Below are 57,671 nucleotides of genomic sequence, written 5' to 3'. Positions count from 1 at the left end.
TATTATGAATAAGATATCAAAAGTATTAATAGCAAACAGAGGGGAAATTGCTCTTAGGATAATAAGAGCCTGCAAAGAGTTAGATATAACAAGCGTTGCAATATTTTCAGAAATTGATGTAGAAGGTCTATGGGTTAGAAAAGCTGATGAGTGTTATCCAATAATGGGTGATGTTATTCAAGCATATTTAAATTATGAAACTATAATTAATATTGCAAAAAAAGCAAATTGTGATGCAATTCACCCAGGATATGGTTTCTTAAGTGAAAATGCAGACTTTGCAAAAGCCTGCGAAGAAAATGGACTAATATTTATAGGGCCAAAACCAGAACATATTGCTTTATTTGGAGATAAAATGGCTTCAAAAGTTGCTATGAAAAAAGTTGGTGTTCCTATATTAGAAGGTACAAATGAACCAGTTGAAGATAAAAAAGAAGCTAAAAAAATAGCTTCAGAAATTGGATTTCCTATTATTATCAAAGCTGCCTTTGGTGGTGGAGGTAGAGGAATGAGAATAGTAAGAGCTCAAAAAGAGTTTGATTCTATGTTTGATAGTGCAACAAATGAAGCTTTAAAATTCTTTGGGAATGGTCAAGTTTTTATTGAAAAATATGTTGAAAATCCAAGACACATAGAAGTTCAAATAATAGCTGATAAATATGGAAATGTAGTTCACTTAGGGGAAAGAGACTGTTCTATTCAAAGAAGACATCAAAAAGTTATAGAGATATCTCCATCACCAAGATTAAACCAAGAAGTTAGAAAAGAGTTATATAGAATATCAACAAAAGCGATGTTCAAACTAGGATATGAAAGTGTTGGTACTGTTGAGTTTCTAGTTGATGAACAAGATAATATTTATTTTATAGAGATGAATACAAGAGTTCAAGTTGAACACCCTGTAACTGAGATTACAAGTGGGATTGATATTATTCAAAGAATGATTGAGATTGCAGATGGGGATAAAATGAAATATATGCAAGAGGAGATTAATTTTAGAGGTTATGCAATAGAGTTTAGAATAAATGCAGAAAATCCTCAAAAAAACTTTATGCCTTCATCGGGAACTATCGAAAAATACTTAACTCCAAATGGGCCTGGAGTAAGACTTGATTCAGCTGCATACACAGGATATAAAGTTCCTGCAAACTATGATTCTATGATAGGAAAACTTATTGTGTGGGCCTTAGACTGGGATGGAACTGTAAAAAAAGCTAGACGTGCTTTAGATGAATTTGTATTAGAAGGTTTTCCAACAAATATTGAACTTCACAGAGAAATTGTAAGAGATGAAGATTTTATAAAAGGAACACTAAACACAAGTTATTTAGATAAAAAAATGGATCTATTTACATTAAGTGCAAAAGATCATTTACAAGATGAGGAGAAAAAAATCTCTAAAATAATGCAATTTATAAATACAATAAAAAACAAAAAAGTAAATGTGAGAAACTAAAATGACAATAGAAGATTTAAAAATTGGAAATCAACTATTTAGAGATACAAAGTTTAAAGAGTATAAAAATGACTTTGAAACATTAGTTGAAAAAGGTCAAACCCCAGAAATTCTTTTTATCGGTTGTAGTGATAGTAGAGTTGTACCAGATTTAATAATATCTTCAAAGCCAGGGGATATGTTTATTATAAGAAATGCAGGTAACTTTGTCCCACCATATAAAGATGACAATGACTATCATGGAACTACTGCAACTATAGAATTTGCTGTTTCTGTTTTAAATGTAAAACATATTATTGTATGTGGTCACTCTAACTGTGGTGCTTGTAAATCATTATATATGGATTTAGAAAATAACAACTCTTTAATTCATATGAAAAAATGGTTGCAATTAGGTATGAAAGCAAAAGAAGAGGTTTTAAGAAAATTTGATTTTTTTGAAGATGAAGATAGAATCTACAGAGCAACAGAAAAAATATCAGTAATCCACCAACTAGAAAATCTTTTAACTTTTCCAGAAATTAAAAAAAGAATTAAAGAGGGAACTCTAAATATTCATGGTTGGCATTACAAAATAGAAGATGGTACTATTGAATATTATAATAATATGAAAAAAAGATTTGAGAACTTATGCTAGCGAATCAAGTTTCGCTTGCATAAATGATTTTACAACATCATAATCAATTGTTTCTTTAAAATCATCAAACCTACAACCTGAAGCATTGGGGTGACCTCCCCCATCTGCTAATTTCTGAGCTATTAATGAAACATTTACTTTTCCATCTGCTCTAAACGAAGTATTACCTTTTCTACTAATATCAATAAAGAAATCATAATCTTCATTTGCTACTAAAAAAGCATTTGCAGGGATAGATATAGAACCTAATGTATAAGTTAAAAGACCTTTATGTCCTTTGTAGGTTACAGTTAATTTTTCTTTTAAACTCTCTAAAGATTTTACAAGATATTTAGCACTTAAATTATCAATTGTATCATCTTGTTCATCTTGTTTTAAAAACTCTTTTTTCATAAAATGAACTTCATTGTCAAGTTTTATATGTGCATTTTCTTGATTTAAAAATTTTGCAGATTCTTTTAATAGATATAATCTGAAATCTCTATTTAAATCAGGAAATAAAATATTATTTATCTCTCTTACTCTACTAACCATTGATAGTAATACTTTACCAAATTCAAAACCATCAGTATCTATATCAACCCAAATATCAATTGCATTTATACAAAAAACTAAAGGGGCAAGCCATTTTTTTGTTTCTTCATCAAAACCATTAAATGTTTCATTCATATAAGCATAAGTAATCTTTGCAGCACATCTTGATGTATCTAAATAATACCATTCATAGTCATCAGCACTTTTTTGTCCTGTTGCATGATGATCTAAAAGCTGAAGTTTTATTTTAAAGCCATTTTCATTTAGTTTAGTTATAGATTTATTTAAATCTTTTGATTCTTGTATAGTTAGATTTAAGTCAGTAATTAAAAAAAGAATCTCTTCATCTTTAAAAGCTTCAATATCTTGAAGCATTTTTTTTATATTTAATTTAACCTCAATACCATAATTAGCATTGTAATAAAATCCCTTTTTAAAATACTCTTTTGTTATAAGTTGACAACTATATCCATCTAAGTCTGTATGAGACAAATGAAAAAGAATCATAAAGCAATATCCTTTAGAGTTAATTCCTCTAAGAAGACATTTATTCTATTTTGTAGATTGTTTAATACTGGCCATAAACTACAAGCATTTGCCAAATCTGAGGGACATGAAGAAATAGATGGAGAACATTCAAAAACTGAAGGTATCTTCTCTTCTGCTACTGTAGTTATTTCTAATATTGTAATCTCATCATAAGGTTTTTTAAGTACAAATCCGCCATTAACACCCCTATGCGATAATACAATATCATTCTTAGCTAAATTCTGCATAATTTTTGCAAGAAAAGATTTAGGAATATTTAATTCACGCGATAGTACATCAACATTTTTAGGTGCATCACTTTTTGCAATTGATATTAATGATAATAAAGCATATTCACTTTTTTTTGTAAGTAACATAAATTTCCTAAATTTTAAATTTTTCTATTTTACAAGAATAATTATTAAATTTGATTATTTTTGTAAATTAATTTGATTCTTTATTAAAAAAAAAGGTTGCAAGTAGTCTTGCAACCTTTTTTCAGATAATTAAAGAAAATAATTATTTAGCTCTAATTCCTAAATCTGCAACTAATGAAGTAAATTTAGCATAATCAGTTTTTCTTAAGTATGCTAAAAGTCTTTTTCTTTTACCAACCATTTTTAAAAGACCTAATCTTGATGAGTGATCTTTTTTGTTAGTTTTTAAGTGCTCAGTTAAAACTTTTATTTGTTCTGTTAATACTGCAATTTGAACTTCTGCAGAACCTGTATCTTTTTCATCTCTTCTGTATTTTGCAATAATACTTGCTTTTACTTCCTGATCTAAAGCCATAATAGACCTCCTAATAGGTATAATTAATCTCACTAAAATTAAGTGGACGCGAATTTTATACTAATTTATATTAATTTTAGTTTAAGGAATATTATTAAGGATATATGATGGATGAAAAAATTATTGATTTTGAAAATATTTATGTAAGTTATAATGTTAAACCAGTATTAGAAAATATCAATCTACAAATCAAACTTGGTGAGCATTGGGCTATTCTAGGTCAAAATGGAAGTGGTAAATCTACCCTTATTAAACTTATCTCAAATGACTTATACCCAAATACAAAATATAAATTCAAAAAAGAACTTTTTGGACAAAAAATATGGAGTATTTTTGAATTAAAGAAGAACTTAGGAATTATCACAAATGATTTACACAACTACTTTAGTGAACATGGCAATTATCTAAGTGCTTATGAGGTTATATTAAGTGGATATTATAGTTCAATCGGTATTTTTAAACACCAAGATTTTACAGAAGAACAATACAAAAGAGCATTAGAGGTTTTAGAGTTTTTAGAAATTTTGGATATAAAAGATAAAAAAGTTCAACATATGAGTACAGGACAATTAAGAAGATGTGTAATAGGTCGAGCACTTGTTCATAAACCAAAAGCTTTTATTTTAGATGAACCAACTGTAGGACTAGATATAAAAGCTCAAGACAGTTTTTTAAAAATTATAAGAAAACTTTCTAAGTATTCCTCTATTATCCTTGTTACTCACCATTTTGAAGAAGTATTTCCAGAGATTGATAATATTGCATTAATTTATAATAAAACAATATACAAACAAGGTAAAAAAGAAGATATTTTAAATTCTCAAAATATTTCAAAAATATTTGATTCTAAAATTGAACTTGCTTGTGAAAATAATAGATATTATGTAAAGAATATAAATTGATAACATATGAAAAAGTACTTAATGTTTATAAAATCAACACCAAATAAACTAGGAATTGACTACTCACAAGACTTTTACATAAGAAAACCAAAATAAACTTTATAAAAAATTTTATAAAAAAAATTTTTCCTTGCAAAAATTAGAAAATTTTGTTACAATTTTATAAAAGTTTAAACTAATCTAAAGAAAAGGAGAGATTATGAGTCAAGTTCCAGAATTAATTAATAATCCAAATAATCCCTCTTTTTATCTTGATGAGTTAGAAATATACAATATAAAAGAAGCAAAAGAATTAATTGATATTGAAAAACTATCATTTTCACTTTTTGCTATCTGGAATTGTGTAACAGTAAACTTACAAAGAAGAATTGAATTTTTCGGCATTGAAAACTTTTTAAATCTTCTTAAAAACAAATCCTTATATAATAAAAATGCAAATACTCTAAAACAAAGATGGCTAAATATAGATGAATTAGATTTAATAGAATATTCAAAAGAGTTAAATCTAATAAACAATATCTCATATGAATTAATAAAGGTTTTATTTTGGCTAAAAACTGATCTAAACCAGGATCAAAAAACATCAAAAGAAGAGATATACTCTTTAATTTTTCTTCTTGAAAAAAATCTTTTTTGTAATAAATTTAAAAAAGATAAAAGAGAATTTAAAAATAGCAATAAATCTGATTTTAAGAGAAGAAAAGAGGATACAAAAGAAAAAATAATCTCAATTTCAACTACTCATCAAGAGTTATTATTTAAAAACAGCGTAGAACACTTCAAGAATAATTTAGAGACTAATAATAAAAATGATAAACTTCTAACTGCTTATATATAAAAGGTAGTTAATTTATGCAAATTTATGTTTTAGAAAAAGGGTTTATATATAAACTCTTCATGTTAACAGCGTTTTCACTTTTTGCTTTGGTAATGTATCAAGGATATATTACAGGAGAAACAATATACACAATTTTATTTATTGTTTCTGTTGCTTTATGTTCATTTCAAATAGCGTCATTTATTTATGTCTTAATAGTAAAAAGAACCATACATTTTAAAATCACTGAAAAAGAGGTTTGTTGGGAAATATTTGACAATAAAAAACTTCAAAAAAAGATTTGTGTAAATAGAGATGAAATTGATGAAGTTAGAACAGAAGTTAATTATTTGACAGGGAATATATATTCAAAATTTACATTGACATTTGTATTAAAAGATAATTCAGAAATAGAATTAACTGACGGGATGATCTATGATTTGGGACTAAAAAAAGCTGAACATATGTGTAGATATTTATTAAATAACAATCTTGGTCATGAACAAGATATCAAATTTGCAAAACTTCTTAATGAAGAAAATATTGATACCTTTAAAGAACAAAAGTTTTCTAAAAACGATGGAGATTTTTATTATATTGGAGTTATTTCTAAAAATAAAAAAGAGTTTTTATCTCTTAGAATACAACTTGAATCTTTATATAGTGAATACAAAATAATTGAGAAAAATGCAAATAACGAATATTTAATAAGAAATGAAAACAATAAAAACTCTTATATTTATTTACGTTCAAATGCTTTTGGATACTTTATAGAATTTTATAAAGTAAAAAGAAAAGAGGAATTAAAAATGTTAAAAGAGATGGGAAGACAAAAGATAGGATTTTAAATCAACCCCCAGTCTCATAAAAAGCTCTAGCTGAAACCTCAGAATCTTCTGTCCATCTATTTTTTTCTGGTTTATTTGCTAAAACATCTTTTAAAATTGCAACAGCTTTTGGTATATCTTTTTCTTTTATTGCTTCTTTTATACTTTGAGCATCTTCATAATATAAACATGGTATTAAAACTCCGCTTGCAGTAAGTCTTATTCTATTGCAAGTAGCACAGAAATCATCCTTATGAGGTTCAATAATACCAAATACATATCCATCTTCTAATTTATATTCTTGAGAGGGAGAAGAACCTTCCCTTTCTAATTTTTCAAAGTTATAACTTTTTTTTATAAGCTCTTGAATCTCTAAAGAATTAAGCCCTTTTGCATATTCACTTGCATGGTCATTTTCCATATATTCGATAAATCTAACTTGATACCCTTTTTCTTTACAGAAATCTATTATCTCAACAAGTTCATTATCATTTATACCTTTCATTGGTACACAATTAATTTTTATTTTAAGTCCTGCATCATCTGCTGCTTGAATACCTTTTAATACTGTTTTTAAAACATCTTTTTGTGCTACTTTAGCAGCTACATCAGGTTTTAATGAATCTAAAGATACATTTATTCTTTTCAACCCAGCATCAGCAAGTTTTTGGGCAGTTTTTGGCAAAAGAAACCCATTAGTTGTTAAAGCTAAATCAATATCATTTTTATAAGTTGAAATCATTTTTATAAAATTATCAAGCCCTTCTCTTAATAAGGGTTCACCTCCAGTAATTCTAACTTTCTTTACACCCTCATCAATTGAAACTTTTATAAATTCAAATAACTCTTCATAAGATAACAGTTCTTCTCTTGGTACCCAAGAAAAAGGTTTTTCAGGCATACAATATTGACATCTAAAATTACATCTTTCTGTTACAGATACTCTTAGATAATCTACTTTTCTTCCATGCCCATCAATCAACATATATACAACCTTAAAAAAATTTTGTTAGCTTAATATAAAAATACTTAAATCATATGAAATTTAACATAATAATTTAAAAGTTAAATTTTGTAAACAAATTAACCTTGAAATTAAAAGTTTTGAAAAATTCTTTAGATATACTTCCACTAAAAAAGAGTATGCATGGAATCAAAAGTTTATTTGACAGGTGCTGGACCTGGAGATATCGAACTTCTAACAGTAAAAGCATTGAAGGTTATACAAAATGCTGATGTAATAATTTATGATAAATTAGCTAATCCTGAAATTTTAAAAGAAGCAAAAAAAGATGCGAATACTATTTTTGTAGGAAAAGAGAAAGGTTTTCATAAAGTTCCCCAAGATGAAATAAATGAAATAATATATCAATGTGCATTAAAATATAAAACTGTCGTAAGATTAAAAGGTGGTGATCCCTTTGTATTTGGTAGAGGGGGAGAAGAAGCCTTATATTTAAAAGAAAGAAATATCAAATTTGAAATTATTCCTGGTGTAACCTCAGCTATTTCTGTTCCTGCTTATGCTGGAATACCTGTAACAAATAGAGGAATTACTCCATCTTTTAGAGTTGTTACTGGACATAGAAAAAGTAGTGACAATATAGCAGATATAAATTGGAAATCATTTATAGAAGATGAAACCATAATTTTTTTAATGGGTTTACACAATATTAGTTTGATAGTTACAAAACTTCTAGAAGTTGGGAAATCTAAAGATTATCCATGTGCTATAATCTCAAATGGTACAACAAATAAACAAAAGGTTATTATAGGAACTCTTGAAGATATTGTAGATAAATCTAAAGATGCTGTTTCTCCATCAATTATAATAATAGGAGAAGTTGTAAAATTAAGAGAACAATTAAAATGGTTTGAATAAAGTTTAAAATTTTTTATATATCCTGAAACTATATTTGATATTTATTAACTTTCAGAAAAACACCTAAAATAATTTATATTTAGAATAAACATTATAAATTGCATATAAATTATACAAATTATTACAAAAAAGTTTCATTTTTTTCTTCTATAATAGTAATTGCTATTTAGTTGCTATATTTAATATATATAATAGTAACTCCAAACCAAAAAAAGGAATAAATATGAAATTACTAAAAACTGCCTCTTTAAGTCTTGCTGCACTAGCAATGGCTGCTACGGTATCAATGGCTGATACTTTAGAATCTACAAAGAAAAACGGTGTTCTAAGTTGTGGTCTTAATACTGGTCTTCCAGGATTTGCTTCACCAGATTCAAAAGGTGTGTGGAAAGGGTTAGATGTTGATTTATGTAGAGCTGTTGCAGCCGCTGTATTAGGCGATGCTTCAAAAGTTAAATATGCTCACTTAAATGCTAAAGAGAGATTTACTGCTTTATCAAGTGGTGAAGTTGATGTTTTAGCTAGAAATACTACTTGGACAGCAACAAGAGATACATCTTTAGGATTAAACTTTACTGGTGTAAACTATTATGATGGTCAAGGTTTTTTAGTAAAAAAAGATTTAGGAGTAACTTCTGCTAAAGAGTTAGATGGAGCAACTTTTTGTATCCAAGCTGGTACAACGACTGAACTAAATTTAACTGATTACTTTAAAGCAAATAAAATGGATTATAAGCCAATTACTTATGATACATCAGCACAATCAATCGAAGGTTTCCAAGCTGGTAGATGTGATGCTTTAACTTCTGATGCTTCTCAATTATATGGATTAAGAACAACTTTAAAAGATCCTGATTCTGCAATTGTTTTACCTGAAATTATTTCAAAAGAGCCTTTAGGGCCAGTTGTAAGACAAGGTGATGATGTTTGGTTTAATATTGTTAAATGGACTCATATTGCAATGTTAAATGCTGAAGAGTTAGGTGTAAATTCTACAAATGTAGATGAGATGTTAAAATCTAAAAACCCATCAATCAAAAGACTTTTAGGTGTTTCTGGTGATATTGGTAAAAACTTAGGTTTAGATCCAAAATGGGCATACAATATTATCAAACAAGTAGGTAACTACGGAGAAATTTTTGATAGAAATGTAGGTAAAGATTCTCCTCTTAAAATTAATAGAGGGTTAAATTCACTATGGAAAGATGGTGGTCTTCAATATGGAGCACCAATTAGATAATCTAAATTATTTGGATTAATTTCAAAAGGGGAAGATTCACTTCCCCTTTTTTTGTGAAAGTACTTATTTACTTTTAAACATTTAAAAAACTAGATTCTTTTTAAGAATCGTTTTAAGGTTGAGAAATGACAAAAAATAGAAAAAAGCCACAAGCCAATGTAGCTTTTTACAATAACCCTGAAAACAGGGCAATAATATATCAAATATTGGCATTAGCTGGTATATTTTTATTTACATATTTTGTTTTAAATAATATGTTTATAAACATCGAAAAACGTGGGATTAATACAGGATTTGACTTTTTAGGAAGTGAAGCTGGATTTGGTATTATTCAATCATTAATTGAATATGATGAATCAGATTCACATGGAAAAGTTTTTATAATTGGACTTCTTAATACTATTTTAGTATCTGGTATTAGTATCTTTTTTGCCACTATAATTGGATTATTAGTTGGTATTGGAAGACTATCAAAGAACTGGATGATTTCAAAATTATCTATGGTATATGTTGAAACTTTTAGAAATATTCCTATATTACTACAAATACTTTTTTGGTACAATGTTGTATTGGCCTCACTCCCAAGCCCTAGACAATCTTTTTCATATTTAGACACTATATTCCTAAATAACAGAGGACTTTATATACCTAGTCCTGTTTTAGAAAGTGGATTTATTGCAGTATTTATTGCTTTTATACTTGCCATTGTTGCTGTAATATTTTTAGCAAAATGGTCAAAGAAAAAGCATGATGAAACAGGTGAAGAGTTTCCAATAATTACAACTTCACTAGCTATTTTAATTTTAGCTCCAACAATTGTATTTTTTGTTAGTGGCATGCCAGCAACATTAGACTATCCCGCTTTAAAAGGTTTTAACTTTAAAGGTGGTTGGTCAATGATTCCTGAACTTCTTGCCCTTTCATTTGCTTTAAGTATTTATACTGCTACTTATATTGCTGAAGCTGTAAGAGCTGGTATTGAAGCTGTTCCTAATGGTCAAAAAGAAGCCGCACACGCGTTAGGTTTAAAAGACCATATAATATTAAAAAAAGTTGTGCTTCCCCAAGCATTAAGAGTTATTATTCCACCTGTTATTAATCAATATTTGAATTTAACAAAAAACTCATCATTAGCCACTGCAATTGGATACCCAGAACTTGTAACAATTTTTGCTGGGACTTCATTAAATCAGGTTGGACAAGCTATAGAGATTATTTTGATGACAATGGCTGTATATTTAACCCTAAGTATTGCCATTTCACTACTAATGAACTACATTAATTCTAAAATGCAGATAAAGGAGAGATAATGGCAATTTATGAAAAAAAAGAAGCTAGACCTGCTCCTTCAGGTGCAAAAGGGTTTGAAAAATGGTTAAAAGAAAATTTATTTTCTGATGTCACAAGTACAATTCTTACTTTAATATCACTTTATATACTTTATATGATATTACCTCCACTATTTAACTGGTTAATCTTTGATGCAACTTGGAGTGGTACAAAAGAGGAGATAACGGGTGATGGTGCAAGATGGATATTTATTTATGAAAAATTCAATCAATTTATTTATGGTTTTTATCCCCATGCAGAACAATGGAGACCAAATTTAATACTTGCAATTTTTGTTATAAGTATTCTAATATTTAAGAAAGTGCCCACAAAAGTTAAATTTGCAATTATTGCCCTATTTCCAATTGTTTCATTTTTCTTAATTTATGGTGGATTTGGTCTAAATGTTGTACCAACTACAAAATGGGGTGGACTTTTACTTACAATTGTTGTTGCCTCAGTTGGTATTGTTGCATCTTTTCCAATAGGTATTTTATTTGCATTAGGAAGACAATCTAGAATGCCTATTATTAGGTCACTTTCTATTATGTATATTGAGTTTATTAGAGGTGTTCCTTTAATTACTTTATTATTTATGTCATCAGTAATTTTGCCTCTGTTTTTTCCAGAAGGGGTCGATTTTGATAAACTTTTAAGGGCTTTAATAGGTATTACACTTTTTCAATCAGCCTATATTGCTGAAGTTGTAAGGGGTGGTTTACAAGCAATACCTAAAGGTCAATATGAGGCAGCAGATTCAATGGCTTTATCATATTGGCAATCAATGGGGTTAATTATTTTACCTCAGGCGTTAAAAATCTCAATTCCAAATATTGTAGGTGCTTTTATTTCCTTATTTAAAGATACAACACTTGTATTGATTATTGGATTATTTGACCTACTTGCTATGGTTACTTTAACAACAACCGATGCAAACTGGCTTGGATTTGAAACGGAGGGTTATGTTTTTATAACCTTTATTTACTGGATAATTTGTTTTAGCATGTCTAAATATGCGAAATCAATTGAAAATAAATTTAATACAAACCATAGATAAGATAGGAAAAATAATGAGTAATTTAGAATATATGATTGAAATGAATCAAGTTAACAAATGGTATGGGGACTTTCATGTACTAAAAGATGTTAACTTAAAAGTTAAAAAAGGTGAAAGAGTTGTAATTTGTGGACCTTCTGGTTCTGGTAAATCTACTACTATTAGATGTATAAATAGACTTGAACCTTTTCAAGAAGGTGAGATTTATGTAAAAGGATTACAACTTACTGAAGATGTTAAAAGGATTAGAGAAGTTAGAAAACATGTGGGGATGGTTTTTCAACACTTTAATCTTTTTCCCCATCTTTCAATCTTAGAAAACCTAGTACTAGCACCAACTTGGGTATCAAAAAAACCTAGAAAAGAAGCAATTGAAACTGCAATGCACTATTTAGAAAGAGTTAAAATTGCTGAACAAGCCCATAAATATCCAAATCAACTCTCAGGTGGACAACAACAAAGAGTTGCAATTGCTAGATGTTTATGTAGTAATCCAGATATTATGTTATTTGATGAACCTACAGCTGCCCTTGACCCAGAGATGATTGGGGAGGTTTTGGATGTAATGACAGAGTTAGCAGAAGATGGAATCACTATGGTTTGTGTAACTCATGAAATGGGATTTGCAAAAAAAGTTGCTGATAGAGTTATCTTTATGGATGCAGGTCAAATTGTAGAAGAGAATACCCCTATTGAATTCTTTGAAAATCCACAATCGGATAGATTAAAACTATTCTTAGAACAAATATTAGATCACTAAAAGAGAATTTTCTCTTTTAGTTTCTTCCTTAACTAGAAGCTAACCAAACTCCAATACCTATCATTAAAGTTCCAGCAATTTTATTTATCAATCTTACATTTGAACTATCTTGTAAGATTTTTCTAAGTGTACTACCACCTGAAGCATAAATAATCAAACATAAAAACTCTAAAGATAAAATCATTAAAATCAATATTGGCAATTGGGAAATCATAGGCAAAGAATCATCTATAAAAGGTGGTAAAAGTGCAATAAAAAATGCCCAACCTTTTGGATTAGCAATTGCTGTAATAAAACCTTGCATAGCTAGACTCTTTTTTGAAATATTAAACTCACAACTGTTATCTAGTTTTAAAGCCATTTTACCTTTTGACATCCACATTTGGATACCAAGATAGGCTAAATATGCTCCACCACCATATTTTAAAAAAAGAAAAATTGTTGGGTATTTAAGCATAATTGTAGCAACTCCAATAACAGAAGAGGTTGCAACTAACCCTACTCCTATCAACTCACCATACATCATATAAAAAGTTTTTTTTAATCCTATACTCATACCCATACTAAGAGCAAGAGTCATACACATTCCTGGAGTTATTGATACAAAAAAGAAAGTGGGAATAAAAACTAAAAGTAATGTTATATTTACTAAATCCAAATTCAATCCTTTAAAATTGGATTATATACTAAAAAAGTTAAAAAGGGAAAAAACTTTTTCCCTTTTATAAAAATTTAATTTTATTAAAATGTTATTGCTTCAAAAGGAATATCTAAACTTTTTGCTACTGCTTCATTTGTAAGTTTTCCATCATAAGTATTAAGTCCATTTAATAAATGTATATCCTCAGCTAATGCCTTTTCTAAACCTTTATTGGCAATATTCAATCCATGTTTTAATGTTGTTGCTGTTAATGCCAAAGTTGAAGTTAAAGAGACAGCTCCAGGCATATTTGCAACACAATAGTGAACAACATCATTTACTACATATGTTGGATCATCATGATATGTTGCATGTGAAGTTTCAAAACAACCACCTTGGTCAATTGCAACATCTACAATTACAGAATTTTTCTTCATAGTTTTTAAATCTTCTTCTTTAATAAGTTTTGGTGCTGCTGCACCTGGTATTAATACTGCTCCAATTACTAAATCAGCTTCTTTTATAGATTTTAAAATATTTGCTCTATTTGAAAATAGTGTATTAACTTGTGAACCAAATAAGTCATCATAAAAAGCAAGTCTAGATGCAGAGATATCAAGTACTGTTACATTTGCTCCTAATCCAACTGCCATCTTACAAGCATTTAGTCCAACAATTCCTCCACCAATAATTACTACATTTCCCCTTTGAACACCAGGAACTCCACCTAAAAGAACCCCTCTACCACCAAATGGTTTTTCAAGATATTTTGCTCCTTCTTGTGCTGCAAGTCTACCTGCAATTTCACTCATTGGCGTAAGACAAGGTAATCCACCCTCTGAACTAGTAATTGTTTCATAAGCTACTGCTTTTACTTTTTTTTCTAATAACATTTTTGCTTGTGGTTTATCAGCTGCGATATGTAAATAAGTATAAAGGATTTGTCCCTCATGAAAATATTCATACTCTTCAGGCAATGGTTCTTTAACTTTTACAATCATCTCACTATCATCAAAGATTTTCTTTTTATTCTCTTCTATTATAGCTCCAACTGCTTCATATTCTGCATTTTCAAAACCTGCACCAATTCCAGCATCTTTTTCTACAAAAACTGTATGACCATTTTGTACATATGCTTCAACACAACTTGGAGTTAAACCAACTCTATACTCATGAACTTTAATCTCTTTTATTAAGCCTATTTTCATTTAATTTCCTTAAATATTTTAATTTAATTAAATTATATCATAGAATTTTATTGAATAATGCATATTTTTTAAACAAATTTAATTTTTTTTGAATTTTTTAATTGATTTATATTAGTTGAAAGAGTATGAAGTGAAATAAAATTTCACTTCAATTATTTTATAAAGAAAAGTTTTTTAAAGAAATTTGTAATACAACAACCTTTGTTGTTTAACATCTCATATGCTTTTTCGATTGATTCAACTCTATTTGTACTAAAAAGTAAAATAGCTACGTTTAATTTAACAATTTTCATCAATTCTGCACTTGGATTATTTATAATAGATATATTCTCTTCTAATGTAATATTTTCATAAGTATCAGTATAGTTTATACCTAAATCATTTAATTTAATAGTTTTTTCAATAACTTCTCCATCTATATCTACCCAATATTTAAAATCATTAAACACTTCACATGCACCTTCACTACCTTTAATAATAAGTAATTTTTCATAATTACTTGCAAAAAGTTTTCTATATTTTTCTACATAAGGCCTATGAAAAGCCGATGTAATTGCATATTTAGAATTTGCTGGATTTAATAGTTTTTCAACTGTATTAAAAATTGTTCTCATATAAAGTTTTTTTCTTAAGTATGTTAATTCAGATAACTCTTTAAAATAATTAGCTCTATCAAAAAAATGTATCTTTTCATCTAACTCAACTGCATTAGCAACATCTTTTACAGTTAATCCTGCTTTTGCTGGTTGAAGTTTATCACCACTTATAACAATTTCAAAAGGCTCAATCTCTTTATTTCTATTAAAAAAATCTTTTAATACACTTGCATATAAAGGGAAAAGATATGGTTGGTTTGTTTTTCCATCATATGAATAACCAAGTTCAATAGACTCAGCAATAGATTCTCTTTGTATATATTTATCAAAAGTTTCTAAACACCCTTTTAATTCATCATCTGATTCTAGTTTAACTCTTAAAAGCATTAGAAAAGCTGCTGATTGTTCACTTTCACACTTTTTTTCCAATATAGCTTCAATTGCTTCTTTTATCTCTTCCTTTGTTAAATCTCTATTTGATTTAGGACCAGTTCCAACTGCTTTTATATATTTAAAAAAATTCATCACACATCCCATTAAAAAGTTTTTTTATATTATCACAAAATCTACACAAAAATATAGTAAAATAAAGTATGAAAAATATAATTTTACTAATTTTACTCTCTTCAGTTCAATTATTTGCTTTTAAAACTGATGTGAAACAAATTTTTGCATTTGCAATTTATGATGAAAATGGTAATGGTGAAAATATTCAAAATACAAGAAAAACTCAAAAAAACTACAATGGAGTATGTTTCACAAAAATATACTTAAGAGGAAATAATTTAAATATTAAACCAAAAGTATTAATAGGAAACTTAAAAGGTAAATATATAGATTATAAACCTGTTTATAAAAATAAGATAATGATTGGTAAAATTATGACTTATAAACATATAGCTGTTACAGAAGGACTACTAAAAATTATTTTTAGAAAAAAACTCTATGATGCAAGAGTATATATTAAATAATTTTCACTTAAATTTTATCAGATTCAATTTATTTACATTATGTTAAAATCATAATATTTCAATCAAAAGTCACTATATGAATAATAATCAAAATGTATCTGAAACTTTTCTAAAAAATGCAAGTGAATTATCTGCTTTATATGTAGAAGATAATCTTGATGTTGCAAAAGTTGCCCAGAAACTCTTAAAGCTGTTTATATCTAAAATTGATCATGCAGCAAACGGAGAAAAAGCTCTTTCTAAGTTTAAATCAAAAAGTTATGATTTAATTTTAACCGATATTAATATGCCTAAAATGAATGGTATAGAATTAATTGAAAATATTAGAGAGTTTGACCCACATATTCCAATTATTGTTGTTTCAGCTCATGGGGAACAAGAATATATGTTTAAAGCAATTCAAGCGGGAATTGATGGGTTTATATTAAAACCTCTTGAACCCGAACAATTCAAAAGAGTACTTTTTAAAGCAATAGAAAAAACCTTAATATATAAAGAGCATAACAAAAATTTATCAATACTAAAACAATATCAAGATATTACAAATAAAAGTTCAATAATATCTAAAACTGATCCTAGTGGTATAATAACTTTTGTAAATGAAAATTTTTTAAAAGTATCAGAATACGAGGAAAATGAATTAATTGGAAGATCTCATGCTGTAATAAGACACCCGGATAATCCAAAAGAGTTTTTTAAAGATTTATGGTACACAATAAGTAAGAAAAAAGAATCTTGGGAAGGGGTTATTAAAAACTTATCAAAAAGTGGAAAACCATATTATGTAAAAACCGTTATTAAACCACTTTTAGATGATAAAGGAAAAGTATTAGAATATATTGCTTTGAGAAATGATATTAGTGAAATCATGAGTGAAAAAAAACAATTAATAAGCTCATTGGAATCAAATAATAATGCAATATTAATTATGATTCAAATAGAAAATTTTGATATTTTAGATAAATTTTATGATACTAAAACAGTAGAAAAAATTGAACATATATATGGTACAACCCTTTTAAATCATATGCCTCATAATCAAGCATTTAAAAAAATATATACACTTGGAGACGGATGTTTTGCAATATCTGAAGATTTTGATAAATTAGTAGCCCAATATCCTGAGTTAGATGTGGAAAAACAACTTCATAAATTTATCAAAAATACTAGAAATAGTACTATTAAACTAGAAAATATAGACTATGATATCTCAGTTGTAGTAAGCTACAGTATTGGAACAAAAAATTTATATGAAAATGTAAGATATGGAATAGAAAAAGCTATAGATGAAAATAAAAATTTAATTTTTGCAAATAATCTAATGAAAGAAGCGCAAAAAAATGCAAAAAATAATATAGAAACAATTCAAATGGTAAAAAAAGCATTGGATGATTCTAAAATTATCTCTTTTTTTCAACCTATAATTGATAATAATACTAAAAAAGTTATCAAATATGAATCACTTGTTAGGCTTATAAATGAAAATGGTGAAGTTATCTCTCCTTATTTTTTCCTTGACGTTTCTAAAAAAGGAAGTTACTACACAAAAATTACAAACCGTGTAATTGAAAACTCATTTTTAATCTTAGATCATATAAAAGACAATGTAAGTATAAATATTTCGGTATTAGATATAGAAAATGATGCAATAAGAGAAAAACTTATCACTCTTGTAACAAAACCTCAATATAAAGGTAGAGTCACTTTTGAATTGTTAGAAGATGAACATATTAAAGACTATCGAAAAGTAAGAGAATTTATTAGGTTAGTAAAAGATGTAGGTAATGCTAAAATTGCCATTGATGACTTCGGTAGTGGGTATTCAAACTTCGAAAGACTATTAATCTATTCACCTGATATTTTAAAAATTGATGGAAGTCTTATTAAGAATATTGAAAATGATGAATTTAGTAGAAATTTAGTTGAAACAATTGTTGTATTTGCAAAAAAACAAGGTATAAAAACTATCGCTGAATTTGTAGAAAATGAGAATATCTATAATATTTTAACCGCCCTTGGTGTTGATTACTCACAAGGTTATTATTTTGGTAAACCTGAAAAATTAATATAAGAGAATATCTCTTATATTAATTATGATATTGTGTTTGTATTAACTAATGTTTTTAAACTTTTCTCTCTTGTTTGATCTAAACTATATGTTGTTGAATCATAATTGTCAACATAATACCATGTAGTATTAACTTCTTGTGAGGTAAAAGATACAACCATAAAACCTCTTTGATTTAAATTAGTATATTTTAAATCATCAATTAAAAATGTCAAAGCAGCTTCAAAATTTTGTGCAGTAGTTAAGTTAGTTAATCCAGCATAATCTTCCATTCCAGGAGATGTTACTGACGTTACAGCATATTCAACCCCCACTAAATCACCTGCTTGGTCTTTTATTTCACTTGCCCACGAATTATGAGTATCTCCAGCTAATACAACAAGGTTTTTACCTAAGGCTTTTGATGTACCAAGAATTACTTCTCTTTCATAGAAATATCCATCCCAAGCATCTAAATTATATGGCAATGTGGTCTCAACTCTTGCTTTTTCTGCTGTTGTTAATGTTGTATCATTTGCTAATATTCTTGTTTTAATAGCAATTAATTCAGTTATTGCCGTATTTAAATTAGTTAATATTACAAGTTTTTGAGCATCAGTAATATCTGAATCTAACTGTGCAATCATAGTTAATAATTCAGCAGGTAAAAACATTTTTCCCATTAATACTTGTTGCCCTAATACTTGCCAAGTTGCTGTAGAGTTTGATAAACTATTTTGTAGCCAAGTTAATTGTTCACTTCCTAACATTGTTCTTGAAGAATCTAGTAAATCTATAGTAAATGTTGCAGAATCAAAATTTCCAAGGTTATCAAAATAATCTGAATAACTCAACTGTTTATCTCTTCCTAAAACCCTTGTATCTAACATATAAAGATTTACAAGGTTTCCAAACTCAAAATTTCGATATATAATTTCATTATTGTTATCTTCAAAAGGTCTTATTGGTAACCATTCAAAGTATGCTTGTAAAGCATGCTCTTTTCTTAAACTAAATTCTCCTTCACTTGAATCATGATTCTCAGCACCATCTTTATAAGTATCATTTGCGATTTCATGGTCATCCCAAATAGTTATTACAGGAAGGTTTTGATGTAAAACCAATGCTCCTTCATCTGTTCTATACAAAGCATATCTTTTTCTATAATCATCTAAAGTTAAAAGTTCTGTATTATTATCTTCAGGAAGTTCTCTTCCTATTGCAATTGCATTTTTTGTTGCATAAGCTGGTGTTACACCATCATCATTTTCATACATTCCATATTCATAAATATAATCCCCTAAATGTAAAGCCACATCTAATTGCATTTTAGAAGCTTCCATATATGCGTTAAAATATCCATTTGGATAATTTGAACATGAGAATACTGCCATTTTTACTTCACTAGGATTACTTGAAATTGTTTTTGTTTTTCCAACTATTGATGTTTTTTCATTAGATTTAAATCTATAATAATAAGTTTTATTCTCTTCTAAATCTTGTAAGTCGATTTTTACAGTGTAATCTTGTTCTTTTTTAGTTGTTATTTTTCCTGATCTTACTATTGGAGTAAAATCTTCATTTTCTGATACTTGATAAAATAAATTTACGCTACTAATGTCACTTGCAGGGGTAATTCTAGTCCATAAAATAACACTATTTATTGTAGGGTCACCACTTGCTACACCGTGATTAAAATTTACATCAACAGTGTTCCAAAAGTCTAAAGAAAAAGCGGTATCATTTCCTCCCCCGGAGCAACCTGTAATTGCTGTAGAAACCACAAGTGAACTTGCAGTTAATGCAGAAATTCTTAAAAAGTCTCTTCTTGTAATCTTTGTCATCTAACTACCTTTTTAAATTTGTGGTAGTTTAATAGTATTTGATTACAAAAAGATAACAATTTTATATATTACATATACTTTTCTAAAACCTTTGGAATCTTAACACTTCCATCTGCTTGTTGATAGTTTTCCATAATTGCTAATAATGTTCTTCCCACTGCTAAAGAGGAACCATTTAATGTATGAGCTAGAATATTTTTCTTTCCATCTTTATATCTAATTTTAGCTCGTCTAGCTTGGAACTCTCTTGTATTTGAAATAGAAGAAATTTCTCTATATTTTCCTTGTCCAGGAAGCCAAACTTCAAGGTCAATAGTTTTAGTTGCACTAAATCCTAAATCACCGGTACAAAGCATAACTTTTTGATGAGCTAATCCTAAAGATGTTAATAAATCACTTGCGCAAGATACCATTTTTTCAAACACCTCATCTGATTCTTCTTGCTTAGTAATAGCCACCATTTCTACTTTGTCAAATTGATGTTGTCTAATAAGTCCTCTAGTATCACGTCCAGCACTTCCTGCTTCTTTTCTAAAACAAGGAGTATATGAAGTCATCATTAAAGGTAATTCATCAACTGGGATAATCTCATCATTATAAAGGTTTGTTAATTGAACCTCAGCTGTTGGGATAAGATATAAATCTTCACCCTCTATTTTAAATAAATCATCTTCAAACTTTGGAAGTTGACCAGTTCCTTGTAGAGTATTTGTATTTGCCATAAAAGGAACATACCACTCTTCAAAACCTCTACTTCTGTTAAAATCAAGCATATAATTTATAAGTGCTCGCTCAAGTCTTGCACCTTGACCCCTAATAGCAGAAAATCTTGATTTTGCTAATTTAACACCTCTTTCAAAATCTAACCAACCATTATCTAAATCCCAATGCTCTTTTGGTTCAAAATCAAAAGAAGGTATCTCACCAATTGTTTCTAAAACAACATTCTCATCTTCATCTTTTCCAATAGGAACAATCTCATCAGGGATATTAGGAACTCCTAAAACTATTGAAGATAAGTTTTCTTCTAAAGCTCTAACTTCCTCTTCTAAAACCTGTTTTTTTGATTTTAATTCATTAATCTCAGCTTGTAAAGGTGCAATATCTAACTTCTCTTTTTTATATCTTCCAAACTCACGTGAGAGCTTATTTTGTGAAGCTGTTACATCTTCCATCTCTTGTCTTTTAACTTTTGTTTCTTCTGACAAGCTTTTTAAATTGTCTAAAACTTCACTATCAACACCCTTTTTTACCAATGAAGCAGCTACATTTTCAAAATCTCTTTGTAGTAGTTTTATATCAATCATATCACTCTTTCTTAAATTTTTCTGCAATTATATCTAATTTTTTACATAATAAGTTAAATCAATCCCTAATTATCTTACTTCTTATTATGAAAAAAAATAAAATATGATAATTTTTTAAAATACAAATAAAATTTTAAAACAATCAAGAAATCAAATTAAGCTATATCTCAACAGATACAAAATATTCAATATTAAACTCTTGATTATCATCTAAAAACTTACAGTTTTTATAAAGAGCAAAAGATGGTTCAGGAGTTGTTTCATAAGAACTATTCACTAACCAATTAAAATGAACCCAATTTATAAAATCAAAAAAGTTTTCATATGACCCCTTATATTCAAATTTTGCATAAATAACTTCAGGCATAATAAATTTAGCTAAAGGTAGATCAATATTTTCATCATCAATTATTATTCCTGCTGTATATCTGCACTCTTCAAGATTTAATGTTAAAGGTATATCATGATAAAAACCTATGGCTTTATACTCTTTTATATTATTCTTTAATAGACAAAAATTCAACTTTTCCCAAGCACTTTTTATATTTTTATCATACCCTTTATGTCTAATATAATATACAGAAGATGAGCCCATTTTAACTATCTTTGGTTCATTATTAAAGGAGACTTTTTTTATATTTTCATTCAAAGTTTTTTTATAACCATTATTTCTCCACTCTTTTGGTGACATTTTATATCTAGTTTTAAATACTCTATTAAAAGCTCCATGGGAACTATAACCACACATTTGTGCAATTGTTGTAATTGTAGAATCTTTATTGGTTAAAAGAAGAATTGACGATTTTTGTAATCTTATAGATTTTATAACCTCATAAATATTTTGTTCAAACTCTTTTTTAAATATTCTTAACATATGAAACTTACTTATATTAAACGCAATACTTAACTCCTCTAAGTCTAAGTTTGTATCAATATGTTTATATATATAGTGCATAATATTATTTGCAATTTTTCTATGTCTTTTTTGTGTATCTTTCTTCATAAACATATTATATCCTTTAAAAAATTATTTTAAGCAATTATAGTTAACTTTTTAAACAATTATGGGGAAGAAATAAAAATACTAATCTCCTATAATTCCACAAAAAACAAAGGTTATATATGAATCAATTTAAAAACTCGATTTTTATTATATTTGGATCCTTTTGCTTATCCTTCTCTGCTGTATCATTTTTAAATCCAAACTCGATAATAACTGGTGGAGGAGTTGGTATTGCTCAACTTCTTTATGCACTTTTCCCATCTATCACTTTAGGTATTTGGATTGCAATAGTTAGTGTTCCTTTAATTTTGATTGGTATGAGTTTCTTTGGCAAAGGGTTTGTTATTAGAACACTTTTTAGTATTGCTTTAATATCACTATTTACTGATTTGTTAAAAGAAGTGTATCTTGTACCAGCATCTACAAACGAAACTATACTTGCATCTATTTTTGGAGGACTTTTAGTTGGATTAGGTGTTGGTTTTGTAATGTTAGGAAAAGCCTCAACAGGAGGAACAACAATTTTAGCTGAAATTATTGCAGCAAAGACAAGATTTAAAACTTCAGAGATCTTATTAGTAATTGATGGTCTAATTATGTTTAGTTCAATTTTTGTTTATGGAGATGTTGAAAAAGCTTTATTTAGTGTAATTGGAGTTTATATTACTTCAAGAATAATTGATATATTACTATCTGGTAAACCCGCTCAAAAATCTGTAACTATTGTATCAAATAATGTAAATGAATTATCTTCAAAAATTCATAAAAACTTAGGAGAACATGGAACAATAGTAAAAGGGATGAGTTTAAATCAACAAGCAAGTAAAACACTTATTTTAGTTATTGTAGATATCTCAAAACTTCAACTTTTAAAAGAGATTATAAATGAACATGATGAAAATGCTTTTTTAGTTGTACAAGAAGCATCTGAATTATATGGAAGAGATTACTAAAACTTTATCCTAAAACAAGCTCCCATTTTTATTTACATCTAAATTCATTTTTCAAAATGGGAGAGTATTATAGTCTTTGTAATATAAAGATATATTACAATTTCACACTCTTTTATATATAAAAGATTTTTAGCTATAATTTATTATCTTAATATTTGAGAGAATCTAATGAAAAAATTTATTACTGTATTTCTTCCAATTATTGCTACAATAATTTTTGCATTTTATTTTACTTCTCAATTTATACAACCTAGTCCTAAAAAAGAGATTACAATTGCAACTGGTTCAAAAGATGGAAACTACTATAAAACAGCTTTAGAATATAAAAAGCTTCTTGAAAAAGAGAAAGTAAAAGTTAATATCATAACAAGTGCAGGATCAATAGAAAATATTGAACTTCTAAAAGAGAAAAAAGCAGATATCGCTTTTATACAAAACGGTACAACTTTTGATTCAAATAATAAAAGTATTAAATCGCTAGCTTCAATCTATTACGAACCTTTATGGGTTTTTTATAAAAATGAGGGTTTTACAATTGATTATATTATCCAATTAATTTCAAAAAAAATATCTATAGGTAATATTGGCAGTGGCACTAGGGATTTAGCAAATAAAATTTTAACTGATAATGGAATAGATAGCAATAATTCTCAAATCCTAGACTTAAATAACAAAAAAGCTAGTGAAGCTTTAGAAAAAGGTGATATTGATGCTCTTTTTATAGTTTCTTCACATAATTCACCAATTATAAATAAATTACTTGCAAATCCAAAAATTAATCTTTTTAGCTTTAAAAGAGCTAGAGCTTATAGTCGAAAATACACATTTTTAGAAGCTTTAACTTTATACGAGGGTACTTTAGATTTATATAAAAACCTTCCAGATGAAAACATCAATATTCTTTCTACCACGGCAAACTTAGTAGTAAGAGAAAACTTTTCAAATGAATTAAAAAGATTAGTTCTAAAAAAAGTAGTAGAAGTTCATAGTAAAAAAGACCTTTTTGCAAAAACAAACCAATTTCCAAACTCACATAATATGAAAATAGAACTTGATGAAGAAGCTGATAAATATTTTAAATATGGAGACACTTGGTTAGAAAAGATATTTCCTTATTGGATAGCTTCAAATATAGATAGATTGAAAATATTATTAATTCCCCTATTAACTTTACTTTTTCCTTTATTCAAAGGTGTATTCCCTTTGTATAATTGGACAATGAGATCGAAAATATATAGATGGTATGAAGAGATAAGAGAGATAGATAATGAAATAGATAAAGCAAGTAAAACTACTTTAAATGATTATAAAAAAAGGATAAACACGCTAAGAGAAGAGATTAGCAAAGAGACTAAAGTCCCTTTAGCTTTTATGGGTGAATATTACAATTTACAATTACATTTAGACCACATAGAGTCAAAAATTGACAAGAGATTACTTAACTAGCTCTTATTAATAATTTAGATATAATTCCAAAAAATTATTGAAGGAATATATTTTGAGAATATTATCAGGAATTCAGCCAAGTGGTACTTTACATATTGGGAACTATTTTGGAGCTATTCAAAAAATTGTAGAATCACAAGAAAAAGGTGATTTATTTGCATTTCTTGCTTCATATCATGCTTTAACTACAGTTAAAGATAAAGAACTTTTAGAAAAAAATATCTTTGAAGCTGCTGTTAACTTTTTATCTGTAGGTATTGATCCTGAAAAATGTACTTTTTGGGCACAACACCATGTAAAAGAGGTTCTTGAATTATACTGGCTATTATCAAATCATACTTCAATGGGATTATTAGAAAGAGCTCACTCATATAAAGATAAAGTAGCTAAAGGTATTATTGCAAATCATGGACTATTTTCTTATCCAGTTTTAATGGCAGCAGATATTTTATTATACGATTCAAATATTGTACCAGTAGGAAAAGATCAAATGCAACATGTTGAGATTACTAGAGATATTGCAAATAGTTTCAATAACCATTATAAAACAGATATATTTGTTTTACCTGAATCAAAAGTAGATGAAAATGTAGCTACAGTTCCTGGAACAGATGGGGCTAAAATGTCAAAATCATATGGAAACACTATTGATATGTTTGGAACAAAAAAACGTATAAAAAAACAAGTAATGGGAATTGTAACTGATTCAAAAGAACTTAATGAACCAAAAGAATGGGAAAATTGTAATATATATAAACTTTGTGAATTGTTTATGAATGAAGAAGAATTAAAAGAGTTACAAGAAAGATATGCAACTCCAGGGGAAGGATATGGACACTTTAAATTAACATTGTTAGATAAAATAAATGAGTATTTTGCTCCTTATCAAGAAAAAAGGGAACATTTTATTGCTAATCCCAAAGAGGTTCATGAGATTTTAGCTTACGGAGCTTCAAAAGCTTCAAAAGTTGCAAGTGAAAAGATGAGAGTATTAAGGGATCTTGTAGGATTAATCTAAGAAAATTTACCTTATTTTTCTTAGATTTTTTTACAAATAAATATTAGTTTATCAGCCTCTTCATAAGCATGTAGATTAAATTGATTTATCTGTTCAATTTTAAAACCACACTCTTCTAAAATAGCTTTGAGGTAAGAAGTTTCATGATAGTATTGAGTAATACTATCTGCTTCTTTTTTAAATAAATCATTTGTATTATTAGTAAACATTACTAAATCAGTAATAAGTTTTTCATCTTCAAAAATTGCATCAATAGCTATAAACTTATCCTCTAAATCAATAGTTATACACCCTTGCGCAACTTCACTAAAACCAAAACCTGAATTTATATCAAAGATAAAATATCCATCTTTATTTAGAACTTTATTTGTATCTTGAAAAAAACTTTTTAATATATCTTTTGGTATATAGTTTATTACATCAAATATTGCAGTAGCACAATCATATTTATTAGTAACATTTTCTAAAGCAATTGAGTCAACATTACTTAAGCCTTTTGCTTTACAAAACTCAATTTGTTGTTTACTTAAATCTATACCAAAACAAGTTTTTTTATTTAGTAAAAGATTTTCTAAAAAATATCCCTGACCACATCCAATATCTAAAATATTGTCTAAGTTCTTATTTATTATAAAAGATAAAAACTCTTTATGAAGTTCATATACCTCTTCTTGAAAATCTAAGAAAGGTTCTATTTTAGAGTATAGGTCTAATCCCATTAAAGTACTGCTTCTAACTTATCTTTTAAATTAAAAATTAAATCTTTTTTTGCATAATATGCGTTTTTATTTGCAATTAGATGTGCTGAACTTTCCATAATTGTAGGTCCCACTTCAAGTCCATTTTGCTTCATAGTTGTACCTGTTTCAACAATATCAACTATACAATCAGCAAGATTAACTAAAGGTGCTAATTCAATAGAGCCATATAATTTGATAATCTTTACAGCCATTGCTTTCTCTTCAAAATATCTTTTTGCAATTTTTTCATGTTTAGTTGCAACTGTAATTTGACTTTTTGTAAAATCTAATTCTTCACCTTTTACAAGACCAAAAGCAACTTTACAACGTCCAAGCTGTAAATCAAGAAGTTTTATAAGGTCATACTCTTTCTCTTCTAAAACATCTAATCCAACAACACCAAGGTCTGCTGCACCATGCATTACATATGTAGGAACATCTTGATTTCTTACATTTAAAAATCTAAATCCACTTTTTTCTAAAATTAGTTTTCTATCTTCAAAAATGAATTTTTCATTAAATGCACTTTCAAATTTTTCCAAAGTATCTTCTGCAATTCTTCCTTTAGGCAATGCAATTGTTAGCATCAATTATCCCTTTCATATTTTTAAATATTAAATCATCTTTATAGATACAATTATCAAAATATTTGCTCAGAGATTCTCCATCTCCACCAGTAAATATTATCTTTTTCTCTTTAGATATCTCTTTTATTGGTAAAATTATAGATTGTAAAATAGAATAAGACATTGCATCTTGTGTACAAAGGGGTATTGTATCTAAGTTTACCTTTGTATTAATTTCATAATCTAACTTTGAAGATATCTCTTTATATGCTTTTTTTAAACTTAATATACCTGGTAAAATAAAACCGCCTTTGTGTTCTGTTTTTTCCATTATATCAACTGTAATTGCGCTTCCTGCATCTACTATAACAGCATTTTCTACACCTAAGCATACAACTTTTCTATCTATTCCCATTCCCTTATATTCTGTATCGAAATCAAGATACTCTTCAAGATTTATACAATCATTATGGGTGTTTTCTAACACTTTTGCTGCATTATCATTGACTGAAATATAATAAATTCTTTCTTTAAATTCAGGTAACTTTTCATTTAAATAATATCTTTTATGAATTCCATCAATCAAAAAATGATAAGTTGTATTACCAATATCACATAAAATCAACTCTTACTCTCCATTTATCATTTTCTAATAACTTTTTTGCTTTTGAGCAAATAGGACTTGAAATCAATAGTTCTTTTTTCTTGAAATTGTGTTCTTGAAATGAAACTAAATTATCTAATAATATCATTAGATCTTCAGCATTTTTTCTAATAAATCTACTTTTACTATCTATTATAAAAATTGCATAATACTCTTTTTGTATTGAAGTTGCCACATATATCTTAATTTTTTTTCTAGATTTTAAATCTTTTGGAGCAATCTCTTTTATCTCTTTAAACAAAATATCTTTTTTATTATAGTAATGAGTTAACTCTTTCAAATACAACCTTTTTATTTATCTGGTGTATTATATTACAAAATCACTTTAGTTAGATAGATATTTTATCTTAGGTAGAAATAAAATTATTTTTTAAATTCATTATTTAATATTAAGATAATTTAGTCTATCATATACCAGCTAAATGTTAAGGTGATTTGTGTCTAAGTCTAGATTTAATAAAAAAGAACCCATTTCAAATAAAAAACTTATATTCAGAATTATATTTATCCTACTAATTACAAGTATAGTTTCAATTTTTATCTCAAGCATATATATTAAAAAAATTGCATTAAACAATTTAGGTGAAGATGATGCAAAAAAAACAAGTGAACTTGTATTTGAAATAATGAATACAAAAATGCAAGAGGGTTGGGGGAAAGATGACTTAACTCAAATATTAAAAAGATTAGAACATATAAGAGAAGGTCTCGAGGTTCACTCATACAGAAGTGAAAAAGTTGAAAAAATTATGGGTATTCATAAAGAAGATAAACTCATAGTACAAAATGACCCTTTTATTCAAAAAGCCTTGAAAGGGGATAAACAGTTTCTAATTTTAGATGATGGTAGTATTAGGTACCTTTATCCAATGAGAGTTAGGCAAGAATGTATTACTTGCCACTATAATACTAAAGTTGGAGATATAAATGGGGTATTAGACATAACTTATCCACCAAGTGAAATAAAAATCTCACTTGATATGTTAATCTCCTATTTTTTAATATTTTTTGTTATATTCATACTTATTTGCTTTATTATACTTTATTTTGTAATCAATAAAAAAATTATTACCCCTGTAAATAAATTTACAAAAGCTATTCATAAAATATCATTAAATACTGACCTGTCAAAAAGATCAAATGTAAATCCAGGAATAAAAGAGTTACATATTTTAGAAAAACATTTTAATGAACTTCTAGGAAAAATAAAATATTACTATGATATTTTGATTAATAACTTATATACAGATTCCCTTACAAGATTACCAAATCTAGTAAAACTTGAAGAGGATATAAAAAAGAACGAATACAACACTTTGATAATTATTAATATCGATTCTTTTAAAGAAGTAAATAACTTTTATGGAGTAAAAGTTGGTGATACTATTTTAAAACAAATTGCCATGTATTTATATGAAAAAACTAAAGCAGTGCATGAAGTGTATAGACTTTATAGTGATGAGTTTGCAATATTAACACAAGAAAAAATTTCAAAAAACTATTGCTTAGATTTAATTACTTCACTTAATAGTGAATTTTGTAGATATCAAGATACTGATATTCAAATACAATCATCTCTAGGAGTAGTTTATAATGCAAAAAATAGAATTATAGAAAAAGCTACAATTGCATTAAGAACAGCAAAAAAGAACAGAACTTTATATGAGGAGTTTGACAACTCTTTAGAACTTCAAGAGGAATACTCAAAACATATCACTTGGAGTTTAAATATAAAAGAATCTTTAGAAAAAGACAACATCATCCCTTATTTTCAACCTATAAAAGATTTAAAGACAGGTGAGATAAAAAAATATGAATGCTTGGCAAGAATGATATTTAAAGATGAAGTTTATGCACCAATTCTATTTTTAAATATCTCTAAAAAAGCTAAGTTTTATCCACAAATAACTCAAAGAATGATTAAAAAAGCTTTTGAATATTTTGAGGATAAACCGGATATTACATTCTCTATTAACTATTCTATTGATGATATTTTAAATAAAGAAACAACAAACTATCTATTTGAAATGTTAGATAATTATAAAATAGGTTCACAACTTATTATAGAACTTTTAGAGAGTGAAGAGATTCAAGATTTTGAACATGTAAAAATGTTTTCAAAAAGATTAAAAGAATATGATGCATCATTAGCTATTGATGATTTTGGTTCAGGATATTCAAACTTTTCATATATATTAAATCTAAATGTAGATTTTCTTAAAATTGATAGTTCACTTATTGAAAGTATTGATAGAAATGAGAATTCTAAGATTATTGTTAAATCAATTGTTGAGTTTGCTAAAAATGTAAATCTAAAAACAATCGCAGAGATGGTTCACAAAAAAGAGATTGAAGATATTTTAAAAGAACTAGAAGTCGATTATGTACAAGGCTACTACATTGGTAAACCTAAAAAGACTATTTTTTAACACCTTTTACAATTTATTTTATATTTATCTTCGCTATAATAATCAAAATACATACTGCAGGGTTCTAATGAAATCTTTTTTTAAGATAATCTTTCTTTTTTTGATATTTATTAATATCTTAAATGCATCATCTACAAAATATTTTACAGTTTCATATGACCCAGACTATGCACCTTTCTCATATTTAGAAAATGGACATCCTGAAGGTTTGTTAATTGATTATTGGAATCTTTGGGCGGAAAAAAACAATTATAAAATTAAATTTGTAAACGGCAAACTTTGGGATAATGCAATAAATCTCGCAAGAACTGGAAGAGTTGACTTTTTTCTAGGAACAAATCCATACGATACATGGATGAAATCTTCATACTCAATTTATAAAACAAAAACTTCACTTTTTATACATAAAGATTTTAGTAGAGATTTTAGTAAACAAGCCTCATATTTAATAGGAGTTGTAGGAGAAGACCATAAAAAATATCTAGATACAAATTTTCCTTTTTCACAAACTCTAGTATATAAAGATTATGCTACTTTATTTAAAGATTTTTTATCAAAAAAACTTGATTTAATTTTTGATGATAAATTTGCTATTGAGTTTTATTCATTAAGAAACAACTTTTTTCATAAAATAAAACCAATAGATTTATTACAAGAATATATCCCTATAAAAGCTATCTCTAGAAATAAAGATTTAATTGATACTTTTAATAGAGGATTTAGAAAATTAACCAGCGAAGAACTTTATGAGGTTGAGAGTAAATGGGTATTAAATGCAGAACAACAAATTTATAAGAAAAGTTTTTCTTTATCACAAAGAGAAAAAGATTTTATTAGAAATCATCCCTTAAAAGTTTCTGTTTCAAATGATTGGAAACCTTTCACTTTTAAAGACAAAAATGGGGAACCAACTGGTATGGCTTCTGAAGTTTGGGATATGATTTCAAGAAGTTTAAATCTTAATTCAGAATATATATTTTCAAATAATTTTTCTGAACAATTAAATCTTATAAAAAATAAAAAAGTTGATGTTATATTTAGTGTAGGGGAAACAAAAGATAGACTAAAATATTCTATCTTTACTAAACCATATATTGAATTTCCTTTATCTATTGTAACTTTAAAAGATGAAAACTTTATAGAAAATATAAATTATTTATATAATAAAAAAGTTGCTGTTGGTAAAAACTTCACCGCCCACAAATTACTTGAAGAGTACTATCCTGATTTAAAATTAACTCCAGTTAAAAATATTGAAGAGGGTCTTAAAAAAGTTTCTAATTCTGAAGTATATGCTTTTGTAGGTATAAAACCAAATTTAATTTATAATATAAATAAATTAAATTTTGATGATTTAAAAATAAGTGGGAATACTGGTTTAACTTATAAAGTTGCCATTATGATAAGAGATGACTACCCTTTATTACAAGAAATTCTAAATAAAGCAATCTCATCTCTTGATCCAAATGAGATCTCTCAAGTAACTGGTAAATGGAATAATATTCAATATAAAGAAACTATTGACTATACAGTATTTTGGATAATCCTTTCAGTAGGTTTTATCATTTTTATTATATTGATTTATATCAATCAACAAAATATGAATAGAAATAAAACTTTAAAACTTCTTGTAAATGAAAGAACTAAAGAGTTAAAAGAATTAAATCAAGAGCTTGAAAAAAGAGTTGAAATAAAAACAAAAGAATTAAGTAGAACAAACTACTTATTGGATGAGGCTCAAAAGATTGCAAGATTAGGTAGCTTTAGTTATAACACCAAAACAAAACACTTAGAATGGAGTAATGAACACTTTAAAATTTTTGGACTATATCCAAATGAAATAAAACCCTCAATAACTAAGTTTTTATCTTTTGTACATGAAGAGGAAAAAAGAAAAGTAAAAATACATCTTTATAAAGCAATAAAAAGTGATAAAAGAGAAATTATTGAATTTAAAATATTATTAAGAGACAATACTCTAAAACATATACAACTTACAACAAAAGTTACAAGATTTGACTCAAATAATAAACCGATTTTTATAGTAGGAACAATATTTGACTTAACAAAAATAAAAGAGTTAGAGTTTCAAAAAAGAGAAAAAGATTCTATGTTAGCTCAACAATCAAAAATGGCAGCATTAGGTGAGATGTTAGAGAATATCGCACATCAATGGAGGCAACCTTTATCAGTTATTTCGACAGCTTCAACGGGGTTGCAAATACAGTTAGAGATGGGTAATGAGATTTCAGAAGAGATGCTTTATAGCAATGTAAAATCTATAAATGAACATTCTCAATATCTTTCAAAAACAATTGATGATTTTAGAAACTTTTTTAATCCTAAAAAAGAAAAAGAGATTTTTTCAATTAATTCAACTATTGAAAAATCATTATCCCTAGTTAGTTCTAGAATTAAAAAATGGAATATAGAAGTAGTCAAAGATCTTAAAACTATCGAAATTGAAACAATTGAAAGTGAACTTATTCAAATACTTTTAAATATTTTCAACAATGCAGTTGATGCACTTAATTCAAATCAATTAGAAAATAAATTTATATTTATCTCAACTATAAAAAGAGAAAACTATTTACATATAAAAATAAAAGATAATGCAGGTGGAATTCCTGAAAAAATACTTGATAAAATTTTTGAACCATATTTTACAACAAAACATAAATCTCAAGGTACAGGTATCGGTTTATATATGTCTAATGAGATTGTATCCAAGCACTTAAACGGTTCTCTAAAAGTAATAAATAGTTCTTATATTTATAAAGATATTAAATGTAAAGGTGCATTATTTACCATATCAATACCGTTGAAAAAAGAAACTCATAAATGATAAAAAGTTTAATTCCTCTATTTATATCATTTTTTTTTATGCAAAACCTATTTGCAAAAGAAAAAGTAATTGCAAAAATCCCAGAAGCTTCAGGAATTTGTTATAGTGTTATTTCCGATTCACTTTTTGTAGTAAATGATGAAGGAACTCTTTATGAACTCTCAAAAAATGGAAAAGTTTTAAGAAAAAAGAAACTTGGGAAATATGACTTAGAAGCTATTGAAGTTGATGAAAAGAATGCTTTGCTTCTTTTAATAAACGAAAAAAAAGACTCTATCTTAGTTGTAGAGAAAAAAAGTTTTGATATTGTAAAAAAAATAAAAATAGATAGAAAATATAAAGGTAAAAAAGTATTAAAAAAAGGTGGTAATGGAATTGAAGGATTAGCCCTTTTTAACAATAAATTATACGCCTCAAATCAATCAAAGAAAAAATATCCTAAAGAAGATTCTTCAATAATTGTAATTTTAGATTATGATTTAGAAGCAAAAAAATTAAAAATAAAAGATATTATTGACCCAAAACTTACAGATATTTCAGGATTAACCTTTAATGGAAATATTTTATACATGATTAGTGATAAGAACTCACAAATAATTAGCTACAATGTCGAAAAATCTAAAGTCATAAAAAAATATAACCTTCCTAAAAAATATGCTCAAGAGGGCATTACTTTTGACAAAAAAGGAAACCTTTATATTGCAGATGATAATGGGAAAATATTAAAAATAAAGAACTATCTAAAATAGATGAATAGATTAACCTACGAACAACAAACAAAAGTTACAAGAACAATAATTAAAGCTGCTGTATTAATGCTTGAATTTGGTGCAGAAAGTAGACTTATAGAAACAATTGCACAAAGGCTTGGAAATGCTTTAGGTGTTGATTCAGTTGAAGTTTCATTAATACCTTCTGCCATAGTTTTAACTACCTTAAGCAATAAACAAACCCAATCAGTTACAACTACTAGAAGGGCTCATCATAAACCAATTAATATGTCGATTGTTTGTGATGTACAAAAAATGTGTTATAAAGTGGAGCAAGAAAAACTTGATGTCGATTATGTCATAAAAACTATGAAAGAGATAAAACCAAACTATTATAACAGATGGTTGATTGTAATTATGGTTGGTCTCTCATGTGCTTGTTTCTCCTATTTAAATGGTGCAGACTGGCAAGGTTTTGCAACCACTTTTTTAGCTTCAGCAGTTGCAATGTTTGTTAGACAAGAATTAGCAAGAAAAAAATTTGTTTTAATCATCACATTTGGAGTTACTGCTTTTGTTGCAACATTAATTGCCGCATTAGCACAAATTTTTAATTTAACCAATACTCCGGATATTGTTCTATCTTCAAGTGTATTATTGTTAGCTCCTGGTTTTCCTTTTATAAACTCAGTATTAGATGCGGTAAAAGGTTATCTTGCCATGGGATGGGGACGTTGGATGCAAGCTGTGATGTTAACTGCTGCAACATCTATTGGTATAGTTTTTGCTTTTACTGTTTTGAATTTACAAGGTTGGTAAAATATGGAAATCCTAATTAAATATTTAATAAATGCTATTTTTGCAGCAATTCCAGCAGTTGGTTTTGGGATGGTTTTTAATGTACCAAGAGATACTCTTTTAAAATGTGCTTATGGTGGAGCAATAGCTTATTGCTCAAGAGAATTTTTTATGGATTTAAATTTTTCTTTAGAACTTGCAACCTTTTTTGCTTCAACTTTAGTTGGTGTGATTGCTTTATACTGGTCTAGAAAATATATAGTACCAAGACCTGTTTATACTATTGCTTCAATTATCCCTTTACTACCTGGGAAACAAGCTTTTGGAGCAATAATAAATCTTATAACTATGAATGCCCATGGAGTTACACCAGATTTAATCACATTGTTTATTGATAACTCTTTAAAAACAATTATTGTTCTTGGGGGTATTGGATTTGGACTTGCCTTACCATCACTTTATTATATAAGATACAATAGACCTATTATTTAGGTTCTTCTTATATTAAAAATAGATTTTATAAAAAAGTAAAGAATAAAAAGAAAAACTATTGGTAAAATTATTGTTTGAAAAATAAAAACAATAATTAAATCTATAATATATTCACTTGAATTATCTACAGCAACAGTATATTCATCAATCTTTTTTTCATAATAGTTACTATCAAATTTTTCCATAACTTTTTCTAAAAAGCTATTATTCTCTTTTTGTTCTATTGTTTTTTTAGTTACTTCACTAACATTATTTTTAACCCTAACAATATTCTCATTTAATTTTTCAATATTATATTCAGGTTTTACAAAATAATTGTAAGAGATATCATTTACATAGCTAATCATAGGGATTGCAAACCTTAGAAAAAGAAGAACAAAAGTAACTTTAAAAAATAAGCCTCTTAAACCCTCATCCTTTTTAAAACGTTTAAATAACCATATATTAAAGATTATAATAAAGATTAAAAGTATTGCATTATATATCTCATTAGTTACAAATCCTAATAAAATTTTTTGTATCCCCAAAGAGGTTAAACTAGCTAACATAACAAGTGCAAACTGTTCAACTAAATCATTTATTGGGTCTAAAACCTCTCCAATTGCTACAACAACAAAAGGTAGACTAAGTTCAGTACCTTGGGCTAAAGAGATAACTGCATTTAAAGCTTTTGCACTACCAAAAACTATAACAGCTTCTTTAAAAGAATCATCAATTAAAGCTTTTGCACTTTCATCAATAGAAAAACTTAATGCAATAAAAAGTGCAATAAAAGACAAAAATGTTAATAAAAACTTATTCCAATTGTTTATTATAAATTCTTTCATAATTTAACTCTTTAATAATTTATTTTTTCTTTATTTCCAATCGCTGCGGTCTAACTGTCATTTCTGTAATAACACCTTCAAAGTTTATTATATCTAATACTGTATTTGCTATTTGAGAAGGTAAAAGATGAGCTTCTTTTTTATCTGAAGGTTCAAAATTGAATTCATCAAAAAAATTTGTTTTTGTTAAATCTGGATTTATGTTAGTAACCTTTACATCACTTCTCCTAAGCTCTTCAAATAAACTTAATGAAAAATTCCTAAGTCCAGCTTTTGTTGCTGTATACAAAGCTGAAAACTTAGAGTGACGCACTGCTTCTATTGAAGAGATATTTATAATATGCCCTTTTGTTTTTTTAAGACTTCTTAGACATAAATTAGATAATAAAATTGGTGCTGTAAGATTTATATCAATCAACTCTTTTATTTTACTCACAGATATCTCTTCATGGGGTTTAAAAACACCTACACCAGCACAATTTATTAATATATCTATTTCAACTTTTTTTAACAACTCTTTTACTTCACCCTCAATGTTTTGTGAATCTTCTAGTCTACTTGTTAATCTTATTATTTTATAATTATTCATTTCTAAAGTAGAACAAATAGCTTCACCTATGCCAGAAGAATATCCCGTTACTATTGCTGTTTTTTTCATTTTTTATTCCACTTGTTTATGATGCCTTTTTTCATTTTTATTCGAATGTAGAATAAAATAAAAATTGCTAATAATATTAAAATAGAAACTATAATTATTTTTAAATACTCATCAATTAATTCTTGATTTGAACCAATAAAATAACCCAATAAAGCAAGTATAAGAACCCAAATTCCCGCACCTAAACTTGTATATAAAGAAAACTTCCAAATATTCATTTTGGCTAAACCAGCAGGCAATGAGATATATTGTCTAACAGCAGGGATAAGTCTTCCACTAAAAGTAGAGATATGACCATGCTTTGCAAAGAAGTTTTCCATTTTTTCCAAAGTCTCTTCTTTTATTAAAACATATTTACCATATTTACTTAAAAATCTTCTCCCAAATTTTACAGCTAAAAAGTAGTTAAACACTGCTCCAGCTAAACTTCCTGCAATACCTGCAAATATCGCTAAAGCAAGATTCATCTCCCCTTTATACGCTAAATATCCTGCTGGAACCATCACAATTTCAGAAGGGAAAGGGAAAAATGAACTCTCCAAAAACATCATAATAAAGATACCTATATATCCTAAACTACCAACTGTATTTACTATAAAATCTACTATTTCGTGAAGCATTAACTGCCTTAATTTTAATTTTTAAAATTGAAGTTTAGCAAAAATATTATTAATTCTAATTTGTATTATTTATAGGTATTCCTATTATAAATTCTGCACCTTTAAAAAATTTTCCTTCATATTCAAAATTCACATTATGAACTTCAATTGTACCATTTAACTGTTTTGTAACTATTTGATATGTCATATATAAACCTAGCCCTGTACCAATAGATTCATGTTTAGTTGTAAAATATGGGTCAAAGATTTGATTCATAATATTAGTACTAATCCCTCCAGCATTATCTTTAAAGTGAAGATATAAAGTATTTTCTGATTCTTCTATTGATATAAAAAAGTATCTTTTCTCTTTATCTCCAACATATTCAGCAAGGGCATCTTTTGCATTATTGTATATATTAATCAAGGCTTGAGTTAAAATATTTTCATTATTTTCAATAAAAAAATCTTTATCTTCTGTATAATCTACTAAATGAATAAAATTATGCATAAATGAATCTTTTGTAAGGTTTGTAATTTTATCAAGAGTTTCTTTTATATTAAATCTTTTAATTTTTGTCATATCACCTTTGAAAAAACTTCTAAAATCCTCAATTGTTGTAGATAAATATTGTGCATAATTATTCACATCATCTAAAACATTTAGAACTTTTTCTTTAGGAATTTTATCTTCTGAATCCATCTCTAACAAAAATTTTAAGCCTGTTGCAGATGTTGATATTATTGAAAGTGGCTGTCTCCATTGGTGGGCAATATTTTCTAGCATCTCTCCAATTGCTGCTGTTCTTGATTGTTGAAGTATCAATTTGTCTTGTTTTTTCTGTTTTGTTATATCACTAAAAAGCCCTATAAAATTGCATACATGACCACTTTCATCATATATTGCATTAACAGTTAACAACTCTTGATATATTTTCCCATTTTTAGTTTTGTTATGAATCTCTCCACTCCAATAACCATTTGTTCTAACTTCTCTCCATAAATCTTTATAAAAATCATCATCATGTATTCCTGATTTTAAAATTGATGGATTAAGTCCTATAACCTCTTCAATTTTATATCCTGTTATCTTTTCAAAGGATTTATTTACATTTAATATTTTTCCTTCACTATCTGTAACTAAAATCCCATCATGAGTATTTTCAAATACATTATGAGCTTGTAAAAGATTACTCTCTAACTCTTTTCTAGCTGTAATATCTTGTATAGTTCCAAAAAAAGAAGTAACATTTCCTTCTCTATCAAAAGAAAGTTCTCCTAACATATGAACCCATCTAATAGATTTTGTTTTTTTATTTATAATTCTATATTCAGTATCAAATTTTTTATTCTCTTTATAAATACCATCAAAATATTTTTTTACTCTCTCTTTATCATCTTTATGTATTAAATCTGACCATACTTTAAAGTGTTTTGTTATTTTTTCATCAAAACCAAATATCTCATCAATAATATATGAGTTAGTAAATATATCATTTTTTATATTGTAATTATAATGTCCTATTTTTGCAATTTTTTGAGCTTCCTCTAATTCCTCTTCAACTTGCTTTAGTTCTGTAATATCTTGTAGTATTCCAGTAACTCTTACAACTTTTTCATTTTCTATAATTGGATTTCCAATAACCCACACTTTTCGTATTTCAAAACCTCGATAGATTCTATATTCAAAGGAGAAAGATGTTTTTTTCTTTAATGCTCTATTTATTACTCTTTTATATCTTTTTTTATCATCTTTAACAACAAAATTTTTGAAACTTTGAAAATCTATTAATTTACCCTCTTCTAAACCAAATATCTCATATGATATTTTTGAAAACTTCATAATATCTCTAGATAAATTCCATTCCCAAGTACCAAGTCTAGCTATCTTTACTGCGTTATCTAATGTTTCTTTGATAGTTTTTAACTCAAGATTATTCTGTTTAACAATATTCTTATCTGTAATATCAACATTTAAAGTAGAATATCCAATAATATTTTCATTATCATCAATTATAGGTGTTATTGTAGTTTTAAGCCAATAAGTTGTTCCATCTTTTCTTAGATTTTTTCTCTCACCTTCCCAAGTATCAGACTCTTTTGTAAGTTTTTTTAAGTCTTTAATATCAAGATTTTCAGAGTTTGGGAAAGCATCTTTTATATAAGATTCACCTATTAATTCATCTTTTGAGAACCCAGATATCTTACAATATGCATCAGATACATTTAAAATATTTCCTTCTAAATCAATAGTTGAAGATATTATGAATTTGTCTATTAGATTTATATATCTTTCAATATCTTTATTAATTCTTTCTATCTCTAATCTTTGTTGATGCTCTTCATTATATTTTTGTGTTAAGTTTTTATTTAATCTACTAAGACCATTATATTTTTCTAATTTTTTTAAACCATCCATAACAATAGTCATATCATTATGAGCACCAACCATTCTGTAAGGATTTCCATCTTTATCTCTAATGGCCATACCCCTACATCTTATCCAAGCTGTAGAACCATTTGCATGTTTATATCTTAAAATTTGATCATAAGGGTGATTTGGATCTTTTAAATGTTTATTAAAGTTGTCAATAGATAGTTTTAAATCCTCTTCATTTACCAACTCTTGCCATTCTGAAGAAAGATTTTTCTTTTTATTTGGATCGTATCCTAAAACTTTCCAAAACTTATCACTCATCCATTGGTTTTTGGGATTTTCTAAATCCCAATACCAAATACCATCAAGTGAAGCAGATTGAATAAAATCAAAAATTGATACATCATTTTTTATATATTCATCAAGTTCAGCTTTTAAATAATGTTTATCCCCCATATTTTAATCCAACTTTCAAAATTAAACACAGAATAATTATTTTTTATTATTATTAATTATTTTTGGTATATTTTAGTATTATTATCTTAAAAGCTAGATAATTAGAACATATTAATTTTTTTAATCTATTTGTATATCATTCTTTCCTTTAAACTCTTTTTCATTTGCACTTGCAACTACTTGTTTAGAAATAATATCTGTTTGCTGGGCAATATTATTAGTATCTTGGGCAATATTTGCATTCTCTTGTGTTTGTTTATCTAAACTAGCTACACTTTCATTTATTTGAGATATACCTATTTGTTGCTCTTTAGAAGAATCAGAAACTGCACCAATAAGCTCTATTGTATTATTTATATTTTTACTAAGACTAATATATCCTTCAATCATCGCATCTGAAATTTGTTTACCTTCATTTGCTTTTATATTGGCATTTTCTACTAAATCTTTAATCTCTTTTGCTGCTTCAGCACTTCTAGCTGCCAAGTTTCTTACTTCTTGTGCAACTACAGCAAAACCTTTACCTGCTTCTCCCGCTGTTGCCGCTTCAACAGCTGCGTTTAAAGATAAGATATTAGTTTGAAATGCAATTTGGTCAATTACTGTAATTGATTCATTTATTGCACTTACTTGCTTATTTATCTCATCCATTGCTAAAGTTGTTTTTTGGGCTAACTCTTCACCATTTTTAACAGAAGAATTAACCTCTTGAGAATATGAAGCCATCTTTTGCACATTTTGATTATTTGAAATTATATTACTATTTATCTCTTCTATTGCAGCCGAAGTCTCCTCAATAGAGGCTGCAGCAGAATTTGTATTATTTGCTAAAACTTCAACACTCCTAATTAATTTGTCTGAACTATCATCAAGTTTAAGTCCGTTTGTTTTGTTTTCAATTAACATTTCAGTTATAGAATCCCCTAAAAGATTAACCCCATTAGCAAGTTTTAGTAAATGTTTTTTTAAATTTTTTGAATCCACTTTTTGTAAATAATTGTATTTGGTATAAGTTTCTAGTACTTTTAAAATATCATCAATATTTGCTTCTAAATTATTACCCATATCATTAATCACTTTTTTTAATTCATTTAAAGATGGATTCTCAGAGTTTGCATCTATTCTTTGTGATAAATCGCCTTGTTCAAACTCTGATAAAACTTTTACTGTTTCATTTATAAGTTTTCTATCTTTTTCAATCCCTTCTTTTGTCTTATTGATATTTTTATTTACAACTTTTGACATTTGTCCAATTTCATCTTTTTTTGATTCATCTAAATAAACTACCTCATTTGTTTCATTATTTAAATATCTAAAAAATGACATTAGTCCATTTTCAAAATCTTTTATTGGTTTAATAATAGAACTTCTTAAAATATATACTGAAATAAAGATTATTAAAACTAAAACTGCAAAAGAGATTGAGGCCAAAATTATATTTAATTTTATACTTCCTGCTAGAGCTTCAGCATCAGCTATTTCAGAGATTATACCCCATTGTTTATCAAAGACTTTAAGACCAGAATAAGCAATTAAATATTTTTTTCCATCATCTTTAACTATTATAGTAGCACCGGTTTTATTTTCTAATGCTGCTTTTATTGCTTCATTCTTTATCTCATGTAAAGCAATACTTGTTTTTGAACTTTTTACATGTTTATTATCAATTTTATTTAAATACCTGTGATTATTTCTCATTTTATAATCATCACCAACTAAAAATGAATTTCCACTTTTTCCTAATCCTGCATTTTCATAATTTCCATTAAAATTCATAATTGAATCAATTTTATCTGTAGGAAATTGGATTATTAAATTTCCAACTCTTCTATTTTGATTATTAAATACAGGTGTTGCTAAAAAAGAAGCTGGTGCATTGTAGCTTGGTTCATATGGTTCAAAATCAGAAAATGCAACTTCACCTTTTTTAAGCTTATATGCTGTTTTATTTGCTTTAGCAATACCACTATTAGAATATGGTCCAGTCATCAAATTTGTTGCATAATCTTTCTCTTTAAAAGTACTATAAATAACTGTTCCTTTTAAATCAACAAGAAAAATATCATATAAAGAAAATTTTTCTAAAATCATATTAAAAGTTTCATGAAACCTTGTGTGAGCAAAAGCATAATTATTAAAAAAAGTATTTGACTGATTTAATTTATTTTTTTCTCCAATTTTTGCTTCATTTTTTATAATATACATATATTGAGCTAAAATTCCATTATCATCTTGTGGTAAATATTTTGTAGTCTCTTTTTTTGCTGGAACATCTGGCAAATTAAAATTTATTTTGTTTATATAAAATTCATTATAATGTTTTATAAGCTCATCTTTTACTTTTTGCATATCTACTTCAGAACTTGATTGTGCTGAGATAGTATAAAAACCTCTAATAAATTCATTAAAGGCATCTTGTGTAGAAGCAGAGTTTGCAGTAGAAATAATTAAACCCTCGATAGTTTTAAAGTATTCAGAAATATGTTGTTTTTTTGCTTCAGTTATAGATTTTAACTGAGTTAACTTTTCCTTTTCAGAATGTTTTATACTCTCACGTACACTAATTGATAAAATTACAACAGATAAGAACAATAAACTACCAATAATTAGTAGCATTAACTTCATATTTATACTAAGATTTTTCATAATTTTTCCTATAATAATTAATATTTTTCCTATATTACTAAAAGATAGTAGTGAAATGGTGTCAGTAATAACTTAGATTTTACAATTTATCATTCTTTTGAATCAATTAAGATAATTATTATCAATATTAATATATACTTCCAACATGATTAGTAAATTCATTTTTGTAGTTTCGATAACATTTGTACTGTTAGTACATTTTACTATTTTAAACAATCAAAGGGTAAAAGAGAAGGAGATCGTTGTATCAAAACCTACAACTATTTCTAAAATATCTTTTCAGAAAGTGGTTTTAAAAAAGAAAAAACCTAAAAAGATTGAAAAGAAAAAAGTGCTTGAAAAAATAGCTAAGCCAAAGCCTGTAAAAAGAAAAATTAAAAAGATTGTAAAAAAAAGTAAAAATAAAGTTATAAAAAAAATACCTGAAAAAAAGCTGGTCAAAAAATATGAAGAAAAAAAGAAAATAGAAAAAATTGTAAAAAAGCAAGAACCAAAAATTGACCCATCCTTAGTTAAAAAAGTTACAAAGGTTAAACCTAAAAAACAATTGGTATCAAATGAGAAAAAAGATTTTATTAAGAATGAATATTTATCAAAACTAAGAGAAGTAATAGAAAAAAATAAAGTCTACCCAAAAAGAGCAAAAAGGCTTAAACAAGAGGGGAAAGTATTAATAAGTTTTGAGATATTAAAAGATGGAACAATCAAAAAAATAAATCTAAAAGACCCGAGTAAATTTAAAAGGCTAAATAATGCTGCATTAGATTTACTTAAAAAAATCAATAGGTTTCAACCTATTCCAAAAGAATTAGGGAAAAATAGTTTGACTATAGATATTCCCATTAGTTACAACATATATAATAGTTAGGAGAATAAAATGTTTTTAGTTGATTTAGTAAGCCAATTAAATCTTATGGAATATATAAACAGAGGTGGAGTTATTGTATATATTCTAATTGCTCTAAATATCTTAGGTTTTTCAATAATGTTATGGAAATTTATTGAACTGTTTATTGCAAAATTCCAAAAAGATTCTACAGCAAAAAAAATAACCAATCTTATAAAAGAGAATGATGATAAATATGAAGAGAAGGTTTTAAAAAACGCTTTAGATAAATATCTAAGTAAGCTAGAACTGGGATTAAATACTATAAAAATTATAGCTTCTATCTCACCACTTCTTGGATTACTTGGTACTGTAATTGGGGTATTAAACTCTTTTGATTCTATTTCAAAATCTGGATTGGGAGACCCTACAATATTTTCTACAGGGATTTCAATAGCACTGATAACTACAGTTGCTGGACTTATAGTTGCAATTCCTCACTATATTGGATACAACTATTTAATAGGTTTTATAGATAATTTAGAGCACAAAATTGAAGAAAGAGTTATAGTAAAACTATGAGAAAAAAAAGAGAAACTATAGCTCCTGATTTAACTCCATTGATTGATGTGGTTTTTATATTGTTGATATTTTTTATTGTTTCTTCAGTATTCAAAAAAGAGGAACTTGCACTTATTTTAGACCTTCCTTCATCTGAGGCACAAGAGGTTGAAATAGAGCCTAAACAAATCTCATTAGAGATAAGTAAAGATGAGTTTGCCATCTATGGCAAAGTTGTTACTCTTGAAGAGCTTGATAATCATTTAGCAAAAGTTACAAATAAAGATAAAAATATTATTGTAAGAATTGATAAAAATGTTGTTTATGAAAAAGTTGTAAAGGTACTTGATAGTTTGCAAAAATATAGTTTAAATAATTTATCTCTTGTCACAAATAAAGAAAAATAGATGTTAGTTTTAGATTTTTAAAACTAACTCTTATCTTTTTTTAATATAAAGATAACCCCTTTTTGCCCTATTTTATTTTCTTGTCTTAAGATAATTTTCTCTTTATCTATAATTTCAAAACCATAGTCTTTGCATAAAGATTCTATATACTCTATAGTGTGAGAAAACCTTCCACTTTTTGCTAAATGAAAACTTTCTTTATCAAATTCATTTAAAAGTTCAATTGTAAATATAAAATAACTATTACTATTAATAGACTTTTTTATACGTGAAAAAATAGTTTTCAAAGCCCCAATATATATAAAGACATCAGCTGCTATGATTAAATCATACTCTTGTACACTTTTTAAAAGAAACTCTTGAATATCATTGGTATGAAGTTCAGAATAAATATCCTTTTTTCTTGTTTCATCTATCATATTAGAAGATATATCAACCCCTACTAAATTTGGGAAAGAATCAACAACAGTTTTCCCTAATAAGCCCGTACCACACCCTAAATCTAATATTTTAGAATCTTTGGCAGAGTTTAAAGATAATAATTTTTCTTTTATTATAAATGGAACTTGATACTTTAAAGAAGAAACAAGATGTTCTTCAAAATGACCAGCATATCTATCAAAAAGATCTCTAGCATACAAAGAAGAATAATCACTTTTTGTTTCTTCATTTAAAGATGCTAATAGATGGTTTGCTCCTGGATGTTCGGGGAGTTTAGCAAGTGTTTTATTAAGATACTCATGCATTTTTCCTTCATTTTTCATTTTTCTATAACATTGTGCTATCGAAAAAAGTACCTCATAAAATTCTGGACAAACTCTTATTACCTTTTCTAAATGAAAAAGAGAAAATTCATATTTACAAAGTTTATCATAAATCTCAGCCATACTATAATGACAGGTATAACATTTGTTATTAGCCTTGCTTGCTTCTTTTAAATAAAAAAGTGCTTTATTATAATCTTTACAATTTTTGTAACAATTACCTAATTCAAAATTAGCTTCAAAATTAGCCTTATCATCATCCAAAATATCTTTGTAAATTGTTATTGCTTGTGTAGTTGATCCAGACTTTTGAAGTTCAATAGCTTTTTCAAAAGCCTGTTTAACAGTATGTGAATTCATAAAATAGCTCCTTTAAACTGAGCTACAGAAAATATTAGTCAAGGTATTAAGTCAAAAAAGATAAAAATAAGCTCTAATCAAGTATAACATTTAAATATTTCATATTAAAAGAAATGTGTATAAATTTTACCCAGAGTAAAGATTCATCCTCTGGAATGTAATTTTAGAACATACACTTAATTAATCATTTAATCAATTATATGTACTTTCAAAACTTATATTCAAAATACCCATTCTATAGAGCATAAAAAATAAACACTTATCTAATTAAACTATTGCATTTTTAAGTTACAATATTACTATATTTAAATTTTAATAAGGAGGGAATAATGACATTGTATAGTATGTTAGCTTTTGCTGGTGCGATGTTTTTATTAGCAATCACTCCTGGACCTGGAGTGTTTGCAACAATTTCAAGAGGTTTAGCTTCAGGTTTTAATAATGCTGCTTTTGTAGTATTAGGTATTGTGTTAGGAGATATCATCTTCTTGCTTTTAGCAATTTTTGGTCTTAGTGCCATAGCTTCTGTTTTAGGTGATTTTTTTATAATAGTAAAATATTTAGGTGGAGCATATCTTTTATATCTTGGATATAAAATATTAACTTCAAAAATTGATGAGACAAAAGTTGATGGTGTATATGAACTATCTTGGAAGAAAAACTTTTTAGCCGGACTTTTAATAACTCTTGCTAACCCAAAAGTAATACTATTTTATTTGGGATTTTTGCCAACATTTGTAAATCTTCAAACTTTAACAGTTATTGATATAATAATTATTTCAACTATTGTAACTATTGTACTTGGTGGAGTAATGCTTGGATATGCGTATAGTGCAAGTGGCGCAAAAAAACTATTTAAAAGTAAAAGTGCAAAAAGAAAAATGAATGTAGTTGCAGGAACTACAATGTTAAGTGCTGGTGGCGTTCTTATTGCAAAAGCTTAAATTTAAAGGCAGGAGAATTCTCCTGTCAAAAAAAAGTGTCTAACCTTAATTTATTGACTTATATTTTTAATCTCAAAAGTGGAAATTTATCCTCTGGGATGTTACTTTATTACTTTTGTTTTGATTTTCATTTCTTGCCTTTTTAAATTATTTTAATTAGAGTGCATTTATCATGAGCTATACTTAAGATTTTTAATTATAGTATTAATATAATTTTATAATCATATAAAATATTATTTTTATTTACTTTTATATATTAAAAATGATTATTTTGTGACACAAACTGTGACAAGGGAAATTAATAATAATGATAATGTTGTTAGAAAATTTTGTTTTTATCTATTAAGAAGTATTTTATCCATATAAGACATTTTCATAAAATCTTCCATTTGATTATTGCTTGAGTATTCATAACCAAATACATCTTTCCATAAAGATTCATCTTCCATACACATATAAAAATATACATCTTTGTGCCAGGGTTTAAAAGTATAATATGCATGTTTGAACATCTCTCTTTTTATTTCCAAAGGATAAGATTGTTTTCCATTTGCATCTGTTAGAGGCATTTGTAGGATTTTTGATTTAAACTTTCTACTTCTTATTTTGTTTATAACTGGTTTTATAAAGGTTAAAGTTCCAAGTGAAACCAAGGCTACTTTTTTTGAATCAAAAGTATTTATTAGGGTTTTATAAACCTCTTCATACTCTTCTAAATAGTTTTCATAGTGAACTATTGGGTGAAAATGAAAGCCTACTAATACACCTTTTTCACTAACTTTCTTTGCAGCTTCAATTCTTTGATTTAAACTTGCTGCAAGGTGTTCTTCATTGTCTATTATAGTTTGGGTATTTAAAGACCAAGTGCAAATTATATTTTTAGGAACTTCATTTTCTAAAAAGTATTTTATATTATTTGATTTTGTTTTAAATTCAAGTATTACATTTGGATTTTTTCTTGCAAAATCAAATAAAGCATCCAAAATCTCCTCTTTGTTTCCCCACATAAGTGAATCAGAGCTTTGCCCTGTTCCTATATGATAAGTTTGATTTGGGTCTAATTTTAGATTTTCAAGGTTCTTTTTAAAGTTCACATCAAAACCTATTTTATCTTGATTATAAAAAGATTGAATAGAACAATATGAACAATCAAAACCGCAAGATTGTACTGCATCTAATGTAAGCAAGTTACAACATCTTGTATTAGGACTTGCCACAGGACAAGAACCTAAAGCTGTTTTTTCACCCTCAAATTTAGTAAATGAAAATTTTCTTACATCATCTTTATATAAATCTTTTGAAAAGTTTTTATATGAGTTTGGTTTTGCTCTAAAATTTTCCCACTTTTTTCTTATATCATTAAAAGCATTTTTCCTATTTGCATACTCTTCTTTAAAAAGCTTAGAGATATCAGGTTCATGCCACATATTAAAATCAATTGCAAAATCTATTATTTGTTTTAATTCTTGAAATGAAAACTCATAAAGAAAAGCTATCTTTTTTATAAACTCTTGATTTTCTAAACTAAGGTTTTTAAAATTTGTTTTAGGAAGAGATTCTTCAAATTTCTGTTTATAACTCATAAATATTTTTTCCAGATAAGTTTTGTTTTTTCAATAAGTTCAATCACAAAGGATTTTTTAGGAATTTCAATCTCCAAATAATCAGAAACAACTTTAAAACAATAAACCTCATCACAATACTTTTTTGAAGTTTCTAAAAAATATTTTGCTTCCATATCTACTAAAAGTGTTTCTAGATTTTCATCATTTTCCAAAGGCTCATCTACGGTTGTAATAGGAGCAAAATTTATATTTGGAAGTAGTCTGTTTGTACAAAAAAGTGTTCCAATTTTAATTGATGAATCACTACAACCAGCAATTCCAATATTAATAGCTTTTGATATTTTGAAGTTTTTATAAACATATTCTAAAGAGTTTAAACAATTCTCTTTTCCAATACCTGATACTATTAATAAATATTTTTCATCTTCATCTTTAAATAGTTTACAATTTTTAGGTAAATTTTGGACCGAATTATCTTGTTTTAGTTTTAAAAAATTAATTAATGGTTGAGCTTCTGCTAATAAGGCTGTATGAATAAATGTCTTAGACATGTGAGTAAAACTAAGACCGAAGTCTTAGCTTTTTGGCTTAAATTATTTTCTAAGTTCTTTAATTTTAGCTTTTTTACCAGTAAGACCTCTTAGGTAATGTAATTTAGCTCTTCTTACTTTACCTCTTCTGATAACTTCGAAAGTTTTAATTGATTCAGAATATAGAGGGAAAATTCTCTCTACACCAACAGAGTTCGCTCCAAGTTTTCTTACTGTAAATGTAGCATCTACACCATTTCCACTTCTAGCAATAACTACACCTTCGTAAGTTTGAACTCTCTTTTTCTCACCTTCTTTAATCTCAACACCAAGTCTAACAGTATCCCCTGCTCTAAACTGTGGAATCTCTTTTTCTGCAAGTTGCGCTGCTTCAAAGCTCGCAATATATCTATTTTTCATTGTATTTCCCTTTGGTGAAAGTGCCCGCATTTGCAAGTTGCGGGATATCACGCTTCTATTTTGTTTTTTTTCTTGTAATCAATCCTGGTCTAAAATATTTTGTTTTGCAAATAGCCAGATTGTTTTTTAGGTCGGCAATTTTACTATGATTTCCCTTTAAGAATTCTTTAATTACACTTAAATTTTGAAAATTTTCAGGTTTTGAAAAAGATGGCGCCTCTAAAAGATTATTTTCATAACTTTCCATAGTCAAAGAATCAGCATTTCCAAGTACACCTTCTACATTTCTAGCAATGGCATCTGCCATAACTAAAGATGGCAATTCTCCACCTGTAAGGATAAATTCTCCTATAGAAAATACTTCATTAGCATATTTTTCTATAACTCTTTCATCAATCCCTTCATATCTTCCACTAACAAAAACTAAGTTTTTTTTCTTTGCTAACCTTTTAGCATCATTTTGTTTAAAAGGTTTAGCTGCTGCTAATGGAAAGATAATATAAGCATCTTCATTTTTACTTTTTATTTCATCTAAACAATCAAAAAGCGGTTGACAATTCATAAGCATCCCTGCTCCTCCACCAACCATCGGTGAATCAACTTTTAAGTGTTTGTTTTTTGTATAGTCCCTTGGATTATAAAATTCATAACTTAAAAAGTTTGCATCAATTGCTCTTTTTAATATAGAATCATAAAAATACGGTTCTATCAAGTTTGGAAATAATGTCACAAATGTAAATTTCAAAATAAACCTTACTTATTTTTTTGAATATTATCTAATTTTAAATTAAGTTTAGTTTTTCGTGATATAATTGCAATCTTAAATTTTATGAAAGGAATTGCTGTGAAGTCACCAAAAGGTTTTGGAAAAAAATATTTTTCATTTGCAAGTATACTAGCCCATAGTGTACAAACAAAAATTGAAGACCAAATTACTATTGCGAAAAAGACTTTACGATATAGCACATCTAAAGATATAGATGAATTGGAGGATGAGGATCCGCCGGAACTACTAAACTCTATATCTATTTTAACAAATCTTAATAAACCTTGCCACTGTGACTGTGCCTTTAGAAAAAAAACTAAACTAGCTGTCTCTTTATTCAAGTTTATTCCTAGATGTCCATATTATACTACCTATTTCGCATTTAGACGAACAGGAGTACATCCACCACTTAATATATCAAATATTTAATCATACAAAAAACAAAAAATTAAAAGGATATATTAATGTCAAAAAATAGTTATGTAATAGGGTTTCCAAGAATTGGAGAGCAAAGAGAGTTAAAAAAAGTATTAGAGAGTTTTTGGGCAAAAAATTGCTCATTTGATGAAGTAAAAGAAGTTGCAAGTGAATTAAAAAAAAGACACTGGAATTATCAAAAAGATGCAGGAATAGAGAATATTAGTTCAAACGATTTTTCACTTTATGACAATATGTTAGATACAGCATTTATGTTAAATGCTATTCCCAAAAGATTTAAAAATCTAAAAAATGAAGAGTTATATTTTGCTATGGCTAGAGGAAATCAAGACTCTGTAGCAATGGAGATGACAAAATGGTTTAATACAAACTACCATTATATAGTTCCTGAACTTTCACTTGAGGATGAATATTCACTAAATGCCTCTAAAATACTAGAAGAGTATAAAGAAGCAAAAGAGTTAGAAATAAAAACAAAAATAAACCTAATTGGACCAATTACTTTCTTAGGTCTTTCAAAAAGAGTTGATAGAGGTGACACTTTTGAACTTCTAAGTAAAGTTCTTCCTATATATGAAAAACTATTAAATGAGATCTCAACTTTAGATGATAGTGTAACAGTTCAAATTGATGAACCAATCTTTGTAAAAGACAATGAACCAAAAGTATTAAGTCTAATAAAACCTGTATATGATATATTAGGAAATATAAGTGACAATTTAAAAATTGTTGTTACAACATATTTTGAACACTCAAATGAAGCTACAAAAGTTTTAACAAAAACTCCTATTTGGGGAATTGGACTTGATTTTTTATATGGAAAAGATAATACACAAGCTTTAGAAGAGATTGCAAATAGTGGTAAAAAACTTATAGCAGGTGTTGTTGATGGAAGAAATATTTGGAAAAACAATATTCAAAATACTTTAGAGATTTTGGTAAATATAACAAAACATATAAAAAAAGATAATCTACTTATCTCTTCATCTTGCTCACTTCTTCATTCACCTTTAACACTAAAATATGAAGAAAAATTAGATTCATCTATAAAAGAGTGGTTGAGTTTTGCTTATGAAAAACTTCAAGAGATAAATATTATTTCAAAAATATTTTTCCATGGTTTAGAAGCTTTAGATAATAATGAATTAAAAATCTACGAAGAAAATGTAACTGCAAACCATAATAGAAAACACTCTACAGTTATTCACGATAAAGATGTTCAAAATAGAGTAAATAATTTTGATAAGTTTTCAAGGGATGGTAAATATGAAGATAGAATAAAACTTCAAAGAGAGATATTAGCTTATGAAGATTTAGCTACAACTACAATAGGTTCTTTCCCCCAAACACCAGAAGTTAGAAAATCAAGAAGAGATTTCAAAAAAGGTGAAATATCTAAAGAAACATATTTAAAAGATATGAAAGATTATATTGATAATTGCATTGCATTTCAAGAAGAGTGTGGTCTTGAAGTTTTAGTTCATGGAGAACCAGAAAGAAACGATATGGTTGAATATTTTGGGGAACAACTAAAAGGTTATGGATTTTCTCAAAATGGTTGGGTTCAATCTTATGGAAGTAGATGCGTAAAACCACCTTTTATATTTGGAGATATTAGTAGACCAAAACCAATGACTGTTGATTGGATTACATATGCACAAAGTAAAACTTCAAAAATCATGAAAGGGATGTTAACAGGGCCTGTTACTATCCTTAACTGGTCTTTTGTAAGAGATGACCTTCCAAGAAGTGAAGTATCAAAACAAATAGCAGTTGCACTTAGTGATGAGATTGATGACTTACAAAAAGCGGGAATAAAAATCATTCAAGTGGATGAAGCAGCATTTAAAGAGGGTTACCCTTTAAGAACAAACAAAATAAAAGAGTATGAAGATTGGGCAGTTAGAGACTTTAAAATCTCTGTTAGTTCTGCAAAACAAGAGACTCAAATCCATACTCACATGTGCTACAGCGAATTTAATGATATTATTAAAACTATTGAAGCAATGGATGCGGATGTTATCTCAATAGAGACAGCAAGAAGTGGGAATGAGCTTCTTAAAATATTTAAAGAGGTTGGATATAAACAAGAGGTTGGACCTGGTGTTTATGATATTCATAGTCCAAGGGTTCCAAGTGTAGAAGAGATTGTTAAACAAATAAATCTTCTTTTAGAAGTATTACCAAAAGAACAATTATGGATTAATCCAGATTGTGGACTTAAAACAAGAAAATACGAAGAGGTAAAACCAAGTTTGATTAATATGGTAAAAGCAGTAAAACAAATAAGAGAGGAAAGAGAGTAAGGGGCAATGCCCCCTTATCTAAAAAGAGTTTTTATTTATAAAAGTAAAAACTCTTTTTAGATAACATTTCAGGAAATAAAAATGAAAAGTAAAAAAATGATTACATTAAGTGATATAAAAGAAGCAAAAAATAATTTAGAGAATGTTGTAGAAAATACACCATTAACAAGGGCACCCATATTAAGTAAAACTTTTAATAGTGAAATCTATTTAAAAAAAGAAAATTTACAATTAACTGGTAGTTTTAAACTAAGAGGTGCTTTTAACAGAATTGCAAAATTAAGTGAAGAGAAAAGAGCTAAAGGTGTAGTTGCAGCTAGTGCTGGAAACCATGCACAAGGTGTAGCTTTTTCTGCACAATATTTTGGTTGTGAAGCAACTATATTTATGCCAGAAGCAACTCCACTTACTAAAGTTAGTGGAGTTAAATCTTATGGTGCAAATGTTGTTTTAATAGGAGAAAATTTTGATGAAGCCTATGAAGCTTCTATGAAATTTTGTGAAGAACACAATAGTGAATTTATTCACCCTTTTGCAGATGATGAAGTAATAGCAGGACAAGGAACAATATCTTTAGAAGTTTTAGAACAGATTCCAGATTTAAAACAACTGATTGTACCAATTGGTGGTGGTGGTTTAATCTCTGGAGTTGCTATTGCAGCAAAAGCTATTAATCCTGATATTAAAATAATTGGAGTAGTTGCTTCTGGTGCAAGAGGCATGAAAGAATCATACAAATCACAAATGCCAATAGACTCTGTATCAGTTAGAACAATTGCTGATGGGATAGCTGTAAGAGATGTAAACCCAAAACTTTTAGAAATAATTATAGATTATGTAGACCATATAGTTGAAGTAAGTGATAATGAGATAGCAAATGCCATTTTATTTTTATTAGAAAAACATAAACTTGTAGTTGAAGGAGCTGGAGCTGTTTCAACAGCTGCAATTCTACATGAAAAAGTTGAAATTGAAGATTCAAAAGTTTGTGCAGTGATTAGTGGTGGTAATATTGATGTTACTATGCTTTCGCAAATTATTGAAAAAGGTTTAGTTAAATCTTATAGAAAAATGAATCTAATTGTTACTTTAAGAGACAAGCCTGGTTCACTTACAGAATTATCTGAAATATTTAGAGATTGTGGAGCTAACATAGTTCAAATAGATTATGATAGAGATTCGGTAAAACTGGACTTTGGAGAGGCTCATATAACTATTTCTTTAGAAACGAAAGGTGAGGAACACCAAAAAGAGATAAGGGAAAAATTGAAACAAACTGGTTACAGATATAAACAAATATAAATTTTATAGCTAACATTTAGAAAATATTTAGAAAATAAAATATATAATATCTGATATTTTAGTCAAAGAAAGAAATAATAAAAGGAAGACAATGGAAGGAAGACTGTTTACATTCTTAGGTGCAATTGGTGGGCACGGTCAAGAATGGCTTATCTTATCACATTTTGCAATAGTAATTGGAGTTATCTTTTTACTTTCAAGAGCTGCTACTAAAAAAATGCAACTAGTACCAACTGGTTCACAAAATCTTTTAGAAGCATTTATTGGTGGAATTATCAGCATGGGTGCTGATACAATGGGAGAACAAAATGCAAGAAAATATTTACCATTAATTGGTTCATTAGCATTAGTTATTTTCTTTAGTAATATGTTAGGTATTATTCCAGGATTTGAATCTCCAACTGCTAATATTAACTTTACACTTAGTTTAGCTCTAATTGTATTTGTTTACTATAACTATTTAGGTATTAAAAAGAATGGTTTTGTAAATTATTTTAAACACTTTATGGGTCCTATGCCTATACTTGCTCCATTAATGTTCCCAATTGAAATAATTTCTCACTTATCAAGAATTATTTCATTATCATTCAGACTTTTTGGTTCGATAAAAGGTGATGATATGTTTACTATGGTACTTTTAATGTTAGTTCCATGGTTATTACCAATGGCAGGTTTCTTTATGTTAACTGCATTTGGATTCTTACAAGCATTTATTTTCAGTATTCTTACTTATGTATATATTGCTGGATCTATTATGATGGAAGAAGAAGGTCACTAAAACTTTTTTGACTTTCAAAAAGGGGAAAGATTTTTCTTTCCCCTTTTTTTATGCCCTATTTTTAATAAAAACTATAATAAAATCTCTAAAATATTTAATTTAGGGGTTAACAAATGGATAAAGATTTTATTAGTTATTTAATAACTGATCCAAAATACTATTCGAACAATCCAACACTTTTCAAAAAAAATTTAGAAAAAATATTAAAATCTAAAGATGTTAATATAGCTTGCTTTAGAGATAAAGAATCAGAAAATATAGAAGAGTTAGCTTCAATATTTGTAAAAGTTTGTAAAGATAACAATATAGAAAAAGTTTTAATCAATAGTAATATTGAATTAGCTTATAAACTTGGTGCAAATGGGGTTCACCTAAATTCAAGTCAATTTGATAAAATAAAAGAAGCAAAAAATTTAGATCTTTACACAATAATCTCTTGTCACAACTACAAAGAACTTGATTTGGCATTAAGATTTCATGTAAATGCAGTAACATATTCCCCTATTTTTAACACCCCAAATAAAGGTGAACCAAAAGGTATAAGTAACTTAAAAGAAGTAGTTAAAATATATGAAGATTTAAATATAATAGCTTTGGGTGGGATTATTACAGACACTCAAATAGAAGAGATAAAAAAAGCAAAAGCTTTTGGTTTCGCTTCTATTAGGTATTTTATATAAGTTTTTTTAAAATAGCTTCATTCTCTTTTAAATATATAATAAAAGTAAAAACTTTTTTGCCACCTGAAATCTCTTCTATGGCTTTCTTATAAGTTTTTACTTGTATCTCATGTTCTGGTAATTCATTTTGGGTAGTCTTATAATCAAAGATATAATAGGTATCATCTTTTATAGCTAATAAATCAATTATTTTTAACTCTTTATTATAAAGTAAAGATTGTTCTTTATTAAAATAAGCACCCTTAACTATATCCTGAAACTCTTTATGTTGAAGTAGATAGTTTATCCTTTTTTCTATACTAATAAAATCTTTATCAACTAAGTAGCTAGAATATCTATTTTTTGTAAGATTTAATGCGTATTTTAATGATGCTGTATTAAACTCATCCATCATCTCAAGGCAATAGTGTGTAGCTATTCCATAATATCTTGAATATAAAGAATACTCTTTATCTTCGTCATCTTTTTTTATTGGTTTATCTTGTAAACCTAAATTTAAAGGTTTATATACAACTTTTTCATTTTTTTCGTAATTTTTCGTTTTATTATCACTAATTTGAATCTCACCAATTTGACTTTTAACTAAATCTATAAGATTAAAAACTGAACTTTTATGATTTTTTTTATGAACAATAAGATTCTTTTTTGCTCTAGTTAAAGCAACATATAAGATATTTAATTCATCTTCAAAATTAAGTGCTTTTTCTTTCTCTAATGCTTTTTTATACTCTTCATTATAGTTTTCTAAACCAGATATTTTATAATAGATATTTTTTAGATTTACCTCGTCATACTCAAAAAGTAAAGAACTTTTATCAGCATTTTTTTGTTTAATTCTATCAAGTAGTAAAACTGTATGAAACTCTAAACCTTTTGACTTAAAAATTGTAAGTATTTGTAATCCAATTTGCTCCGAGTTTTCTATTGAAGCATCTAACTTATCAATTTCATATATAAAATCAATAATATTTTTATACTGATTACTTAATTCAATTAGTCTTATTACATTGTCATCAACTATATTTAAGAGATTTGAAATATTATATAATACCTCTTGTAGGCTATATCTTTTTATATCAACTTTTATTTCAAGCTTTGAAGAGGGTTCTTTCCCTAATATTGCATTTACATTCTCTTTATAAATATCTTCTTGGAAATAAAGATATTTAACCATATTTATCAAAGCTTTTACATTTTCTTGATTTATTAACTTTGAAGTCATCTCTGTAGATATTTTTAGACTTGGAAACATCTTTTTTAAATATGAATAGATATTTAATACATCATCATTAGTATAAGTTAATATTGCAATATCATTACTGTTTACACCACTTTGCATTAAAGATGAAATCTTTTTTGCAATATTTACATACTTATCCTCTTCCAATAAAGCCTCATCTTCTAAAACCTCAACAAAGCCATTTTTATGTAATGACATTTGGTCATAATACTCATAAGATGGAAGTTTTGAAAAACTACTATTTACAAAATTCACTATATTTTCACAAGAACGATAATTTGTATTTAAAACCTCAACTTCAACTTGTTTATTTGATTTTAATACATAATCAAAAAGCTCTCTTTTCCCACCTCTAAATCTATAAATAGACTGCTTTGTATCTCCAACATAAAAGAAAGTTTTAAATTCGTTTGAAGACAATATCTCTTCGATTAAAGGTTGCAAAATTTTATATTGCAATAAAGAGGTATCTTGAAACTCATCGATTAAGATATGTGAAAACTTTGAGTCTAATCTAAAATATAAAAAATCTTTATCTATTCTTTTAGAAAGTAATTCATATGTTAAATTTGAAATATCACTAAAGTGCAAATAGTTTTTTGATTTATTATATTTAAATTTATACTCTTTAAATAATTTATATAATTCAAAGAGCTTACTAATACTATAACCAGCTCTAATCTTATAATATATTGCCATCTCTTTTTTAACATTTAAAAAGAAAGTTTCAAGTAAATCATTTGCACATTTTTTAAAATAAGAAAACTCAAATACACTATCTTTGCTAAGCCAAGTTTTCCCTTTCGACATTAACTCTTCAAAGCTTTCAAAAGCAACAGCATTTTTTGCACTATTGGAAGCTTGCGGGCAGTTTAATATAAACTCTTTTATTTTTAATGCTTCCCCAAGTACATTTTTTTTCTGTACACCTAATAAACTTGCATCAATATTTACGGTTTCTATCTCTTCATTTTTTTCTAAAAGATTTTGAAATATCTCAAAAAGTGAATTATATTTTTTCTTCTCATATATTTGAAAGTCAACTAATTTGTCAAAATCTTCTAAAGATAAAGATTCCAAAAACCTAATACTTAAGCTCTCAATATCATCCTCTTTTATTTCAAAATCATCACTAATACCAATATATCCACAAAATTCTCTTAGTATCATATTTATAAATTTA

Annotated in this window: 54 protein-coding genes (1 of these 54 cut by a window edge); 29 read left to right on the top strand and 25 right to left on the bottom strand. The window is 27.1% G+C overall.

The genetic code is table 11. The features are described 5' to 3' along the window. Nucleotides 1-4 precede the first annotated feature (4 nt). Nucleotides 5-1,456 carry an acetyl-CoA carboxylase biotin carboxylase subunit gene (locus ACKU4C_RS01990; RefSeq protein WP_321314186.1) on the top strand — a complete coding sequence of 484 codons (1,452 nt, stop codon included), beginning with the start codon at nucleotides 5-7 and terminating at the stop codon, nucleotides 1,454-1,456. Between the two features lies 1 nt (nucleotide 1,457). Next, nucleotides 1,458-2,093 carry a carbonic anhydrase gene (locus ACKU4C_RS01985; RefSeq protein ID WP_321314185.1) on the top strand — a complete coding sequence of 212 codons (636 nt, stop codon included), beginning with the start codon at nucleotides 1,458-1,460 and terminating at the stop codon, nucleotides 2,091-2,093. Here the strand turns inward: ACKU4C_RS01985 and ACKU4C_RS01980 are convergent. From ACKU4C_RS01980 to rpsO, 3 genes are all read right to left on the bottom strand, one after another. After that, complete coding sequence (locus ACKU4C_RS01980) at nucleotides 2,085-3,134, bottom strand: phosphoesterase (RefSeq protein ID WP_321314184.1); 1,050 nt, start codon at nucleotides 3,132-3,134, stop codon at nucleotides 2,085-2,087. The two genes, ACKU4C_RS01985 and ACKU4C_RS01980, sit on opposite strands and share 9 nt — an antisense overlap. After that, nucleotides 3,131-3,532 carry an Rrf2 family transcriptional regulator gene (locus ACKU4C_RS01975; protein ID WP_321314183.1) on the bottom strand — a complete coding sequence of 134 codons (402 nt, stop codon included), beginning with the start codon at nucleotides 3,530-3,532 and terminating at the stop codon, nucleotides 3,131-3,133. The genes ACKU4C_RS01980 and ACKU4C_RS01975 overlap by 4 nt, the downstream gene beginning before the upstream one ends. A 142-nt stretch (nucleotides 3,533-3,674) precedes the next feature. Beyond that, nucleotides 3,675-3,947: a 30S ribosomal protein S15 gene (gene rpsO / locus ACKU4C_RS01970; protein WP_321314182.1), complete on the bottom strand. Its 273-nt coding sequence runs from the start codon at nucleotides 3,945-3,947 to the stop codon at nucleotides 3,675-3,677. 107 nt (nucleotides 3,948-4,054) lie between these two features. Between rpsO and ACKU4C_RS01965 the strand changes: the two genes are divergently transcribed. From ACKU4C_RS01965 to ACKU4C_RS01955, 3 genes are all read left to right on the top strand, one after another. Further along, nucleotides 4,055-4,849 (top strand): ATP-binding cassette domain-containing protein, encoded by a 795-nt coding sequence (locus tag ACKU4C_RS01965; protein WP_321314181.1) that lies wholly within the window; start codon nucleotides 4,055-4,057, stop codon nucleotides 4,847-4,849. A 199-nt stretch (nucleotides 4,850-5,048) separates the two neighbouring features. Continuing rightward, on the top strand, nucleotides 5,049-5,687 hold the full coding sequence (locus ACKU4C_RS01960) for a hypothetical protein (RefSeq protein WP_321314180.1): 639 nt from the start codon (nucleotides 5,049-5,051) through the stop codon (nucleotides 5,685-5,687). Nucleotides 5,688-5,701: 14 nt separating this feature from the next. Next, nucleotides 5,702-6,514: a hypothetical protein gene (locus ACKU4C_RS01955; protein WP_321314179.1), complete on the top strand. Its 813-nt coding sequence runs from the start codon at nucleotides 5,702-5,704 to the stop codon at nucleotides 6,512-6,514. A gap of 1 nt (nucleotide 6,515) precedes the next feature. Here ACKU4C_RS01955 and moaA read toward each other — a convergent pair whose 3' ends face one another. Beyond that, nucleotides 6,516-7,478, bottom strand: coding sequence for a GTP 3',8-cyclase MoaA (gene moaA, locus ACKU4C_RS01950; protein ID WP_321314178.1), 963 nt, complete (start codon nucleotides 7,476-7,478; stop codon nucleotides 6,516-6,518). Nucleotides 7,479-7,640: 162 nt separating this feature from the next. Here moaA and cobA point away from each other — a divergent pair, with 162 nt between their 5' ends. The 5 genes from cobA to ACKU4C_RS01925 all read left to right on the top strand — a co-directional run bounded on the left by cobA (nucleotide 7,641) and on the right by ACKU4C_RS01925 (nucleotide 12,761). Continuing rightward, on the top strand, nucleotides 7,641-8,375 hold the full coding sequence (cobA, locus tag ACKU4C_RS01945) for a uroporphyrinogen-III C-methyltransferase (RefSeq protein ID WP_321314177.1): 735 nt from the start codon (nucleotides 7,641-7,643) through the stop codon (nucleotides 8,373-8,375). 223 nt (nucleotides 8,376-8,598) lie between these two features. Next, nucleotides 8,599-9,615, top strand: coding sequence for an amino acid ABC transporter substrate-binding protein (locus ACKU4C_RS01940; RefSeq protein WP_321314176.1), 1,017 nt, complete (start codon nucleotides 8,599-8,601; stop codon nucleotides 9,613-9,615). 125 nt (nucleotides 9,616-9,740) lie between these two features. Beyond that, nucleotides 9,741-10,925 carry an amino acid ABC transporter permease gene (locus ACKU4C_RS01935; protein ID WP_321314175.1) on the top strand — a complete coding sequence of 395 codons (1,185 nt, stop codon included), beginning with the start codon at nucleotides 9,741-9,743 and terminating at the stop codon, nucleotides 10,923-10,925. Then, complete coding sequence (locus tag ACKU4C_RS01930; protein ID WP_321314174.1) at nucleotides 10,925-12,001, top strand: amino acid ABC transporter permease; 1,077 nt, start codon at nucleotides 10,925-10,927, stop codon at nucleotides 11,999-12,001. The genes ACKU4C_RS01935 and ACKU4C_RS01930 overlap by 1 nt, the downstream gene beginning before the upstream one ends. A gap of 31 nt (nucleotides 12,002-12,032) precedes the next feature. Continuing rightward, nucleotides 12,033-12,761 (top strand): amino acid ABC transporter ATP-binding protein, encoded by a 729-nt coding sequence (locus ACKU4C_RS01925; protein WP_407933773.1) that lies wholly within the window; start codon nucleotides 12,033-12,035, stop codon nucleotides 12,759-12,761. A 28-nt stretch (nucleotides 12,762-12,789) separates the two neighbouring features. On the opposite strand, the gene ACKU4C_RS01920 is transcribed toward ACKU4C_RS01925, so the two are convergent. The 3 genes from ACKU4C_RS01920 to ACKU4C_RS01910 form a co-directional block, all read right to left on the bottom strand. Beyond that, entirely contained in the window at nucleotides 12,790-13,419 is a 630-nt protein-coding gene (locus ACKU4C_RS01920; protein WP_321314172.1) for a LysE family translocator, read from the bottom strand. A gap of 83 nt (nucleotides 13,420-13,502) precedes the next feature. Further along, nucleotides 13,503-14,609 (bottom strand): alanine dehydrogenase, encoded by a 1,107-nt coding sequence (gene ald / locus ACKU4C_RS01915; RefSeq protein WP_321314170.1) that lies wholly within the window; start codon nucleotides 14,607-14,609, stop codon nucleotides 13,503-13,505. 152 nt (nucleotides 14,610-14,761) lie between these two features. After that, nucleotides 14,762-15,730 carry a glycosyl transferase gene (locus ACKU4C_RS01910; protein WP_321314168.1) on the bottom strand — a complete coding sequence of 323 codons (969 nt, stop codon included), beginning with the start codon at nucleotides 15,728-15,730 and terminating at the stop codon, nucleotides 14,762-14,764. 68 nt (nucleotides 15,731-15,798) lie between these two features. Here ACKU4C_RS01910 and ACKU4C_RS01905 point away from each other — a divergent pair, with 68 nt between their 5' ends. Continuing rightward, a complete protein-coding gene (locus tag ACKU4C_RS01905; protein ID WP_321314165.1) occupies nucleotides 15,799-16,176 on the top strand; it encodes a hypothetical protein in 378 nt (125 codons plus the stop codon). Nucleotides 16,177-16,252: 76 nt separating this feature from the next. Next, complete coding sequence (locus ACKU4C_RS01900) at nucleotides 16,253-18,247, top strand: EAL domain-containing protein (RefSeq protein WP_321314164.1); 1,995 nt, start codon at nucleotides 16,253-16,255, stop codon at nucleotides 18,245-18,247. 20 nt (nucleotides 18,248-18,267) lie between these two features. Here the strand turns inward: ACKU4C_RS01900 and ACKU4C_RS01895 are convergent, their stop codons facing one another. From ACKU4C_RS01895 to ACKU4C_RS01885, 3 genes are all read right to left on the bottom strand, one after another. Further along, the gene (locus tag ACKU4C_RS01895; RefSeq protein ID WP_321314163.1) at nucleotides 18,268-20,067 is read right to left on the bottom strand and encodes an alkaline phosphatase D family protein; all 1,800 of its coding nucleotides are present in this window, start codon (nucleotides 20,065-20,067) and stop codon (nucleotides 18,268-18,270) included. Nucleotides 20,068-20,135: 68 nt separating this feature from the next. Then, entirely contained in the window at nucleotides 20,136-21,374 is a 1,239-nt protein-coding gene (gene serS, locus ACKU4C_RS01890) for a serine--tRNA ligase (RefSeq protein WP_321314162.1), read from the bottom strand. Between the two features lie 160 nt (nucleotides 21,375-21,534). Then, nucleotides 21,535-22,383, bottom strand: coding sequence for an AraC family transcriptional regulator (locus ACKU4C_RS01885; protein WP_321314160.1), 849 nt, complete (start codon nucleotides 22,381-22,383; stop codon nucleotides 21,535-21,537). Between the two features lie 113 nt (nucleotides 22,384-22,496). Here ACKU4C_RS01885 and ACKU4C_RS01880 point away from each other — a divergent pair, with 113 nt between their 5' ends. From ACKU4C_RS01880 to trpS, 3 genes are all read left to right on the top strand, one after another. Next, on the top strand, nucleotides 22,497-23,330 hold the full coding sequence (locus tag ACKU4C_RS01880) for a YitT family protein (protein ID WP_321314159.1): 834 nt from the start codon (nucleotides 22,497-22,499) through the stop codon (nucleotides 23,328-23,330). Nucleotides 23,331-23,498: 168 nt separating this feature from the next. After that, nucleotides 23,499-24,776, top strand: coding sequence for a TAXI family TRAP transporter solute-binding subunit (locus tag ACKU4C_RS01875; protein ID WP_321314158.1), 1,278 nt, complete (start codon nucleotides 23,499-23,501; stop codon nucleotides 24,774-24,776). A gap of 52 nt (nucleotides 24,777-24,828) precedes the next feature. Continuing rightward, on the top strand, nucleotides 24,829-25,794 hold the full coding sequence (gene trpS / locus ACKU4C_RS01870; RefSeq protein ID WP_321314157.1) for a tryptophan--tRNA ligase: 966 nt from the start codon (nucleotides 24,829-24,831) through the stop codon (nucleotides 25,792-25,794). Between the two features lie 20 nt (nucleotides 25,795-25,814). On the opposite strand, the gene ACKU4C_RS01865 is transcribed toward trpS, so the two are convergent. From ACKU4C_RS01865 to ACKU4C_RS01850, 4 genes are read right to left on the bottom strand one after another with little or no spacing between them, the layout of a single operon-like run. Further along, on the bottom strand, nucleotides 25,815-26,513 hold the full coding sequence (locus ACKU4C_RS01865) for a class I SAM-dependent methyltransferase (protein WP_321314156.1): 699 nt from the start codon (nucleotides 26,511-26,513) through the stop codon (nucleotides 25,815-25,817). Next, nucleotides 26,513-27,121 (bottom strand): ATP phosphoribosyltransferase, encoded by a 609-nt coding sequence (hisG, locus tag ACKU4C_RS01860; RefSeq protein WP_321314155.1) that lies wholly within the window; start codon nucleotides 27,119-27,121, stop codon nucleotides 26,513-26,515. Before hisG ends, ACKU4C_RS01865 begins: the two co-directional genes overlap by 1 nt. Then, a complete protein-coding gene (locus ACKU4C_RS01855) occupies nucleotides 27,099-27,725 on the bottom strand; it encodes a type III pantothenate kinase (protein WP_321314153.1) in 627 nt (208 codons plus the stop codon). The genes hisG and ACKU4C_RS01855 overlap by 23 nt, the downstream gene beginning before the upstream one ends. Continuing rightward, entirely contained in the window at nucleotides 27,712-28,044 is a 333-nt protein-coding gene (locus tag ACKU4C_RS01850; RefSeq protein ID WP_321314151.1) for a hypothetical protein, read from the bottom strand. The genes ACKU4C_RS01855 and ACKU4C_RS01850 overlap by 14 nt, the downstream gene beginning before the upstream one ends. Nucleotides 28,045-28,201: 157 nt before the next feature. Here ACKU4C_RS01850 and ACKU4C_RS01845 point away from each other — a divergent pair, with 157 nt between their 5' ends. From ACKU4C_RS01845 to ACKU4C_RS01825, 5 genes are all read left to right on the top strand, one after another. Then, nucleotides 28,202-30,193, top strand: a complete 1,992-nt coding sequence (locus tag ACKU4C_RS01845) for a bifunctional diguanylate cyclase/phosphodiesterase (protein ID WP_321314149.1) — start codon at nucleotides 28,202-28,204, stop codon at nucleotides 30,191-30,193. Between the two features lie 67 nt (nucleotides 30,194-30,260). Next, the gene (locus tag ACKU4C_RS01840) at nucleotides 30,261-33,038 is read left to right on the top strand and encodes a transporter substrate-binding domain-containing protein (RefSeq protein WP_321314147.1); all 2,778 of its coding nucleotides are present in this window, start codon (nucleotides 30,261-30,263) and stop codon (nucleotides 33,036-33,038) included. Next, on the top strand, nucleotides 33,035-33,787 hold the full coding sequence (locus ACKU4C_RS01835) for an SdiA-regulated domain-containing protein (protein WP_321314146.1): 753 nt from the start codon (nucleotides 33,035-33,037) through the stop codon (nucleotides 33,785-33,787). The genes ACKU4C_RS01840 and ACKU4C_RS01835 overlap by 4 nt, the downstream gene beginning before the upstream one ends. Next, nucleotides 33,788-34,567, top strand: a complete 780-nt coding sequence (locus ACKU4C_RS01830) for a threonine/serine exporter family protein (RefSeq protein ID WP_321314144.1) — start codon at nucleotides 33,788-33,790, stop codon at nucleotides 34,565-34,567. It abuts the gene before it with no gap. 3 nt (nucleotides 34,568-34,570) lie between these two features. Next, on the top strand, nucleotides 34,571-35,038 hold the full coding sequence (locus ACKU4C_RS01825; protein ID WP_321314142.1) for a threonine/serine exporter family protein: 468 nt from the start codon (nucleotides 34,571-34,573) through the stop codon (nucleotides 35,036-35,038). Here the strand turns inward: ACKU4C_RS01825 and ACKU4C_RS01820 are convergent. The 5 genes from ACKU4C_RS01820 to ACKU4C_RS01800 form a co-directional block, all read right to left on the bottom strand. Next, a complete protein-coding gene (locus ACKU4C_RS01820; RefSeq protein WP_321314141.1) occupies nucleotides 35,035-35,865 on the bottom strand; it encodes a hypothetical protein in 831 nt (276 codons plus the stop codon). The genes ACKU4C_RS01825 and ACKU4C_RS01820 overlap by 4 nt on opposite strands. 19 nt (nucleotides 35,866-35,884) lie before the next feature. Next, a complete protein-coding gene (locus ACKU4C_RS01815; protein ID WP_321314140.1) occupies nucleotides 35,885-36,523 on the bottom strand; it encodes an SDR family oxidoreductase in 639 nt (212 codons plus the stop codon). Beyond that, nucleotides 36,520-37,143: a DedA family protein gene (locus tag ACKU4C_RS01810; RefSeq protein WP_321314139.1), complete on the bottom strand. Its 624-nt coding sequence runs from the start codon at nucleotides 37,141-37,143 to the stop codon at nucleotides 36,520-36,522. The genes ACKU4C_RS01815 and ACKU4C_RS01810 overlap by 4 nt, the downstream gene beginning before the upstream one ends. 55 nt (nucleotides 37,144-37,198) lie before the next feature. After that, the gene (locus ACKU4C_RS01805; RefSeq protein ID WP_321314137.1) at nucleotides 37,199-39,955 is read right to left on the bottom strand and encodes a PAS domain S-box protein; all 2,757 of its coding nucleotides are present in this window, start codon (nucleotides 39,953-39,955) and stop codon (nucleotides 37,199-37,201) included. Nucleotides 39,956-40,075: 120 nt separating this feature from the next. Further along, entirely contained in the window at nucleotides 40,076-42,601 is a 2,526-nt protein-coding gene (locus ACKU4C_RS01800) for a methyl-accepting chemotaxis protein (protein WP_321314136.1), read from the bottom strand. A gap of 145 nt (nucleotides 42,602-42,746) precedes the next feature. On the opposite strand from ACKU4C_RS01800, the gene ACKU4C_RS01795 reads away from it, so the two are divergent. Genes ACKU4C_RS01795 through ACKU4C_RS01785 form a run of 3 tightly spaced genes read left to right on the top strand, consistent with a single transcriptional unit; the run spans nucleotide 42,747 to nucleotide 44,395 of the window. Continuing rightward, entirely contained in the window at nucleotides 42,747-43,469 is a 723-nt protein-coding gene (locus ACKU4C_RS01795; RefSeq protein WP_321314134.1) for an energy transducer TonB, read from the top strand. Nucleotides 43,470-43,478: 9 nt separating this feature from the next. Continuing rightward, nucleotides 43,479-44,009: a MotA/TolQ/ExbB proton channel family protein gene (locus tag ACKU4C_RS01790; RefSeq protein ID WP_321314132.1), complete on the top strand. Its 531-nt coding sequence runs from the start codon at nucleotides 43,479-43,481 to the stop codon at nucleotides 44,007-44,009. After that, complete coding sequence (locus ACKU4C_RS01785) at nucleotides 44,006-44,395, top strand: biopolymer transporter ExbD (RefSeq protein ID WP_321314130.1); 390 nt, start codon at nucleotides 44,006-44,008, stop codon at nucleotides 44,393-44,395. Before ACKU4C_RS01790 ends, ACKU4C_RS01785 begins: the two co-directional genes overlap by 4 nt. 23 nt (nucleotides 44,396-44,418) lie before the next feature. On the opposite strand, the gene ACKU4C_RS01780 is transcribed toward ACKU4C_RS01785, so the two are convergent. Then, nucleotides 44,419-45,519 (bottom strand): methyltransferase domain-containing protein, encoded by a 1,101-nt coding sequence (locus tag ACKU4C_RS01780; RefSeq protein WP_321314129.1) that lies wholly within the window; start codon nucleotides 45,517-45,519, stop codon nucleotides 44,419-44,421. 329 nt (nucleotides 45,520-45,848) lie between these two features. Here ACKU4C_RS01780 and ACKU4C_RS01775 point away from each other — a divergent pair, with 329 nt between their 5' ends. Continuing rightward, complete coding sequence (locus ACKU4C_RS01775) at nucleotides 45,849-46,463, top strand: LysE family translocator (RefSeq protein ID WP_321314127.1); 615 nt, start codon at nucleotides 45,849-45,851, stop codon at nucleotides 46,461-46,463. A 335-nt stretch (nucleotides 46,464-46,798) separates the two neighbouring features. Here ACKU4C_RS01775 and ACKU4C_RS01770 read toward each other — a convergent pair whose 3' ends face one another. Genes ACKU4C_RS01770 through trmD form a run of 4 tightly spaced genes read right to left on the bottom strand, consistent with a single transcriptional unit; the run spans nucleotide 46,799 to nucleotide 49,723 of the window. After that, on the bottom strand, nucleotides 46,799-48,046 hold the full coding sequence (locus ACKU4C_RS01770; RefSeq protein ID WP_321314126.1) for a spore photoproduct lyase family protein: 1,248 nt from the start codon (nucleotides 48,044-48,046) through the stop codon (nucleotides 46,799-46,801). Then, entirely contained in the window at nucleotides 48,043-48,579 is a 537-nt protein-coding gene (locus ACKU4C_RS01765; protein ID WP_321314124.1) for a nucleoside phosphorylase, read from the bottom strand. The genes ACKU4C_RS01770 and ACKU4C_RS01765 overlap by 4 nt, the downstream gene beginning before the upstream one ends. 42 nt (nucleotides 48,580-48,621) lie before the next feature. After that, entirely contained in the window at nucleotides 48,622-48,978 is a 357-nt protein-coding gene (gene rplS, locus ACKU4C_RS01760; protein WP_321314123.1) for a 50S ribosomal protein L19, read from the bottom strand. 55 nt (nucleotides 48,979-49,033) lie between these two features. Further along, on the bottom strand, nucleotides 49,034-49,723 hold the full coding sequence (gene trmD / locus ACKU4C_RS01755) for a tRNA (guanosine(37)-N1)-methyltransferase TrmD (RefSeq protein ID WP_321314121.1): 690 nt from the start codon (nucleotides 49,721-49,723) through the stop codon (nucleotides 49,034-49,036). A 99-nt stretch (nucleotides 49,724-49,822) separates the two neighbouring features. Between trmD and ACKU4C_RS01750 the strand changes: the two genes are divergently transcribed. The 5 genes from ACKU4C_RS01750 to ACKU4C_RS01730 all read left to right on the top strand — a co-directional run bounded on the left by ACKU4C_RS01750 (nucleotide 49,823) and on the right by ACKU4C_RS01730 (nucleotide 55,248). Next, nucleotides 49,823-50,173, top strand: a complete 351-nt coding sequence (locus ACKU4C_RS01750) for a hypothetical protein (protein WP_321314119.1) — start codon at nucleotides 49,823-49,825, stop codon at nucleotides 50,171-50,173. Nucleotides 50,174-50,208: 35 nt separating this feature from the next. Then, on the top strand, nucleotides 50,209-52,488 hold the full coding sequence (metE, locus tag ACKU4C_RS01745) for a 5-methyltetrahydropteroyltriglutamate--homocysteine S-methyltransferase (protein ID WP_321314117.1): 2,280 nt from the start codon (nucleotides 50,209-50,211) through the stop codon (nucleotides 52,486-52,488). A gap of 96 nt (nucleotides 52,489-52,584) precedes the next feature. After that, complete coding sequence (gene ilvA, locus ACKU4C_RS01740) at nucleotides 52,585-53,790, top strand: threonine ammonia-lyase (protein ID WP_321315905.1); 1,206 nt, start codon at nucleotides 52,585-52,587, stop codon at nucleotides 53,788-53,790. A gap of 91 nt (nucleotides 53,791-53,881) precedes the next feature. After that, nucleotides 53,882-54,568 (top strand): F0F1 ATP synthase subunit A, encoded by a 687-nt coding sequence (locus ACKU4C_RS01735; protein WP_321314115.1) that lies wholly within the window; start codon nucleotides 53,882-53,884, stop codon nucleotides 54,566-54,568. Between the two features lie 113 nt (nucleotides 54,569-54,681). Next, nucleotides 54,682-55,248 (top strand): thiamine phosphate synthase, encoded by a 567-nt coding sequence (locus ACKU4C_RS01730; RefSeq protein WP_321314114.1) that lies wholly within the window; start codon nucleotides 54,682-54,684, stop codon nucleotides 55,246-55,248. Here the strand turns inward: ACKU4C_RS01730 and ACKU4C_RS01725 are convergent. Continuing rightward, nucleotides 55,241-57,671, bottom strand: partial view of a RecB-like helicase gene (locus ACKU4C_RS01725; protein WP_321314113.1) — the 3' portion only. The gene runs 308 nt beyond the window's last position; 2,431 of the gene's 2,739 nt are visible here — the last part of the coding sequence; the start codon falls outside the window, past its right edge; it ends in the stop codon at nucleotides 55,241-55,243. The two genes, ACKU4C_RS01730 and ACKU4C_RS01725, sit on opposite strands and share 8 nt — an antisense overlap.

Origin of the sequence: Halarcobacter sp. (genome assembly GCF_963676935.1) — a bacterium.
In the GTDB taxonomy this organism is placed as follows: domain Bacteria; phylum Campylobacterota; class Campylobacteria; order Campylobacterales; family Arcobacteraceae; genus Halarcobacter.
The sequence above is the reverse complement of the archived record's forward strand: the minus strand, read 5'-3'. Positions and strand labels throughout refer to the sequence as shown.

Excerpts from the sequence above, each read along its gene's own strand:
- ACKU4C_RS01990 (WP_321314186.1), top strand. The coding sequence starts at position 5 with ATGAATAAGATATCAAAAGTATTAATAGCAAACAGAGGGGAAATTGCT.
- ACKU4C_RS01985 (WP_321314185.1), top strand. The coding sequence starts at position 1,458 with ATGACAATAGAAGATTTAAAAATTGGAAATCAACTATTTAGAGATACA.
- ACKU4C_RS01980 (WP_321314184.1), bottom strand. The coding sequence starts at position 3,134 with ATGATTCTTTTTCATTTGTCTCATACAGACTTAGATGGATATAGTTGT.
- ACKU4C_RS01975 (WP_321314183.1), bottom strand. The coding sequence starts at position 3,532 with ATGTTACTTACAAAAAAAAGTGAATATGCTTTATTATCATTAATATCA.
- rpsO (WP_321314182.1), bottom strand. The coding sequence starts at position 3,947 with ATGGCTTTAGATCAGGAAGTAAAAGCAAGTATTATTGCAAAATACAGA.
- ACKU4C_RS01965 (WP_321314181.1), top strand. The coding sequence starts at position 4,055 with ATGGATGAAAAAATTATTGATTTTGAAAATATTTATGTAAGTTATAAT.
- ACKU4C_RS01960 (WP_321314180.1), top strand. The coding sequence starts at position 5,049 with ATGAGTCAAGTTCCAGAATTAATTAATAATCCAAATAATCCCTCTTTT.
- ACKU4C_RS01955 (WP_321314179.1), top strand. The coding sequence starts at position 5,702 with ATGCAAATTTATGTTTTAGAAAAAGGGTTTATATATAAACTCTTCATG.
- moaA (WP_321314178.1), bottom strand. The coding sequence starts at position 7,478 with ATGTTGATTGATGGGCATGGAAGAAAAGTAGATTATCTAAGAGTATCT.
- cobA (WP_321314177.1), top strand. The coding sequence starts at position 7,641 with ATGGAATCAAAAGTTTATTTGACAGGTGCTGGACCTGGAGATATCGAA.
- ACKU4C_RS01940 (WP_321314176.1), top strand. The coding sequence starts at position 8,599 with ATGAAATTACTAAAAACTGCCTCTTTAAGTCTTGCTGCACTAGCAATG.
- ACKU4C_RS01935 (WP_321314175.1), top strand. The coding sequence starts at position 9,741 with ATGACAAAAAATAGAAAAAAGCCACAAGCCAATGTAGCTTTTTACAAT.
- ACKU4C_RS01930 (WP_321314174.1), top strand. The coding sequence starts at position 10,925 with ATGGCAATTTATGAAAAAAAAGAAGCTAGACCTGCTCCTTCAGGTGCA.
- ACKU4C_RS01925 (WP_407933773.1), top strand. The coding sequence starts at position 12,033 with ATGATTGAAATGAATCAAGTTAACAAATGGTATGGGGACTTTCATGTA.
- ald (WP_321314170.1), bottom strand. The coding sequence starts at position 14,609 with ATGAAAATAGGCTTAATAAAAGAGATTAAAGTTCATGAGTATAGAGTT.
- ACKU4C_RS01910 (WP_321314168.1), bottom strand. The coding sequence starts at position 15,730 with ATGAATTTTTTTAAATATATAAAAGCAGTTGGAACTGGTCCTAAATCA.
- ACKU4C_RS01905 (WP_321314165.1), top strand. The coding sequence starts at position 15,799 with ATGAAAAATATAATTTTACTAATTTTACTCTCTTCAGTTCAATTATTT.
- ACKU4C_RS01900 (WP_321314164.1), top strand. The coding sequence starts at position 16,253 with ATGAATAATAATCAAAATGTATCTGAAACTTTTCTAAAAAATGCAAGT.
- ACKU4C_RS01895 (WP_321314163.1), bottom strand. The coding sequence starts at position 20,067 with ATGACAAAGATTACAAGAAGAGACTTTTTAAGAATTTCTGCATTAACT.
- serS (WP_321314162.1), bottom strand. The coding sequence starts at position 21,374 with ATGATTGATATAAAACTACTACAAAGAGATTTTGAAAATGTAGCTGCT.
- ACKU4C_RS01885 (WP_321314160.1), bottom strand. The coding sequence starts at position 22,383 with ATGTTTATGAAGAAAGATACACAAAAAAGACATAGAAAAATTGCAAAT.
- ACKU4C_RS01880 (WP_321314159.1), top strand. The coding sequence starts at position 22,497 with ATGAATCAATTTAAAAACTCGATTTTTATTATATTTGGATCCTTTTGC.
- ACKU4C_RS01875 (WP_321314158.1), top strand. The coding sequence starts at position 23,499 with ATGAAAAAATTTATTACTGTATTTCTTCCAATTATTGCTACAATAATT.
- ACKU4C_RS01865 (WP_321314156.1), bottom strand. The coding sequence starts at position 26,513 with ATGGGATTAGACCTATACTCTAAAATAGAACCTTTCTTAGATTTTCAA.
- hisG (WP_321314155.1), bottom strand. The coding sequence starts at position 27,121 with ATGCTAACAATTGCATTGCCTAAAGGAAGAATTGCAGAAGATACTTTG.
- ACKU4C_RS01840 (WP_321314147.1), top strand. The coding sequence starts at position 30,261 with ATGAAATCTTTTTTTAAGATAATCTTTCTTTTTTTGATATTTATTAAT.
- ACKU4C_RS01835 (WP_321314146.1), top strand. The coding sequence starts at position 33,035 with ATGATAAAAAGTTTAATTCCTCTATTTATATCATTTTTTTTTATGCAA.
- ACKU4C_RS01830 (WP_321314144.1), top strand. The coding sequence starts at position 33,788 with ATGAATAGATTAACCTACGAACAACAAACAAAAGTTACAAGAACAATA.
- ACKU4C_RS01825 (WP_321314142.1), top strand. The coding sequence starts at position 34,571 with ATGGAAATCCTAATTAAATATTTAATAAATGCTATTTTTGCAGCAATT.
- ACKU4C_RS01820 (WP_321314141.1), bottom strand. The coding sequence starts at position 35,865 with ATGAAAGAATTTATAATAAACAATTGGAATAAGTTTTTATTAACATTT.
- ACKU4C_RS01815 (WP_321314140.1), bottom strand. The coding sequence starts at position 36,523 with ATGAAAAAAACAGCAATAGTAACGGGATATTCTTCTGGCATAGGTGAA.
- ACKU4C_RS01810 (WP_321314139.1), bottom strand. The coding sequence starts at position 37,143 with ATGCTTCACGAAATAGTAGATTTTATAGTAAATACAGTTGGTAGTTTA.
- ACKU4C_RS01805 (WP_321314137.1), bottom strand. The coding sequence starts at position 39,955 with ATGGGGGATAAACATTATTTAAAAGCTGAACTTGATGAATATATAAAA.
- ACKU4C_RS01800 (WP_321314136.1), bottom strand. The coding sequence starts at position 42,601 with ATGAAAAATCTTAGTATAAATATGAAGTTAATGCTACTAATTATTGGT.
- ACKU4C_RS01795 (WP_321314134.1), top strand. The coding sequence starts at position 42,747 with ATGATTAGTAAATTCATTTTTGTAGTTTCGATAACATTTGTACTGTTA.
- ACKU4C_RS01790 (WP_321314132.1), top strand. The coding sequence starts at position 43,479 with ATGTTTTTAGTTGATTTAGTAAGCCAATTAAATCTTATGGAATATATA.
- ACKU4C_RS01785 (WP_321314130.1), top strand. The coding sequence starts at position 44,006 with ATGAGAAAAAAAAGAGAAACTATAGCTCCTGATTTAACTCCATTGATT.
- ACKU4C_RS01780 (WP_321314129.1), bottom strand. The coding sequence starts at position 45,519 with ATGAATTCACATACTGTTAAACAGGCTTTTGAAAAAGCTATTGAACTT.
- ACKU4C_RS01775 (WP_321314127.1), top strand. The coding sequence starts at position 45,849 with ATGACATTGTATAGTATGTTAGCTTTTGCTGGTGCGATGTTTTTATTA.
- ACKU4C_RS01770 (WP_321314126.1), bottom strand. The coding sequence starts at position 48,046 with ATGAGTTATAAACAGAAATTTGAAGAATCTCTTCCTAAAACAAATTTT.
- ACKU4C_RS01765 (WP_321314124.1), bottom strand. The coding sequence starts at position 48,579 with ATGTCTAAGACATTTATTCATACAGCCTTATTAGCAGAAGCTCAACCA.
- rplS (WP_321314123.1), bottom strand. The coding sequence starts at position 48,978 with ATGAAAAATAGATATATTGCGAGCTTTGAAGCAGCGCAACTTGCAGAA.
- metE (WP_321314117.1), top strand. The coding sequence starts at position 50,209 with ATGTCAAAAAATAGTTATGTAATAGGGTTTCCAAGAATTGGAGAGCAA.
- ilvA (WP_321315905.1), top strand. The coding sequence starts at position 52,585 with ATGATTACATTAAGTGATATAAAAGAAGCAAAAAATAATTTAGAGAAT.
- ACKU4C_RS01735 (WP_321314115.1), top strand. The coding sequence starts at position 53,882 with ATGGAAGGAAGACTGTTTACATTCTTAGGTGCAATTGGTGGGCACGGT.
- ACKU4C_RS01730 (WP_321314114.1), top strand. The coding sequence starts at position 54,682 with ATGGATAAAGATTTTATTAGTTATTTAATAACTGATCCAAAATACTAT.